The organism is Arthrobacter hankyongi (assembly GCF_022012395.1).
GTDB classification, from domain to species: Bacteria; Actinomycetota; Actinomycetes; order Actinomycetales; family Micrococcaceae; genus Crystallibacter; species Crystallibacter hankyongi.
On sequence record NZ_JAKLTQ010000028.1, the window covers coordinates 1 to 55,872 of the forward strand.

At 68.8% G+C, this 55,872-nt stretch carries 50 protein-coding genes; 38 read left to right on the plus strand and 12 right to left on the minus strand.

What is annotated here, in order from left to right:
• Positions 1-115: 115 nt before the first annotated feature.
• From LVY72_RS22225 to LVY72_RS22235, 3 genes are all read right to left on the minus strand, one after another.
• On the minus strand, positions 116-1,621 hold the full coding sequence (locus tag LVY72_RS22225; RefSeq protein ID WP_237826765.1) for an FAD-binding oxidoreductase: 1,506 nt from the start codon (positions 1,619-1,621) through the stop codon (positions 116-118).
• 116 nt (positions 1,622-1,737) lie between these two features.
• Positions 1,738-3,378: a helix-turn-helix transcriptional regulator gene (locus LVY72_RS24810; RefSeq protein ID WP_237826767.1), complete on the minus strand. Its 1,641-nt coding sequence runs from the start codon at positions 3,376-3,378 to the stop codon at positions 1,738-1,740.
• A gap of 6 nt (positions 3,379-3,384) precedes the next feature.
• Complete coding sequence (locus LVY72_RS22235) at positions 3,385-4,356, minus strand: acyl-CoA thioesterase (protein ID WP_237826769.1); 972 nt, start codon at positions 4,354-4,356, stop codon at positions 3,385-3,387.
• A gap of 96 nt (positions 4,357-4,452) precedes the next feature.
• Between LVY72_RS22235 and LVY72_RS22240 the strand changes: the two genes are divergently transcribed.
• A complete protein-coding gene (locus LVY72_RS22240) occupies positions 4,453-5,706 on the plus strand; it encodes a CapA family protein (RefSeq protein WP_237826770.1) in 1,254 nt (417 codons plus the stop codon).
• A 13-nt stretch (positions 5,707-5,719) separates the two neighbouring features.
• Here the strand turns inward: LVY72_RS22240 and LVY72_RS22245 are convergent, their stop codons facing one another.
• A complete protein-coding gene (locus LVY72_RS22245) occupies positions 5,720-6,475 on the minus strand; it encodes a type 1 glutamine amidotransferase (protein WP_237826772.1) in 756 nt (251 codons plus the stop codon).
• Complete coding sequence (locus LVY72_RS22250; RefSeq protein WP_237826774.1) at positions 6,476-7,807, minus strand: Mur ligase family protein; 1,332 nt, start codon at positions 7,805-7,807, stop codon at positions 6,476-6,478.
• A gap of 146 nt (positions 7,808-7,953) precedes the next feature.
• Here LVY72_RS22250 and pdxT point away from each other — a divergent pair, with 146 nt between their 5' ends.
• The 9 genes from pdxT to LVY72_RS22295 all read left to right on the plus strand — a co-directional run bounded on the left by pdxT (position 7,954) and on the right by LVY72_RS22295 (position 17,889).
• Entirely contained in the window at positions 7,954-8,640 is a 687-nt protein-coding gene (pdxT, locus tag LVY72_RS22255; RefSeq protein ID WP_237826776.1) for a pyridoxal 5'-phosphate synthase glutaminase subunit PdxT, read from the plus strand.
• Positions 8,641-8,643: 3 nt separating this feature from the next.
• Positions 8,644-9,402: a YebC/PmpR family DNA-binding transcriptional regulator gene (locus LVY72_RS22260; RefSeq protein ID WP_237826778.1), complete on the plus strand. Its 759-nt coding sequence runs from the start codon at positions 8,644-8,646 to the stop codon at positions 9,400-9,402.
• 4 nt (positions 9,403-9,406) lie between these two features.
• Positions 9,407-10,003, plus strand: coding sequence for a crossover junction endodeoxyribonuclease RuvC (gene ruvC, locus LVY72_RS22265; protein WP_237826781.1), 597 nt, complete (start codon positions 9,407-9,409; stop codon positions 10,001-10,003).
• 171 nt (positions 10,004-10,174) lie between these two features.
• The gene (ruvA, locus tag LVY72_RS22270; RefSeq protein ID WP_237826784.1) at positions 10,175-10,807 is read left to right on the plus strand and encodes a Holliday junction branch migration protein RuvA; all 633 of its coding nucleotides are present in this window, start codon (positions 10,175-10,177) and stop codon (positions 10,805-10,807) included.
• Between the two features lies 1 nt (position 10,808).
• A complete protein-coding gene (gene ruvB / locus LVY72_RS22275; protein WP_237826786.1) occupies positions 10,809-11,885 on the plus strand; it encodes a Holliday junction branch migration DNA helicase RuvB in 1,077 nt (358 codons plus the stop codon).
• 171 nt (positions 11,886-12,056) lie between these two features.
• The gene (yajC, locus tag LVY72_RS22280; RefSeq protein WP_237826859.1) at positions 12,057-12,443 is read left to right on the plus strand and encodes a preprotein translocase subunit YajC; all 387 of its coding nucleotides are present in this window, start codon (positions 12,057-12,059) and stop codon (positions 12,441-12,443) included.
• Positions 12,444-12,602: 159 nt separating this feature from the next.
• Positions 12,603-14,324, plus strand: a complete 1,722-nt coding sequence (secD, locus tag LVY72_RS22285) for a protein translocase subunit SecD (RefSeq protein WP_237826788.1) — start codon at positions 12,603-12,605, stop codon at positions 14,322-14,324.
• Entirely contained in the window at positions 14,324-15,325 is a 1,002-nt protein-coding gene (gene secF / locus LVY72_RS22290) for a protein translocase subunit SecF (protein WP_237826789.1), read from the plus strand. The genes secD and secF overlap by 1 nt, the downstream gene beginning before the upstream one ends.
• Before the next feature lie 356 nt (positions 15,326-15,681).
• Entirely contained in the window at positions 15,682-17,889 is a 2,208-nt protein-coding gene (locus LVY72_RS22295; protein ID WP_237826862.1) for a RelA/SpoT family protein, read from the plus strand.
• A gap of 9 nt (positions 17,890-17,898) precedes the next feature.
• Here LVY72_RS22295 and LVY72_RS22300 read toward each other — a convergent pair whose 3' ends face one another.
• The 5 genes from LVY72_RS22300 to LVY72_RS24995 form a co-directional block, all read right to left on the minus strand.
• On the minus strand, positions 17,899-18,510 hold the full coding sequence (locus tag LVY72_RS22300) for a type IV toxin-antitoxin system AbiEi family antitoxin (RefSeq protein WP_237826791.1): 612 nt from the start codon (positions 18,508-18,510) through the stop codon (positions 17,899-17,901).
• Positions 18,511-18,688: 178 nt separating this feature from the next.
• Positions 18,689-20,122, minus strand: coding sequence for a DUF349 domain-containing protein (locus tag LVY72_RS22305; protein ID WP_237826793.1), 1,434 nt, complete (start codon positions 20,120-20,122; stop codon positions 18,689-18,691).
• 83 nt (positions 20,123-20,205) lie between these two features.
• Complete coding sequence (locus tag LVY72_RS22310; protein ID WP_237826796.1) at positions 20,206-21,009, minus strand: peptidylprolyl isomerase; 804 nt, start codon at positions 21,007-21,009, stop codon at positions 20,206-20,208.
• Positions 21,010-21,082: 73 nt separating this feature from the next.
• Positions 21,083-21,904 (minus strand): RNA-guided endonuclease InsQ/TnpB family protein, encoded by an 822-nt coding sequence (locus tag LVY72_RS24990; protein ID WP_372463759.1) that lies wholly within the window; start codon positions 21,902-21,904, stop codon positions 21,083-21,085.
• Positions 21,905-22,052: 148 nt separating this feature from the next.
• The gene (locus LVY72_RS24995) at positions 22,053-22,301 is read right to left on the minus strand and encodes a helix-turn-helix domain-containing protein (RefSeq protein ID WP_372463760.1); all 249 of its coding nucleotides are present in this window, start codon (positions 22,299-22,301) and stop codon (positions 22,053-22,055) included.
• A gap of 282 nt (positions 22,302-22,583) precedes the next feature.
• On the opposite strand from LVY72_RS24995, the gene hisS reads away from it, so the two are divergent.
• Positions 22,584-23,939 carry a histidine--tRNA ligase gene (gene hisS, locus LVY72_RS22320; RefSeq protein ID WP_237826801.1) on the plus strand — a complete coding sequence of 452 codons (1,356 nt, stop codon included), beginning with the start codon at positions 22,584-22,586 and terminating at the stop codon, positions 23,937-23,939.
• On the opposite strand, the gene LVY72_RS22325 is transcribed toward hisS, so the two are convergent.
• Positions 23,917-25,155, minus strand: coding sequence for an APC family permease (locus tag LVY72_RS22325; RefSeq protein ID WP_308190862.1), 1,239 nt, complete (start codon positions 25,153-25,155; stop codon positions 23,917-23,919). The two genes, hisS and LVY72_RS22325, sit on opposite strands and share 23 nt — an antisense overlap.
• A 243-nt stretch (positions 25,156-25,398) precedes the next feature.
• On the opposite strand from LVY72_RS22325, the gene aspS reads away from it, so the two are divergent.
• Both aspS and LVY72_RS22335 read left to right on the plus strand, forming a co-directional pair.
• Positions 25,399-27,207 (plus strand): aspartate--tRNA ligase, encoded by a 1,809-nt coding sequence (gene aspS, locus LVY72_RS22330; RefSeq protein ID WP_237826803.1) that lies wholly within the window; start codon positions 25,399-25,401, stop codon positions 27,205-27,207.
• A 190-nt stretch (positions 27,208-27,397) separates the two neighbouring features.
• The gene (locus LVY72_RS22335) at positions 27,398-28,807 is read left to right on the plus strand and encodes a replication-associated recombination protein A (RefSeq protein ID WP_237826805.1); all 1,410 of its coding nucleotides are present in this window, start codon (positions 27,398-27,400) and stop codon (positions 28,805-28,807) included.
• Positions 28,808-28,822: 15 nt separating this feature from the next.
• On the opposite strand, the gene dtd is transcribed toward LVY72_RS22335, so the two are convergent.
• Positions 28,823-29,275 (minus strand): D-aminoacyl-tRNA deacylase, encoded by a 453-nt coding sequence (gene dtd, locus LVY72_RS22340; protein ID WP_237826808.1) that lies wholly within the window; start codon positions 29,273-29,275, stop codon positions 28,823-28,825.
• Positions 29,276-29,666: 391 nt separating this feature from the next.
• Between dtd and rpsD the strand changes: the two genes are divergently transcribed.
• From rpsD to LVY72_RS22465, 25 genes are all read left to right on the plus strand, one after another.
• Positions 29,667-30,293, plus strand: coding sequence for a 30S ribosomal protein S4 (gene rpsD / locus LVY72_RS22345; protein WP_237826868.1), 627 nt, complete (start codon positions 29,667-29,669; stop codon positions 30,291-30,293).
• 166 nt (positions 30,294-30,459) lie between these two features.
• Positions 30,460-30,846 (plus strand): DUF948 domain-containing protein, encoded by a 387-nt coding sequence (locus tag LVY72_RS22350; RefSeq protein ID WP_237826810.1) that lies wholly within the window; start codon positions 30,460-30,462, stop codon positions 30,844-30,846.
• A 19-nt stretch (positions 30,847-30,865) separates the two neighbouring features.
• Entirely contained in the window at positions 30,866-31,078 is a 213-nt protein-coding gene (locus LVY72_RS22355; protein ID WP_237826814.1) for a DUF6167 family protein, read from the plus strand.
• 115 nt (positions 31,079-31,193) lie between these two features.
• Positions 31,194-33,875, plus strand: a complete 2,682-nt coding sequence (alaS, locus tag LVY72_RS22360) for an alanine--tRNA ligase (protein ID WP_237826816.1) — start codon at positions 31,194-31,196, stop codon at positions 33,873-33,875.
• 4 nt (positions 33,876-33,879) lie between these two features.
• Positions 33,880-34,449: a Holliday junction resolvase RuvX gene (gene ruvX, locus LVY72_RS22365; RefSeq protein WP_237826818.1), complete on the plus strand. Its 570-nt coding sequence runs from the start codon at positions 33,880-33,882 to the stop codon at positions 34,447-34,449.
• Positions 34,446-35,681 (plus strand): endolytic transglycosylase MltG, encoded by a 1,236-nt coding sequence (mltG, locus tag LVY72_RS22370; protein ID WP_237826820.1) that lies wholly within the window; start codon positions 34,446-34,448, stop codon positions 35,679-35,681. Before ruvX ends, mltG begins: the two co-directional genes overlap by 4 nt.
• Positions 35,672-36,607: a shikimate dehydrogenase gene (locus LVY72_RS22375; RefSeq protein WP_237826822.1), complete on the plus strand. Its 936-nt coding sequence runs from the start codon at positions 35,672-35,674 to the stop codon at positions 36,605-36,607. The genes mltG and LVY72_RS22375 overlap by 10 nt, the downstream gene beginning before the upstream one ends.
• Before the next feature lie 31 nt (positions 36,608-36,638).
• Positions 36,639-37,838, plus strand: a complete 1,200-nt coding sequence (gene aroC / locus LVY72_RS22380) for a chorismate synthase (RefSeq protein WP_237826824.1) — start codon at positions 36,639-36,641, stop codon at positions 37,836-37,838.
• Positions 37,838-38,377 carry a shikimate kinase gene (locus LVY72_RS22385; RefSeq protein ID WP_237826826.1) on the plus strand — a complete coding sequence of 180 codons (540 nt, stop codon included), beginning with the start codon at positions 37,838-37,840 and terminating at the stop codon, positions 38,375-38,377. Before aroC ends, LVY72_RS22385 begins: the two co-directional genes overlap by 1 nt.
• An 8-nt stretch (positions 38,378-38,385) precedes the next feature.
• A complete protein-coding gene (aroB, locus tag LVY72_RS22390) occupies positions 38,386-39,483 on the plus strand; it encodes a 3-dehydroquinate synthase (protein ID WP_237826870.1) in 1,098 nt (365 codons plus the stop codon).
• Between the two features lie 65 nt (positions 39,484-39,548).
• On the plus strand, positions 39,549-40,112 hold the full coding sequence (efp, locus tag LVY72_RS22395) for an elongation factor P (protein WP_237826829.1): 564 nt from the start codon (positions 39,549-39,551) through the stop codon (positions 40,110-40,112).
• Positions 40,112-40,534 carry a transcription antitermination factor NusB gene (gene nusB / locus LVY72_RS22400; RefSeq protein ID WP_237826832.1) on the plus strand — a complete coding sequence of 141 codons (423 nt, stop codon included), beginning with the start codon at positions 40,112-40,114 and terminating at the stop codon, positions 40,532-40,534. The genes efp and nusB overlap by 1 nt, the downstream gene beginning before the upstream one ends.
• Before the next feature lie 267 nt (positions 40,535-40,801).
• Positions 40,802-41,377 (plus strand): bifunctional pyr operon transcriptional regulator/uracil phosphoribosyltransferase PyrR, encoded by a 576-nt coding sequence (pyrR, locus tag LVY72_RS22405; RefSeq protein WP_237826873.1) that lies wholly within the window; start codon positions 40,802-40,804, stop codon positions 41,375-41,377.
• Positions 41,374-42,420 (plus strand): aspartate carbamoyltransferase catalytic subunit, encoded by a 1,047-nt coding sequence (locus LVY72_RS22410; RefSeq protein ID WP_237826835.1) that lies wholly within the window; start codon positions 41,374-41,376, stop codon positions 42,418-42,420. Before pyrR ends, LVY72_RS22410 begins: the two co-directional genes overlap by 4 nt.
• Complete coding sequence (locus LVY72_RS22415) at positions 42,417-43,778, plus strand: dihydroorotase (RefSeq protein WP_237826838.1); 1,362 nt, start codon at positions 42,417-42,419, stop codon at positions 43,776-43,778. The genes LVY72_RS22410 and LVY72_RS22415 overlap by 4 nt, the downstream gene beginning before the upstream one ends.
• A 3-nt stretch (positions 43,779-43,781) precedes the next feature.
• Positions 43,782-44,288: a PH-like domain-containing protein gene (locus LVY72_RS22420; protein ID WP_237826841.1), complete on the plus strand. Its 507-nt coding sequence runs from the start codon at positions 43,782-43,784 to the stop codon at positions 44,286-44,288.
• Between the two features lie 80 nt (positions 44,289-44,368).
• Positions 44,369-45,526, plus strand: coding sequence for a glutamine-hydrolyzing carbamoyl-phosphate synthase small subunit (gene carA, locus LVY72_RS22425; RefSeq protein WP_237826876.1), 1,158 nt, complete (start codon positions 44,369-44,371; stop codon positions 45,524-45,526).
• Positions 45,526-48,822: a carbamoyl-phosphate synthase large subunit gene (carB, locus tag LVY72_RS22430; RefSeq protein ID WP_237826845.1), complete on the plus strand. Its 3,297-nt coding sequence runs from the start codon at positions 45,526-45,528 to the stop codon at positions 48,820-48,822. Before carA ends, carB begins: the two co-directional genes overlap by 1 nt.
• Entirely contained in the window at positions 48,815-49,735 is a 921-nt protein-coding gene (pyrF, locus tag LVY72_RS22435; RefSeq protein ID WP_269092811.1) for an orotidine-5'-phosphate decarboxylase, read from the plus strand. The genes carB and pyrF overlap by 8 nt, the downstream gene beginning before the upstream one ends.
• Before the next feature lie 225 nt (positions 49,736-49,960).
• Positions 49,961-50,287, plus strand: coding sequence for an integration host factor, actinobacterial type (gene mihF, locus LVY72_RS22440; RefSeq protein WP_237826848.1), 327 nt, complete (start codon positions 49,961-49,963; stop codon positions 50,285-50,287).
• Positions 50,288-50,317: 30 nt separating this feature from the next.
• Complete coding sequence (gmk, locus tag LVY72_RS22445; protein ID WP_237826850.1) at positions 50,318-50,890, plus strand: guanylate kinase; 573 nt, start codon at positions 50,318-50,320, stop codon at positions 50,888-50,890.
• Between the two features lie 29 nt (positions 50,891-50,919).
• Entirely contained in the window at positions 50,920-51,183 is a 264-nt protein-coding gene (gene rpoZ, locus LVY72_RS22450) for a DNA-directed RNA polymerase subunit omega (RefSeq protein ID WP_237826852.1), read from the plus strand.
• A gap of 43 nt (positions 51,184-51,226) precedes the next feature.
• Positions 51,227-52,459 carry a bifunctional phosphopantothenoylcysteine decarboxylase/phosphopantothenate--cysteine ligase CoaBC gene (coaBC, locus tag LVY72_RS22455; protein ID WP_237826854.1) on the plus strand — a complete coding sequence of 411 codons (1,233 nt, stop codon included), beginning with the start codon at positions 51,227-51,229 and terminating at the stop codon, positions 52,457-52,459.
• A 72-nt stretch (positions 52,460-52,531) separates the two neighbouring features.
• Positions 52,532-53,746, plus strand: a complete 1,215-nt coding sequence (gene metK / locus LVY72_RS22460; protein WP_237826856.1) for a methionine adenosyltransferase — start codon at positions 52,532-52,534, stop codon at positions 53,744-53,746.
• Between the two features lie 4 nt (positions 53,747-53,750).
• Positions 53,751-55,805: a primosomal protein N' gene (locus LVY72_RS22465; protein WP_237826858.1), complete on the plus strand. Its 2,055-nt coding sequence runs from the start codon at positions 53,751-53,753 to the stop codon at positions 55,803-55,805.
• The last annotated feature ends 67 nt before the right edge of the window (positions 55,806-55,872 follow it).

Here is a 55,872-nt window from a genome sequence, read left to right on the forward strand (position 1 = left end):
GTTCGGCTGCTCCTCAGCAACACGGCGCCAAGGCGCCTTGTTGCTGAGCCTCTGCAGCCTCTCTTGAGGCACAAGGCCCGGAACCGCGCTGACAGCGGTTCCGGGTCTGCTGCTGTTAACGCTGTTGACTCCCGTGCGGGTGCTGGCCGGCCGGTGCCGGCGGGATGTTCCGGTTGCTGCGGAACAGGTTGCCGGGATCGTAGGCCCGTTTGAGGGCGGCCAGGCGGGCGAAATTGGCTCCGAAGGTGGCCCGGATTCGTCCATCGTCCTCGTCGGCGGTCTGGAAATTGATGTAGGTGCGGCCGGCGGTGAAGGGCCGCAGCCGCTGCCCGGCGCCGTGGATCCAGCTCCGGTATTGTGCGCCGTTGGCATCGTCCGGGTCCCACATGCCATTGCAGCCCATCACGTACTTCACGTCCCGGTTGCCGACGGCACCGTCGTCGTCATCGTGGTCGTTGAGGTCGCCGGCGAGGTGGAGGAATCCGATTTCCGCGTCCGCAATCGGACAGGTGGCGAAGGACCTACACGCCTCGGCCAGCAGATCGTCGCTGAGCTCGGTGACGTATTCGGTCTTCCAGTAGTAGTGCATGCCCTTGGGCTCGGTGTCATCCAGATAGGACTGCACCTGCGCATAGGGCTGTTCCGCCAGCAGGTCCACCAGCGGAGTGCCCAGGGCCCGGACCGGTGCCATGACCTCGTCGGTGCGCGCCAGATCCCCGCTGTAGCAGACGGCCATGGCGCAGATTCTCCGGCCATGCCATTGCGCCGGGACGAACGGCGCGGGCGGTGCGGTCAGGAGCAGCATCCACACCGCCTGCTCCCGCGGGGCCCGGCTGGTGAAGTCACGGTAGGCCCGCAGGATTTCATCCGCACGCTCAAAGGGCCAGGCAATCAGGCCACCGTACACGGTGGGGCCGACCTCGTGCAGCCGGAAGGCGAACCGGGTAACCACACCGAAATTGGCGCCCGCACCGCGGACGGCCCAGAACAGGTCGGCGTTCTCCTGCCGGCTGGCGGTGCAGATGCGGCCGTCGGCGGTGACGATCTCCACCGCCTCCAGATTGTCCACGGTCCAACCGAACCGCCGGCTCAGGTAGCCCAGGCCGCCACCGAGGGTCAGGCCGGCCACGCCCACCTCGGAGATGAACCCGAGGACGGTGGCCAGCCCGTACCGCTGCGTGGCCCGGTCCAGATCGTGCAGGCGGCAGCCCGGCCCCGCCGTCGCCAGCCGGGCCGCAGGATCAACGTCCACGCCGGCCATCAGCGACATGTCGAGCAGCAGGCCACCGGCGGCGACGGCGGTGCCGGCGATATTGTGCCCACCACCCCTGACGCCCAGCAGCAGGCCGTGCCCGGCCGCGAACCTGACGGCGAACGCAGCCTCCCGGGCCGAGGACGGCTGCACCACCAGGGCCGGCAACCTGGCCGCCAGTCCATTCCAGAGCCGCACGGCATCATCCCAGCCGACGTCGCCGGGAACCAGCAGCGGCGCAGCGATCCCGGCCGCCAAGGACTCCAGCTGCGCCGTGCTCAGCTGCACGCTGCCGCCGTCGAGCCCGGCGACATCCAATCCGCGGTCAAAGGCGGACCGCCGGTCCGCCGGGCTAATGGCTCGGTACATGAGCCGCCTCCGTCATCCTGCCTGCGTTTCTGCTTCCGATGCTACGGAGCCGGCCCCGCGGGCGCGTCGGCAGAACTGCCCGGACCCGGGAATGGGCAATTCTGCCCGGGTATCGTTCAGCTGCCGCGGATCATCCCGTGTTCGTAGGCATAGGCGGTGGCGGCAGCCCTCGAGGAGAGGTCCAGCTTCGTCAGGATGCTGCCGACGTGGTGGGCCACCGTCTTTTCGCTCAGGAACAACTCCGCGGCAATCTCCCGGTTCGTCTTACCGGCCGCGACCAGCAGCAGCACCTCCGTCTCACGGGCTGACAGGGGAGGGGCACTCCGGTGCCGCCCCAGCAGCACATCGACCCTGGCCGCATCGGGGGCGGCGCCAAGCTGCAGGAACACCCACCGTGCGGCGTCGAACTCCATCTGAGCCGCCTGCCCGTCACCCAGCGCACGGTAGGCCAGGCCCAGCAGGACCCGGACGCGGGCCGATTCGTACGGTGCGTCCAGCTCCTGCCACCCGGTCCATGCTTGGTGCAGCCGCTCGACAGCTTCCGGCAGCCGGTGTTCGGCGATGAGCACTGCGCCTGCGCCTTGAGCCGCTTCGGCCTTCAGCCAGGTGCTACCGAATGCCGAGGCAAGCTGCCCGAGTTCATCCGCGGCGGCCTGGGCGCCGGGCCGGTCACCGGCCGCGAGCAGGATTTCGACGGCGGCGCCCAGCAGCCCGGCCCGCTCCACGCGTACGCTCCCACCGGACAGCGCCCGGCGGATTCCGGCAGCGGCTGCCCCGGCCTTGCCGCGCATCAATTGCAGCAGGGCCAAACCAGGCTGTGGATCCCTGACCCACCGGCTGGCCCCGAGATAGGCTTCCTCGGCGGCTGCAAACCGTCCAGCCAGGCGGTGCAGTTCGGCCTGCTGGTACAGCGCGGCCCCGGCGGCCGGCTGCGCCACCGGTTCGGACAGCCGGGCCCCCGCATCCTGCGCGGCCGCCAGGGCCTCCGGCCAGGAGCCGTGCAGCTGCATGAGCCGGGCGCGGTGCACCAGGCACTGGCCCCGGTAGGAGACCAGCTCGGGCTGGGCATCGCACCACTGGGTCAGCGCCGCTGTGCACTCCCCGGCCCGCGGCAGGTCGAATGCTTCCAGGCAGGCTTCGACGACGGCGCACAGCACAATTCCGGCAGCCACGGCGGAGACCTCCCCGGCCGTGACCTCGACCAACACCTCATCCAGGTGGGCCATGGCCGCCTCCGGATTGTCCGCGGCAATGAACGACTGCGCGAGTCCGGTCCGCGCCAGCGCCAGCAGGTCCCTGTCGGCAAAGCGCTCTGCCACGGCAGCGGCAGCCGCGAAGGCCGAGGCGGCAGCGGCTGTATCCCCATGCTCCAGTGCGGACAGCCCCTCCGGCACCAGCGGGTAGCCTTGTTCGGCACAGTCGGGGCAGTCTGCCAGCAGGCGCCGTGCCCGGGCGAGCCAGCCGCCGGCCAGGTTGGCCTCGCCCTGGAGCAGGTACTGCAGGCACAGCCAGACGGCGCACCGGGCGGCGCCCGGACGGTCCGAACGTTCCAGCCGGCCGTGGTAGGCCCGGGCCAGATACGCGCCGCCTTCCCGGTGACCGGTCAGGTAGGCTGCGTCGGCCAAGCGCTCCAAGTCTTCAGGATCCAGTGCGGCTGCACGGTCGGCGGCCTCCAGTTGGGCGAACGCCGCCGCCCACTGGCGGCGCCCGAAGGCCTGGCGGCCGTGGAGGAGGGCGTTTGCCGGCGTCCAGGCCACGGGATCCTACTGCCTCAGGTGCGTCGGCAGCTGGTTGCCCGGAATACGGCTGCGGATGTCGATGATCTCCCGGGCATGCCGGTAGAGCCGCTTGTCCTCGTCGGAGACCGGTTCCCAGCGAGGGATAGGAACGGAGGTTCCTGTTTCGTCCCGGGCGACCATGACCGTCAGGGCGTGGGTGGTCAGGTTCATTTCGCCGGTGCGGGGATCCCCGGAGCGCACGTGCACGGACACGTGCATGCCCTTGTTGCCGGTATAGATCAGCCGGGCCTCCACTTCGACGACGTCGCCGATCAGCAGCGGCCGGTAGAACCGGATGCCGCCGGAGAAGACCGCCACCACATGCCGGCCGCACCAGCGCGAGGCGCAGACGTAGGCGGCCTCATCCATCCACTTCATCACGATGCCGCCGTGGACCTTGCCGCCCCAGTTGACGTCCGTCGGGGCCGCCAGGAAGCGCAGCACCGTCCGCTGCGCGGTGCCGGCGTCGGTGTACTCCTGGCCGGCCATGGCTTTCTCGATGTCTGCGCGGATGTCCAGGCGGGCCACCGCCAGCTGCTCCTGTTCCTTTTCCCAGTCGGTCACCGGCTGCCAGGCCGGGACTGGAATTGATTTGCCGTCCGCGCCGACGGCCACGAAGATGACCAGGCACCGGCTGCGCATCGTGCCGCCGCTGCCCTTCGGATCCCCCGAGGTGACGGTGGTCTGAATGTGCATGCTGCTGCGGCCGGTGTAGACGATGACGGCTTCGACCTCCACCAGGTCGCCGACCCGGACGGGGTCGGCGAAGTGGATGTTGCCCACGTAGGCGGTGACGCAGTAGGACTTGCTCCAGCCGACGGCGCAGGCGTAGGCGGCCTTGTCGATCCATTCAAGCACGGTGCCGGCGTCCACTGTGCCGCTGAAGCCGGCGTCGGTGGGAGCGGCGAGGAAGCGCAGGGTCGCGGTATTGCTGGTTCCGGCAGGGGCATCCGGCATGGTTCCTCCTCGGCTTCGGGTCCATTCCGTGTTGACAGGCTAGCAGCGCGGCCGCCGGTGAGTGTCCAACCCAGCTGCGACGGTTATGCTGGCCGCATGCCACGACGGACTGGGATAGCGGCCGTACTCGCCTGCCTGCTGCTGGCCGGCTGCGCACCGGCGGTGCCGGCTCCAGTGCCGGACACGGCCGCGGGCCCCGCCACGCCCAGTCCCGGCACGACGGCGCCAACCGGCGCCGCCGCGCCGTCCCCGGCCGGGCCCACACCGGATGCGGTCGGCCGGGAGGCCGGATGCCCCGGCGTCCGCTGCGCCAGCCTGTTGCTTACCGGAGACCTGTTGCTGCATGAAAAGCTCTGGGACCAGGCCGCCGCCGATGCGGCCAAGACGGGCAACGCCCCGCTGGATTTTGGTCCCATGCTGGCCGCACAGCGGAAGTACGTGGCAGCCAGCGACCTGGCGGTCTGCCACTTGGAAACTCCCGTCGGCCAGCCCAGGGGACCGTTCTCGGCCTACCCCTCCTTCAACGTCCCGCCGCAAATCCTTACCGCGGTCAAGGACACCGGCTACGACGCCTGCACGACCGCCAGCAACCACAGCCTCGATGCCGGAACCGCCGGGGTCAAGCGGACCCTGGACACCCTGGACAAGGTGGGTCTGGCCCATACCGGCTCCTACCGGTCCGCCAAGGAGGCCGCGGAGGTGCACTTGCTGCAGGCCGGGGCGGTGCGGATCGCCATCGTGGCCGGCACCTACGCGCTCAACGGTGCGGTGCCCGAGCATCCCTGGCAGGTTGACGCCCTGGATACCGCGGCGATGACGGCCAAGGCGCGCCGGGCCCGCGCTGCCGGGGCGGACCTGGTGGTCGCGGCGATGCACGCCGGGGACGAATATTCCAACCGGCCAAATTCCCAGCAGCGGCAGGTGGCGCACGCCTTGGCGGAGAGCGGCGAGTTCGACCTGGTCTACGGCCATCACAGCCATTCGGTGCAGCCGATCGAGAAATACCATCGGACCTGGATCGTGTACGGCCTGGGCAATACGCTTGCCGCACACGCCACGCCGAACGTGCTCAACACCGAGGGACTGATGGTCCGGGCCCGGTTCAGCCAGGCTGGCGACGGCGCCTGGTCCGTGTCCCGGCTGGCCTGGGTCCCGGCCACCTGGGACGGGCCCAAACACCGCTGGTGCCCGCTGGCGCTGGATGCTCCGGCGATCAAGGACCCGGCACGCCGGGCGTGCGTCTCCGCCGGGGCGGATGCGGCCAGCCGGGCCCGGACCAAGGCCACGGTGGAATCCCTGGGTGCTGCCAAAGCCGGCGCCGCCGAATGGCTGATCAGCCAGGAACCCTGACCGGGCCGAAGGGTCAGCGGGGCCGGGCGGCTGCGTCGAGGCGGGCCTGGACCTCGAACGGGACCTGCAGCGGGGCGTCGTCGAAACTGCCGTAGCGCCGCAGTGCCGCCTGGCGCACCAGGAAGTCCGCCACCGCCGGATTCTTTGGCAGCAGCGAACCGTGCAGGTAGCTGGCCACCACGTTCCGGTAGCGTGCACCTTCGGTGCCGTCCTGGCCATTGTTGCCCTCGCCCTTGGTCACCGTGCCGAACGGCTGGGTGCCTTCCTTGAGGAACGTCTGGCCGCTGTGGTTCTCGTAGCCGATGACGGTGCCGAATTCGCTGCTTTCGATCACGGTATTGCCGATCAGGCGGGTCGGCCCGGCCACCGTGTCCACGTTGAGCAGCCCGATGCCCTTGATCATCTCGCCGGTGCCGGTGCGGAAGAAATTGCCGAAAAGCTGGTACAGCCCGCAGATCGCGAGCATGGGCACGCCATCGTCGGCCAGTTCCTTTAGGCGGCCGCCGAGGGCCAGCAGGTCCGCCTGGATCTTGTTCTGGCCCGAATCCTGGCCGCCGCCGCCGACGATCAGGTCCACCGTCGGGGGGAAGGCGTCGCCGGGATTGTATTCGTGCAGCCGCACGTCGTAGCCGCGCAGCTGCAGGCGCTTGCGCAGGACCAGGACGTTGCCCCAGTCCCCGTAGATGTTCATGTCCCGCGGGTAGAGCTGGAGCAGGTCGATGACCGGGCGGTCGGTTCCCTGCGCCGCCGTCGTGCCGGTGGTTTCCATTTAGCTGATCACCTCGACATTGGTCAGTTTGCCCAGCTCCCGCCGCAGCGCGAGCATGGCCGTGTAGGTGCAGTAGATCCGCTTGGGCGTGTCCGGGGCCGAGTCGATGAAGCGTTCCAGCGAGTCGGTCAGGTCGGTGTCCACCCGGCCTACCGGCACGTCCTCGTAGAACAGCCGCAGCGCCATGTCATTGGCCCGCACGCCGCTGACCTCGTCCACTCCGGTGGCTGCCAGCGATTCGAAGTCCACGTCCCAGAGCCAGGACATGTCCCGGCCGTCCGCGTAGTTGTCGTTGATGGCGATCATGGTCCGATAGCCGGCCGCCGGGAAGGATCGCAGCGCCAGCCGGAAGCCGGCGGGGTTCTTGACCAGCACCAGGTCCAGCGGCTGGCCGTTGACGGTCAGGGATTCGCCGCGGCCGAAGGCTGGGGTGACGTCCTCCAGGGACGACAGCAGGGCCGCCTCGTCGGCGTCCGGTCCCAGCACCGTGCGCGCCAGCGCCAGTGCGGCCGCGGCGTTGTAGACGTTGTAGACGCCGGTGAGCTTCAGTTCGGCGTCGATCCGGCGCCCGCCGACGTCGAAACTGGCGGCGGAGCCGTCGCAGGCGGTCAGCACGACGTCGGCTTCGCGCAGCGTTGCCGCCGCAGCGGCGGCGTCGTCCGGCGCCGGCCCGCCGACCACCGCGGCGCTCGAGCGCATGTCGTCGTCGCTGGGGAACATCGGGCGCAGCCCGGGCGCGAGGCCGAAGTAGCGGACCTGCACGGCCGCGGCCCGGCTGGCCGAATTCGGGCCGGCAGCGTCGGCCAGCGCCGCGATGCGCGGATCCTCCCGGTTGAGCACCAGCGTGCCGGTGGTGGCCTCGGCGATCCGGCGCAGGAAGCCGGCGGTGGTTTCGATCTCGCCGAAACGGTCCAGCTGGTCCCGCATGACGTTCAGCAGCAGGCAGTAGCGCGGGGCGACGAGCTTGACGAAGTGCACTGCGTGGGCTTCGTCCAGCTCCAGCACGGCGATGTCCGCGTCGAGCCGGCCGGCCAGGTTGGATTCGCCCAGGGCGGAGGCGACGACACCGCGGGTGAAGTTGCTGCCTGTGCGGTTGGTGAAGACCTTCAGGCCCTGGCCCTGGAGCAGTTCCACCACCATCTTGGTGGTGGTCGTCTTGCCGTTGGTGCCGCTGATGACGACGACGCCGCGCGGCAGGCTTCCCAGCGAACGGGGCAGGAACCCGGGGTCGATTTTCTCGGCGACCAGGCCGGGCAGGGCGGATCCGCCACCGCGGAGCTTCGCCACCTCCCGGATGGTCTTCCCGGCAAGGGTGGCAAGCAGGTGGCGCATGCCCTTCACTTTACACAACGCGTCCGCCCGCTTTGGGCGGACGCCGCCGCGCCCGCCGTATGTATTAACCGTGTATTAACAGTGCGCGGGGCGGAAGGTCTATCGTTTTTGCAGAGGTTTTCTGCGGGCGCCGTCAAGGGCTGCCCATGAACTATGAAGGAATGATCTTGGTCAAAGTAGGTGTCCTTGCCCTGCAGGGTGACGTCCGCGAGCATGCCGCGGCGCTGGAAGCCAGCGGCGCGCAGGCGGTCACGGTGCGCCGGCCGGCCGAGCTGGCCGGCGTCGACGGGCTGGTGATTCCAGGCGGTGAGTCCACCACGATCGATAAGCTGACCCGGATTTTCGAACTCGATGTACCGCTGAAGGAGCGCATCGCGGAGGGTATGCCGGTCTACGGCTCGTGCGCCGGCATGATCATGCTGGCCGATGAGATCGCCGACCCTTCCAAGGACCTTGGCGGCAACCCGCAGCAGACCTTGGGCGGGCTGGACATCACCGTCCGGCGCAACGCCTTCGGCCGCCAGCGCGAATCCTTCGAAACGGACCTGCGCTTCCGCGGGCTGGAGTTCAGTGCGGCCGCGCCCGGGGCCGAGGCCGCGCCGGTCCATGCCGTGTTCATCCGGGCGCCGTGGGTTGAGCGCGTGGGACCGTCGGTGGAGGTGCTCGCGAAGGTCGAGCCCGCCGAGGCCTCCCACACGCAGACCTTGCATGGGGCCGCTAGAATTGTTGCAGTCCGTTCGCGGCATTTGCTGGCAACATCCTTCCATCCCGAGGTGACGGGGGAGCGCCGGATCCACGAACTTTTCATCCGCATGATCAGAGGAGACGCATAAAGCATGTCCGGCCACTCCAAATGGGCAACGACCAAACACAAAAAGGCCGTGATTGATGCCCGCCGTGCGAAGTCCTTTGCCAAGCTGATCAAGAACATCGAGGTTGCTGCCCGTGCCGGCGGTGCCGATATGTCCGGCAACCCTGGCCTGGAACTGGCAGTCCAGAAGGCCAAGAAGACCTCGGTGCCCAATGACAACATCGACCGCGCGATCAAGCGCGGCGCCGGCCTGACCGGCGAATCCGTCGACTACCAGGAGATCATCTACGAAGCCCGCGGCCCGCAGGGCTCTGCGCTGCTGATCGAGTGCCTGACCGACAACAAGAACCGCGCCGCCTCCGAGGTGCGTGTGGCGGTCACGCGCAACGGCGGCACGATTGCCGATCCGGGTTCGGTGGCCTACCTGTTCAACCGCAAGGGCGTAGTGTCGCTGCCGAAGAAGGACCTCGCCGAAGACGACGTGCTGATGGCGGTGCTCGAGGCCGGGGCCGAGGAAGTCAAGGAAAACGGCGATAACTTTGTGATCACCGCGGAGCCGACCGACCTGCGCGCGGTGGTTGGCGGCCTTGAAGCGGCCGGCATCGAGTACGAGACGGACGAAGTGGAGTTCGTCCCGTCCATGAGCGTGGACGTGGACCTGGATGCTGCACGCAAGTTCACCCGTCTGGTGGACGCCCTGGAAGAACTCGACGACGTGCAGAACGTCTACGCGAACGTGGACTTCTCCGACGAAGTGCTTGCCGCGCTGGAGGAAGAAGACTAACTGCGTGGCACTGCGTGTATTGGGCATCGACCCTGGGCTGACGCGGTGCGGTTTCGGCGTGGTCGACGTCGAAGCCAACCGCCGGGCCAGCCTGGTCGGTGTCGGCGTCGTCGGAACGCACAGTGAGGAGCCGCTGGATCAGCGGCTCCTCGCCATTTCCCTGGCCATCGACGAATGGCTGGACCGCCATACCCCGGATGTCCTCGCCGTCGAACGCGTGTTCAGCCAGTTGAATGTCAGTACCGTCATGGGTACCGCGCAGGCCTCCGGCATCGTGATCGCCGCCGCCGCGCGCCGGGGGATCGCCGTGGCCCTGCACACGCCGACGGAGGTCAAGGCTGCGGTCACCGGCAACGGCCAGGCGGACAAGGCAGCGGTGACGAAAATGGTCACCCGCATCCTGCGCCTGGACACACCGCCGCGGCCGGCGGACGCCGCGGACGCCCTGGCGCTGGCCATTACTCATGCCTGGCGCGGCAACGGGCTGACCTCGGCCGCCCCGCGCGCGGGAACAGCCATGGGCCGGGGGAGCGCCGGGCTGACACCGGCCCAGCGCGCCTGGGCCGAAGCGGCGGCCCGCGCCAAGCGCGGCGGCCGTTGAGCGTTCAGCGGCTGTGTCTCCGGTGGCAGGCCGAAGCTGCCCCGCAACTGCGTGGCAATCCGCGCCTGGCCAGTTCCGCGGTGTGGCGGCTGGGTTTATCCCCGCCGCCGGGCTTAGGCTATTCGTAAGTATGTTCGGTATTTCTTTCTATTCCATCGGTGGGTTCGGTACATGATCAGTTCGTTGCGCGGGGTCGTCACCCATGTCGGCCTGAATTCCGCGGTGGTGGACGTCAACGGCTTCGGCATGCTGGTCCAGGCCACTCCGCAGACCCTCGGGGGCCTGCACGTCGGCCGCGAGGCCGAACTGGCCACCACGATGGTGGTGCGCGAGGACTCGATGACGCTGTACGGCTTCGTGGACGCCTCCCAGCGCGAAGTCTTCGAGACGCTGACCTCGGTCAGCGGCGTCGGTCCTCGGCTCGGGCTGGCGGCGCTGGCGGTGCACAGCCCGGAGGCCATCCGGGTTGCCGCCTCGACCGGCGACAGCAAGGCCTTCAGCAAGGTCCCGGGCATCGGGCCCAAGCTGGCCGGCCGGATCGTGCTGGAACTGGCCGGCAAGCTGGTTCCGCTGGGCGAGGGGACCGCCCCGGCCGCGGCCGGCTGGAAGGACCAGGTGGTCGAGGCGCTGGTCGGCCTGGGCTGGTCCGAGAAGGACGCCGGCGCCGCCGTCGATGCGACTGCCGAGGAGAATCCGGAGGCGGCGGCCGCCGGCGACATCGGCGAACTGCTGCGGCTGGCTTTGCGGCGGATGGGCCGCGACGGCACGCGCGCGGCCCGCCGGCCCGCGGCAGGAGTGAAGTAGCATGGCTGAGCGGGACCGGGAATCGCTGGTTTCGGCTGCCGGCGAAGCGGAGGAGCGGGCGCTCGAGTCGGCGCTGCGGCCGAAGAACCTGGATGACTTTGTCGGCCAGCAGCGCGTGCGCCGGCAGCTGTCGCTGGTGTTGGAGGCCTCCCGGATCCGCGAACGCACTGCCGACCACGTCCTGCTGTCCGGCCCGCCCGGCCTGGGCAAGACCACCTTGGCCATGATCATTGCCGCGGAAATGAACGCACCGCTGCGGATCAGCTCCGGACCCGCCATCCAGCACGCCGGGGACCTGGCCGCGATCCTGTCTTCGCTGACCGAGGGTGAGATCCTCTTCCTGGACGAGATCCACCGGATGTCCCGGCCCGCAGAGGAAATGCTCTACATGGCGATGGAGGATTTCCGGGTGGATATCGTGGTGGGCAAGGGGCCCGGTGCGACGGCGATTCCGCTGGAACTGCCGCCCTTCACGCTGGTTGGCGCCACCACCCGCGCCGGACTGCTGCCGGGACCGCTGCGGGACCGCTTCGGCTTCACCGGGCACCTGGAGTTCTATTCGACCGATGAACTGGAACTGGTGCTGCGCCGCTCGGCCATGCTGCTGGACCTGAAGGTCAATTCTGCCGGTTTTGCCGAGATTGCCGGCCGCTCCCGGGGGACGCCGCGTATTGCCAACCGCCTGCTGCGCCGGGTCAGGGACTGGGCCCTGGTGCACAAGCTGGAGCAGATCGACCTGCGGGCCGCGTCCGCTGCGCTGGATATGTACGAGGTGGACGCCCGCGGTCTGGACCGGCTGGACCGCTCGGTCCTGACGGCACTGATCACCAAGTTCAACGGTGGTCCGGTGGGATTGTCCACCTTGGCCATCGCCGTCGGGGAGGAAGTCGAGACGGTGGAGACCGTGGCCGAGCCCTACCTGGTCCGCGAGGGTCTGCTGGGCCGGACGCCGCGCGGCCGGGTGGCCACGGCAGCGGCCTGGGAACACCTGGGGATGGTGCCGCCGGCCGGGGCCATGTTCGGGGAGAGCCTGTTCTCGCTCACCGAGGCCGGCGACGCGGAACTTTTCGAGGACTAGGGCCTCCGGTCCGGAGGTGGGGCAGGGGACACTCGCCGGTTTGCGGGTTCCGGCGGCGTGTCCGCGTAGAATGGAAAAGACTACCCAGACTCCGAGGAACGGAACAACTCTGTGTTCGCAAACGTCTTGACTGCCAACAACGCCCAGCCGCAGTCCGGTGGGATCGACTTTATGACGATCGCGCTGTTCGTGATCTTCGGCCTGCTCATCTTCACCATGTTCCGCAAGCAGCGCAAGACCCAGGCGCAGATGCGGGAGAAAACCGAGCAGATGAAGGAACGGCTCGTCCCCGGCACGCCGGTCATGACGCAGTTCGGCCTCTACGGCACCGTGGTATCCGTGGACCGCGACGCGAACAAGGTCGTGATGGAACTTTCGCCGGGCAGCACCGCCACCGTGCACCTGCAGGCGGTCACCGAAGTGATCGAGCCCGCCGCCCCGGACGTGGTGCCCGACGACGCCTCCAGCCTCACCGACCCGGAGGCCGGCACCGCCCGGACCGAGACTCCGGAGGAAACCCTCAAGCGCCTGAACGATGAGAAGGACAACGGGAAGTAGCACCAACCGGCCCGGACTGCGTTCGAGCAGGCCGGAGCCGCATCCCGAATTGCTTCCGGCTGCGCAGCCACCGGGCGGGCACCTGTGTCCCGCCCCGTTCCATGCCGCAGCGACCGTCCGGGTCCGTCCCGGACCCAGCCGATAACAGAAAGACCATCCATGGCACGATCGCGTTCCACTTCCGCAGCCAGGCGGACACTCATCTGGCTTGGCGTCCTGTTTGCCGTCCTGACGGCCGCGCTGGCCGGTGGCGTTGTATCCAGCCAGGCCGGCTGGGCACCCAAGCTTGCGCTGGACCTCGAGGGCGGCACCCAGATGATCCTCGCCCCGAAAGTCCAAGGGGCCGGCGACCAGATTTCCGCCGAACAGCTGAACCAGGCGGTGGAAATCATCCGGCAGCGGGTGGACGGATCGGGCGTGGCCGAGGCTGAAATCAGCACGCAGTCCGGGCGCAACGTCGTCGTGAGCCTGCCCGGCGTACCGGACACGAAGACCCGCAACCTGATCCAGGCCTCGGCCAACATGGAGTTTCGTCCGGTGCTGGTGTCCGCCGCCGGTTCGGCAGTGCCGAAGGAAAGCCGCACCCCCAAGGACCAGCTGCCGAATCCGACCGCGAAGCCGAAGAATGCCAGCGACGAGAACTGGGTCACTGCCGCGCTCTACCAGGAGTTCGAGGCCAAGGAATGCCTGGATCCGGCCGCTGCCACCGAGACCAAGACGGACGACCCGGCCAAGCCGCTGGTTGCCTGTGAGCCGGACACCGGCACCAAGTACATCCTGGGTCCCGTGGAGGTGCCCGGCACCGATATCTCGTCTGCCAGCTTCGGCCAGGTCCGCGGTAACCAGGGCCAGAGCCTGAACCAGTGGGCCGTGAACATCGAGTTCAACTCCGAGGGCACCGCTGCCTTCAAGTCCGTCACCGAGCGGCTGTTCGGCATGACCGGGGCGCAGAACCAGTTCGCCATCGTGCTCGACGGCCAGGTCATCTCGGCCCCGACCACCAATGCGGTGATTCCGGACGGCAAGCCGCAGATCACCGGCAGCTTCACCGAGGACTCCGCGCGCGTGCTGTCCGAGCAGCTGAAGTACGGCGCCCTGCCGATCAGCTTCCAGATCCAGAGCGAGCAGCAGATTTCCGCGACCCTGGGCGCCGAGCAGCTGAAGATGGGTCTGCTGGCCGGCGTGATCGGCCTGGTGCTGGTGGCCGCGTACTCGTTCTTCCAGTACCGCCTGCTGGCCCTGGTGACCATCGGTTCGTTGGTCGTGGCCGGCGTGCTGACCTACCTGGCCATCGCACTGCTGGGCTGGACCGAGAACTACCGCCTGTCGCTGGCCGGTGTGGCCGGCCTGATTGTGGCCATCGGCCAGACGGCAGACTCCTTCATCGTCTACTTCGAACGCATCCGCGACGAACTGCGCGAAGGCCGGGGCCTGATCTCCGCCGTCGACAATGGCTGGAAGCGCGCCAAGCGCACCGTGCTGGCCTCCAAGGCCGTCAACCTGCTGGCCGCCGTCGTGCTGTACTTCGTCTCGGTGGGCAACGTGCGCGGCTTCGCCTTCACCCTGGGCCTGACCGCCGTAGCCGACCTGATCGTGGTCTTCCTCTTCACCCACCCGGTGATGGTGCTGCTGGCCCGGACCAAGTTCTTCGGCCAAGGCCACCGGTTCTCCGGCCTGGACCCCCGGCTGTTGGGCGCGGTGCCGCTGTACCGCGGTGCCGGACGGATCCGCCAGCCGTCCGAGGCGCAGCCGAAGGCACGCAGCAAGAACGCCGGGGCTGCCGCGGAGGCGGTCAGGCGCCAGACCATCGCCGAGCGCAAGGCCGAACAGCAGCGTGAGGCCAGTGCCGTGGGCCGCGGCGCGGACAAGGAGAGCAATTAATGCCCAGTTTGGCAACCTTCGGTAACGAGCTCTATACGGGCAAGCGATCCTACGACTTCGTCGGCAAGTACCGCCTGTGGTTCCTGATTGCCGCAGCCATCGTGCTGGTCTCGATCATCGTTCCGCTGGTCAAGGGCGGCTTCAACCTTGGCATCGAGTTCCGTGGCGGCTCCGAATTCACCGTCTCGCAGACGACGAACACCGAAGTCTCCAAGGGCGAGAAGGCGGTGGCCTCGGTGGTACCGTCAGCCGAGGCGCGCGTGACGAACATCGCCCCGAATACGATGAGGATCCAGACCGACCGGCTTAGCGACGACCAGACACTGGCCGTCCGGGACGCCCTGGTTGGCACCTACGGGGTCAAGGCGGACCAGGTGACCTCCACCTTCGTGGGGCCGACCTGGGGAGCCGACGTGACCCGGCAGGCGATCTGGGGCCTGGTGGTCTTCGTGCTGCTGGCCGCGGTGCTGATGGCAGTTTACTTCCGGACCTGGAAGATGTCCGCGGCCGCGCTGATCGGCCTCGTGGTGGTCATGCTGGTGACGGCGGGACTGTACTCGCTCAGTGACTTCGAGGTGACCCCGTCCGCGATCATCGGGTTCCTGACCATCCTCAGCTACTCGCTCTATGACACGGTGGTGGTCTTCGACAAGGTCCGCGAGAACACCGAGAACATCCAGACGCAGACCCGTCGCACCTTTGCCGAGCAGGTCAACCTGGCCGTGAACCAGACCCTGGTGCGTTCGATCAACACCTCGGTGGTCGCGGTGCTGCCGGTGGCCGCGATCCTGTTCATCGGCTCCTACCTGCTGGGAGCCGGCACGCTGCGGGACCTGTCCCTGTCCCTGTTTATCGGCATCATTGTCGGCACGGCGGCCACGCTGTTCATCGCCGCGCCGATGTATGCGTGGCTGCGGGCCCGCGAGCCCGAACTGGTGGCGCAGGCGAAGAAGGTGGCCGAGCGCCGCGCCCAGCCGCAGGCCGAACCGGCCGCCGGCTGACCGGCGCGGACCTGGTACGGCCGCTTTCAAGGCACCGCAGATGGCCGGCGGCATCATGCCGCCGGCCATCTGCGGTGCCAGCAGGGCGCGTGTGGGCATAGACTAGGACGATCGGATGTCGCAGCAGTGGTTGGGGCGCTGCTCCGGGATGAGCCGCATCCCGGAGTTGTGTCCGGAAAGCGGGGCTCTACTTGACCGAAAAAACCGGATCCCAGGATCAGGTTGCCGGAACCGGTTCCAAACCGGCAGCCGGTGTTGCCCCTGCGCCGTCCGGCCCCGCCACTGCGGCCGCGACGGTGCCTGCCGTGCCCCAGGCTCCGGTCAAGCATTCGTTCCCGGGCCGCCGCGAGCGGACCATGTCCCGTCTCGCGCGCCTGACCGGGCGGGCCCCGGCAGGTTATTCGCCCATCCTGGAACCATTGCTGCGCACCGTCCGCGCCAATAATCCGCGGGAAGACTTCGACCTGATCCAGCGCGCCTTCGTGGTGGCCGAGCGCAGCCACCGCGGGCAGAAACGCAAGAGCGGTGATCCGTACATCACCCATCCGGTGGCGGTGGCGACGATCCTGGCCGAGCTCGGCATGACCGGCACGACGCTGGCGGCGGCACTGCTGCACGACACGGTGGAGGACACCGACTACACGCTGGAGCAACTGCGCGCCGAATTCGGCCCCGAAGTGGCCATGCTCGTGGACGGTGTGACCAAGCTGGACAAGGTCCAGTTCGGCGACGCCGCCCAGTCCGAGACGGTGCGGAAGATGGTGGTGGCCATGGCCAAGGACATCCGTGTCCTGGTCATCAAGCTCGCGGACCGGCTGCACAACGCGCGCACCTGGCGCTTCGTTTCGCCCGAGTCCTCGGCCCGCAAGGCGCGTGAAACGCTGGAAATCTTCGCTCCGCTGGCCCACCGGCTGGGCATGAACACGATCAAGTGGGAACTCGAGGACCTGTCCTTCGCGGCGCTGCACCCCAAGGTGTACGACGAGATCGTGCGGATGGTCGGTGAACGCACCCCCGAGCGCGAAAAGTACCTGACCATGCTGCGGACCAGGATCGGCGAGGACCTGCGCGCGGTCAAGATCAAGGCCACTATCACCGGCCGGCCGAAGCACTACTACTCGATCTACCAGAAGATGATCGTCCGCGGTAAGGACTTCGACGACATCCATGACCTGATGGGGATCCGCGTGCTCGTGGATACCGTCCGGGACTGCTATGCGGCCCTGGGCGCCCTGCACGCGCGGTGGAACCCGCTGCCCGGGCGGTTCAAGGATTACATCGCGATGCCGAAGTTCAACATGTACCAGTCGCTGCACACGACGGTCATCGGCCCCGGCGGCAAGCCGGTGGAGATCCAGATCCGCACGCACGAGATGCACCGGCGGGCCGAGTACGGCGTGGCGGCGCACTGGAAGTACAAGGATGCTGCCCGCGGCGGTACCGCTGACGGCGGCGACATGGGCTGGCTGCGCAGCCTGGTGGACTGGCAGCAGGAGACCAGCGACCCGGCCGAGTTCCTGGATTCGCTGCGGTTCGAGATCAACGCCCGCGAGGTGTTCGTCTTCACGCCCAAGGGCGAGGTGATGGCCCTGCCGGCCGGTTCCACGCCGGTGGACTTCGCCTATGCCGTCCACACCGAGGTCGGGCACCGGACCATCGGTGCCCGAGTCAACGGCAAGCTGGTGCCGCTGAACAGCGAACTGAACCACGGCGACTGGGTGGAGATCTTCACCTCCAAGGCCGAGGGTGCCGGGCCGAGCCAGGACTGGCAGGGCTTCGTCAAGAGCCCGCGGGCACGCAACAAGATCCGCCAGTGGTTTACCAAGGAACGCCGCGAAGAGGCCATCGAAAAGGGCAAGGACCTGCTCACCCGCGCCATGCGGAAGCAGAACCTGCCGCTGCAGAAGATGATGACCCACGATGCCTTGACCGCGGTGGCCCAGGAACTGCACCACGCAGACATTTCGGCGCTGTACGCCGCGGTTGGGGACGGGCACACCTCGGCGCAGAACGTCATCGAGCACCTGGTGACGCTGCTCGGCGGTGCCCCGGAACCGGAGGCCCTGCCCGACCAGGTGTCCGCACCGAAGCGGCCGAAGACCGCCGATGCCGGTGTCACCGTGGTGGGTGCCGGGGACGTTTGGGTCAAGCTGGCCCGCTGCTGCACCCCGGTGCCGCCGGATCCGATCGTCGGCTTCGTCACCCGTGGTGCGGGTGTCTCGGTGCACCGCGAGGACTGCCGCAACGTCGTCCATCTGCGCGACGAGCCGGAGCGGATGGTCGACGTGGCGTGGGCACCCACCCAGTCCAGTGTGTTCCTGGTGGAAATCCAGGTCGAGGCGCTGGACCGCAAGAGCCTGCTTTCGGATGTGACCCGGGTGCTGGCCGAGAACCAGGTGAACATCCTCTCGGCTACCGTGCACACCTCCCGGGACCGGCTGGCGATCTCCCGTTTCGCCTTCGAGATGGGCGATCCAAAGTACCTGAACTACGTGCTCAGCGCCGTGCGGCGGATCGACGGTGTGTTCGACGTCTACCGCACCACCGGGTCCCAGCGCCGCTGACACCGGCGCCTACCGTTGAGGCAGGTGCCCGAGGACACGCTCGATCCGCTCCAGCGCCTGCCGCTTGCCCGGCAGCCGGCTCCGGGCCTGCAGGGCCTGCCGGATATAGTCCAGCGGGCAGTGGAGCCGGTGGTCCGCAGCAAGCGAGAGCAGGGCCGGGACGGCCGATTCTTCGGGCACATACAGGGCGATGTCCAGTGCGGTGCGCAGGGCGGTGGTCACCGCGACGCCGGCGACGCTGGTGGCATCCAGCGGACCCAGCGTGACTTCATGGACGGCTGCGGACCGGCAGCGTCCCTGCGAGGTGGTGCGGAAACGGTGGTCCAGCAGCACGGTGACCTTGTCCGGCGGCGGAGCACAGCCGTAGATCCAGGCCGCGCTCAGCCGGCCGATGACCACTTTGCCGCGGATCGGTTCCGGCAGGGCCGCCCGTGCCGCCAGGGCCCGGTGGGCTGCGGCCACTCTCCGGCCGGCGGGAAGATAGGCCGGTCCGTAGACACTCTCGACCAGCCCGTCCAGCCGCATGGCGCGCAGTTCATTGTGCGTGTGCAGCCGTCCGGGCAGCAGGACCGGGGATGCTCCGGCAGCGGCGGAGCGGGCAGGCACGAGGTTCGCGGCCATGCCTGCCAGCTTGCCAAAGGCCGCCGGGCAAAGCGAGGGGCGGAGCCGTTTTGTGGAAAACCCCCCACTCACGGCTCCGCCCCTCGCGATGTGTAGGACGGGACGGGTCCGGCTAATAGAGTGGGGCGCGAGGGCCCCGCCGTGGCGCGTCAGCGACACCGCGGGAGTGCCCCACTCGCTAGGCGAAGTCCTCCGCGGACTTCTGCAGCGTCGCCAGCCACTGCTGCCGCGCCTCCAGGGCCTCGCGTGCCTCGTCGATCCTGCGCTGGTCGCCGGCCTGCTCTGCCTTGGCCAGATCCGCCTGCAGCGAGTCGATCGCCGCTTCGAGCTGGCTCAGTGCGCTGCTGGTACGGGCCTGGGTTTCGGGGTTGGTGCGCCGCCAGTGCTCGTCCTCGGCCGCCTTCACCGCGTCCTCGACCTTGCGCAGACCGGCTTCGATCCGCTGCATGTCCGCCCGCGGAACCTTGCCGGCCTCTTCCCACCGCTCCCGGATGGACTGCAGCGCCTTCTTCGCGGCGGCCAGGTCCGTGATCGGCAGCAGGGCCTGGGCCTCGGCGACGAGGGCTTCCTTGACCGTTAGGTTCGCGGCGAACTCCTGGTCCACGGCCTGGTTCGCCGCCTGCCGGGCAGTGAAGAACTTGTCCTGGGCGGCCCGGAAACGGGCCCAGAGCGCGTCGTCATCCTTGCGGCTGGCCCGCTTGGACGCCTTCCACTCATCCATCAGCCGGCGGTATTCGCCCGCTGTCTGCCCCCAGTCGGTGGAGGTGGACAGTTCCTCGGCCCGGGCGATCAGCGCTTCCTTGGCCGCCTTGGCGGCCGCGTTGTCGCTGTCCAGCTGGCTGAAGTAGGCGCGGCGGTGCCGGTCGAAGACGGTCCGGGCGGAGCGGAAGCGCTTCCAGAGCGAGTCCTCGGTGCTCCGGCCCAGCCGGATGCCGTTCTTCTGCGCGGCCTTCCAGGCGTCGAACAGTTCGTTCATCCGGGCGCTGCTGGACTTCCACTGCACAGTGGCCGGGTCCTTGGCGGCAATTTCCTCGGCCTCGGCAACGATGGCCTCCCGGGCGGCCAGTTCGGCCGCGCGGGTGGCTTCCTGCTCGGCCTTCTCGTTCTGCTGCAGCTGGGCAATGGAGCCGGACAGCGCGTCGAGCCGGGCCTGGAGCGCCGGCACGTCACCAACCAGGTGCCGCTCGGCGAGCTGTTCCTGCAGGTGCGAGAGGGTCTTGTTCATGTCCGCCGACGGAGCCTTGGCCTCCACCCGCTGCTCGAGCAGCGCCACCTGGGCCGCGACGTCGTCGTACTTGCGCACGAAGTAGGAGAGTGCCTCTTCGGGCGACGTGTCCGGATAGTGGCCCACCGGGTGCTCCTCGCCATCGAGGAGCAGGAAGACGTGGCCGTCCTCGGAGACCCGGCCCCACTTGGAGGCCTCGGACAGCGGAGTGGACTGCACCGCCGGCGCCGGCACCACCGGCAGGGCCGCGGCAGGCTTGGGAGCCATGGCTGCGGGCGTGGGCCGCGGGCCCGGCACAGGCTTGGCGGCGCCGCTGCCACCGGTGGACTGTGCCACTGCGTCGGAGGTGTATTCAGTTGTTTCGTCGGATTGCTGACTGTGGGTCACCGCTAAAACTCTTTCATTTGTCGGTCGGCCCCGCAGATTTGCCGCGGGACCATGAGTAGCCTGTGGGTCCGGTTTCCGGCCGCCTACTTCGGGCTCTCTTCCAAAGTAAACGACTTAATCGATACCGGTATCTTAGGCGCTCCGTCCTTGCTGCCGGATTCCTTTACGCCACCTTCCGCAATCCTGCGCAGGACGTCCAGCCCTCCGGTTACCTTACCCATGATGGTGTAGCCGCCGGTATCCTGCGGAATTGTGCTGTCCCTCCAGGTGATGAAGAACTGCGTGCCGTTGCTGGAAGTGCTCTGTCCGCGGGCTACCGCGATGGTGCCGGCAGGGTAGGAGCCGTCCGCAGGGGTGTTCTCCACCGGACCCCACTGGTAGCCGGGGTCCCCGGCGCCGGTGCCGTCAACCGAGCCGCACTGGAGCACCCCCATGCTGGCTGCCGTGGTCAGCCGGTGGCAGTTCTTGCCGGTGAAGAATCCCTCGGCGGCCAGCGTGCTGAAGACGGAGACGGCCTGCGGTGCCTTGGCGCCGTCGAGGCTGACGTCGATGTTGCCGGCGCTGGTGGACAACGTGCCGGTAAAGCTCCGTCCCCGGGCAATATCCGCCGACGGAATGCCGGCCCCGTTTGCCGTGGCGGCCGGGGAAGCAGAGGACTGAGGCACCTGCAGGGCTTCCTCGGCCCGCTGCAGCTGCGCCGCAGTGGGGTCCGTGCCGAAGCCCAGCAGCTGCACGGCGAGGCCGGCAGCCACGGCGGCGGCCATGACGATGCCGCCGGCGAGGTTGTCGCGCCGGCGCCGTCTGGCCTGGTCGTTGCGCAGGGCCCGCCGGGCCTCCATCTGCGCGATGCGGCGGCGCATCTGCCTGTCCGGGCGGTTTGCTGCCACTGACCCTCCTCGCCTTGACATCCTCCCCGCCCCACAGTGAACGGAGATTCCCCGGCGCCAGCCGGGGCGGTTCCTACTTCTCCAAAGAGCGCACGTCCGTCGCCGTGGCGAGGACGCGTCTTAGTTCTTTTCCGTAGGCCGCGTGTCCCCCGGCGACAAGTTCGTTCACGGCCGCATTGTAGTCGCGGTCGAGTACCACTTCGGGACTGCATGCACAGGTCCACGTTCTGACGGATAGTTCTTTCTTCGTGCCCACAGTACCGCAGAGGCAGCACCGCCTCGTGGAAGGGCAGAACTTGTCCGTGGTGATGTGCTCCCGGCCGCGCTCGGTTGCCCTTCGGAAAAGCAGGGAGAGGAAGATGCCCCCTCCTGCATCGTGAATGGAACGCCGCATCCCGCGTCCGCGCCTGCCCCTGGCGCCCGAGCGCGCGAGGCCCCGCACGGTGAACCCCTCGGTAACGGTCACTTGGTTCTCGTTGACCAGTTGGGTTGATTGCTTGTGCAGGAAATCCATTCTCTGCCTTTTGACTTTGGCATGGGGCCGGGCGACGCACTGCTTGGCCTTCTTCCGGTTGTTCGATCCTTTCATTTTGCGTGACAGGTCCTTTTGGGCCTGGCGAAGCCGAGCTTGCACCCTGCCCATGTGACGCGGCTTCTGAATCTTCTCCCGTGTTCCGTCCGAATACACGACCGCGGCAAAATCATGCAGGCCCAGATCTACACCGGCCTCGCGCTCGGACGGGGCGCGGCTGGCGCCTGAACATTCACGACAAAGGAAACGTGGTACGCACTGTCCGATTCGAGGATCACGGTGACCGATGTGGGATTGCCCGCAAGCGCACGCGAGAGGCGGAATTTCAATTCGCCGATCTTGGGTAGTTTCACCACGGCCCACCGTTTGCTGATCTTTCGTGCTTTGAACGAGGCCGCGCCCACGATCCGGAAGGACTGGCGTCCGTCCTTCTTTATGAACCTGGGTTAGCCGACCTGTTTCTGGGCCGTGATCCCGTCGAAGAAGTTCCGGAATGCCTTTCCGAGATCGGTCAGTGACTGCTGGAGGATGATCGAGGAGACTTCGGAGAGCCAGGCCGTTTCCGGTGGCTTCTTGAGCCTGGGGAGAAGTTTGGACAGCTCGCTGTCCGGGTAACTCTGCCAAGTCTCCCGGTAGTGTCTTTCCTTGAAATCGATCCCATGTTGTAGACCCGCCGGGCGCAGCCGAAGGCACGGGCCAGAGGCTCCACCTGCCCCTTGCCCGGGTAGGCACGGTAGCTGTACCGCCCCAACATGGGCATATCCTACGGGCGCTCGGGGACATTATCCGGACTCTCCGGCAGGCGTGCGTCGCGACGTCCATGGGGCAGGGCCACTTGGAAAACTACTGGACGGAACGTAGGGATCCAGCGGCAGCCGAAAGTACAGCGGAACGGGCCTGCCGCCGGTTCGTCCCAGCCCAGATGGCGGGGCTTTCCCGGCTGCCCGCCGGGTAAACTAAACCAGCAGCCAGTCAATTCACTGCCGCCGCCTGAGTTTTTTGAGTTCGTTCAAGTTCATGTTCTTTAAGGAGATACGTCCGCATGGCACGCAAGGCCTCCCTGTCAGGTTTCCCTGAATGGCTCCCGCAGGAAAGGCTCGTGGAACTGCATGTGCTGGACACTTTGCGGCGCACCTTTGAACTGCACGGCTTTTCCTCGATTGAGACCCGCGCGGTGGAGACCATCGGCCAGCTGCTGCGCAAGGGGGAGATCGACAAGGAGGTCTACGGCCTGCACCGGCTGCAGGCCGAAGAGGATCCGGGTGCCCCGGACCAGGACAAGCTGGCGCTGCACTTTGACCTGACCGTACCCTTCGCCCGCTACGTCGTGGAGAATGCCGGCTACCTCGCCTTTCCCTTCCGTCGCTACCAGATCCAGAAGGTCTGGCGGGGCGAGCGGCCGCAGGAGGGCCGGGCGCGCGAATTCACCCAGGCGGATATCGACGTCGTCGGCGACGGCGAGCTGCCCTTCCGCTACGACGTCGAACTAGCCCTGGTGATCGCGGAGGCGCTGTCCGCGCTGCCGATCCCCGATTTCCGGATCCGGGTCAACAACCGCAAGCTGGCCGAAGGGTTCTACCGCGGCATTGGCCTGACGGACACCGCCGGGGTGCTGCGCAGCATCGACAAGCTGGAAAAGGTGGGGCCGGACAAGGTTGCCGAACTGCTCCAGGAGGAGCTCGGCGCCACCCCTGAGCAGGCCAAGGCGGCCCTGCAGCTGGCCGGCATCCGCACCGAGGACACGTCGTTCGTGGCACAGGTGCGCGCCCTTGGTGTCGAGGATGAACTGCTCGAGGCGGGCCTGGCCGAGCTCGAGCAGGTGATCGGCGAGGCGGCCCGCCGCGTTCCGGGCAAGGTCATTGCCGATCTGAGCATCGCCCGCGGCCTGGACTACTACACCGGCACCGTCTACGAGACCGTGCTGGTGGGGCACGAACACCTCGGCTCGATCTGCTCGGGCGGCCGCTATGACGCGCTGGCCGCCAAGGGCAACCGCAAGTTCCCCGGCGTCGGGCTGTCCATCGGCGTGACCCGGCTGGTCATGCGGATCCTGGGCCAGGAGCTGGCCACCGCCTCGCGCCAGGTGCCCACCGCCGTGCTGGTCACCCTGGCTAATGATGAGAGCTGGTCCGAGGCGCAGGACGTGGCCACCGAACTGCGCAGCCGCGGCATCAGCGCCGAAGTGGCCGCCAAGGCGGAGAAGTTCGGCAAGCAGATCAAGTATGCGGACCGCCGCGGCATCCCGTTTGTCTGGTTCACCACCGAGGGCGCCGACGGTTCCCTGGCGCACGAGGTCAAGGACATCCGCTCCGGCGAACAGGTGCCGGCCGACCCCCGGGCCTGGACCCCGCCGGCGGAGGACCTGCTGCCGCAGGTCACCGCAACCGGGAGGATTTGACCACCGCCCGGCCGATCACGCCCACGGCCAGCACCCCGGCCATCGTGAGCACCGAGGACAGCGGCAGGGTGAAGGCCAGGACCAGGCAGCCGGCCAGGCCCAGCCAGTTCAGGGCCTTCGGCGCGTGCCACGGCCGCTCGGTGAGCGTGAGCGCGGCGGCATTGGTCACCGCGTAGTAGATCAGCACGCCGAAGCTGGAGAAACCGACCACCGCGAGCACGTTCTGGGTCAGCAGCAGGCAGATCACCGCCGCCGCCACGACCAGCTCCGCCAGCCAGGGCACCTTGAAGCGGTGCCCGACGGTGGCCAGCGTGCCGGGCAGGTCGTGTTCGCGTGCCATGGCCAGGATGGTCCGTGAGATTCCGGCGATCAGCGCCAGCAGTGCACCCAGGCAGGCCAGTGCCGCCGCGATCGTCACCGCGGTGGTGCCGATTCCGCCTCGGACCCGCTCCATGACGGTGTGCAGCGGCGTGGGTGTGGTGGCCAGCAGTTCCGGGCCCATGAACCGCAGCAGCCCGGCCCCCAGCACGAAGTACAGGACGAACGTCACGGCCAGGGCGGACAGGATGGCCACCGGGATCAGCCGCTGGGGGTCGCGGATCTCCTCGCCCATCGTCGCGATGCGGGCGTAGCCGGCGAAGGCGAAGAAGAACAGCGCCGCCGCCTGCAGCACGCCGTAGGGGGTGGTTGGCAGGCCGGCGCCGGTGCCCAGCGGTGGTTCGCTGAAGGCGACGACGGTCACGAAGACCAGCACCGCGGCCACCACGGAAATGAACCACCGGGTCATCCACGCGGTCCGGGTGATGCCCAGCAGGTTGACGCCGGTGAGCAGGACGACCGCGGCCACGGCCAGCGCCGTCGCCAGACCGGGGGCGGCATAGAGCCCAAACGCCAGGGCCATGGCTGCGCAGGACGCCGTCTTGCCGGTAATGAACGCCCAGCCGGCCAGGAAGCCCGGCCATTCGCCAAGCTGGCGGCGGCCGTAGATGTAGGTGCCTCCGCTGGTGGGATGGACGGTGGCCAGCTGCGCCGACGCGGTGGCGTTGCAGTACGCCACCAGGCCGGCCAGGGCCAGGGAGAGCAGGAGCCAGTTTCCGGCCGCGGCCGCGGCGGGGGAGTAGACCACGAAGACGCCGGCGCCCACCATCGAGCCAACGCCGATGGTGGTCGCGTCCACGCCGCCGAGCCTGCGTTCCAGGGACGATTCACTGCTCACTAAGGGCCATCCGCTTCGCTAATCCGGCCGGATCGGGCCGCTGCCGCGTGGTCCGGCCGCAGCCGGACGCTCCGCGTGCCGCCGCTGCTGCCGGAAGGCACCAGGTGGGGCGGCGGCGCGATCAACGGTAAACTCGTTCAGGACTTGTCTATACCCACTCTAACCACCTCCCGCGGTTACCCGGCGCCCCGGCCGGATCCGCCGGGGTGGGATCTCTTCAAGGGTTCTACTGGAAGGAATGCTGTGCTGCGCACACATGAACTCGGCTCGCTGCGGGCTGAGCACATCGGACAAACCGTCACACTCGCCGGGTGGGTGTCCCGCCGGCGCGACCATGGCGGCGTTGCCTTCCTGGACCTGCGCGATTCCTCGGGTATCGCCCAGGTGGTTGTGCGTGAGGAGGAGGTCTTCCACGGCCTGCGCAACGAGTACGTGCTGCAGATCAAGGGCACGGTGGAAAAGCGGCCGGAGGGCAACGAGAACCCGGCCCTGGCCACCGGCGACATCGAGGTCATCGCCGAAGACGTCATCATCCTGAACACCTGCGACCCGCTGCCGTTCCAGGTGGACGAGCATGTCGAGGTGGGCGAGGAAGCGCGGCTGAAGCACCGGTACCTGGACCTGCGCCGCCCGGCGCCGGCCCGGAACCTGCGGCTGCGCTCGGAGGTCAACCGGGTGGCCCGCGAGCTGCTGCACGCGGACGGCTTCGTAGAGATCGAAACCCCCACGCTGACCCGCTCGACGCCGGAAGGCGCCCGCGACTTCGTGGTGCCGGCACGGCTGGCTCCGGGGTCCTGGTATGCGCTGCCGCAGTCCCCGCAGCTCTTCAAGCAGTTGCTGCAGGTGGGCGGCTTCGAGAAGTACTACCAAATCGCCCGCTGCTACCGGGACGAGGACTTCCGGGCCGACCGCCAGCCCGAATTCACCCAGCTGGACATCGAAGCCAGCTTTGTGGACCAGGACGACATCATCTCCCTGGGCGAGCGGATCGTGCAGGCGCTGTGGCGGCTGATCGACGTCGAAATCCCGACGCCGATCCGGCGGATGACCTATGCCGAGGCGATGGACAAGTACGGCTCGGACAAGCCGGACCTGCGCTTCGGGCTCGAGCTGACCGAGCTGACCGGGTTCTTCAAGGACACCACCTTCCGGGTCTTCCAAGCCCCCTATGTGGGCGCCGTCGTCATGCCCGGCGGTGCCTCGCAGGCCCGCCGCACGCTGGACGCCTGGCAGGAATGGGCCAAGCAGCGCGGCGCCAAGGGCCTGGCCTACGTGCTGGTCCAGGAATCCGGCGAGCTCTCCGGCCCCGTGGCCAAGAACCTCACCGACTTCGAACGCGAGAACCTGGCGGCGACTGTGGGCGCGAAGCCGGGGGACTGCATTTTCTTCGCCGCCGGTGACCGCGCGTCCTCGCGCGCCCTGCTCGGCGCCGCCCGCGTGGAGATCGGGCACCGCACCGGCCTGATCAACGACGGCGACTGGGCGTTCGTCTGGGTCGTGGATGCGCCCATGTTCGAACCCGCCGCCCAGGCGGAGGCTGCCGGCGACGTGGCCGTGGGGTCCGGCAAGTGGACTGCCGTGCACCACGCCTTCACCTCGCCCAAGCCCGAGTTCCTCGACACGTTCGACCAGGATCCGGGCAGCGCGCTCTCCTACGCCTACGACATCGTCTGCAACGGCAACGAGATCGGCGGCGGCTCCATCCGTATCCACCAGCGCGACGTGCAGGAGCGGGTGTTCGAGCTGATGGGCCTGGACAAGCAGGATGCCGAGACAAAATTCGGCTTCCTGCTCGAGGGCTTCAAGTACGGCGCTCCGCCGCACGGCGGTATCGCCTTCGGCTGGGACCGGGTGGTTGCCCTGCTGGCCGGGGTGGACTCGATCCGCGAGGTCATCGCGTTCCCGAAGACCGGCAACGGCTACGATCCGCTCACCGAGGCGCCGGCACCGATCACCGCGCAGCAGCGCAAGGAAGCCGGCGTGGACTTCAAGCCCCAGCCCAAGGAGAAGAAGGCCGAAGGCGCCGAGGCGGCCGCAGCTCCCGCCCAGTAGGACTGCCAGCTGGCAGCGGCCTGCTGCTGACGAACGGTGGCCAGTAAATGCCCGGCTGCGGCATTTGCTGGCCACCGGCATCTCCGGCGGCCTGCGAAACTTCCCTACAGCCGGACGCGGGCCACTGCTGCCCCCAGGTAGGCAGCTGCCGGTCGGATTTCCCGTCCGACGGGCAGGATAGCCTTGGCGGGTGAGTGATTTGTTCAGTGCCGCCGACGACGAGTCCCCCGCGGACGGGCCCACCCCTTCGGAATCCGGCGGCTGGCAGCCGGCGGACCGGCCGCGCAGCCCGCTGGCCGTGCGCATGCGTCCGCGTACGCTGGACGAGGTAGTTGGCCAGCAGCATCTGCTCGAGCCGGGGTCGCCGTTGCGGCTGCTAGCCGCCGAGGGCAGCCGCAGCGGTCCGGCCGGCCCCTCCTCGCTGATCCTGTGGGGCCCGCCGGGCACCGGCAAGACCACACTGGCGCACGTGATCGCCCGCGGTGCGGGCCGGAAGTTCGTCGAACTGTCCGCGATTACCGCCGGGGTCAAGGACGTGCGCCGGGTGATGGACGAGGCGCTGACCGCGCGCGACCTGCACCGTACGACCACGGTGTTGTTCCTGGACGAAATCCACCGCTTCAACAAGGCCCAGCAGGACGCGCTGCTGCCGGGCGTGGAGAACCGCTGGGTGGTGCTGGTGGCCGCCACCACGGAGAATCCGTCCTTTTCGGTGGTTTCACCGCTGCTGTCGCGCTCCCTGCTGCTCACGCTCAGACCGCTGACCGCTGCCGACATCGAGGCGCTCCTGCTGCGCGCCGTCGAGGACGAACGCGGCCTCGCCGGCCGGGTCCGGCTCTCGGACGAAGCCCTGGAACATCTGGTCCGGCTGGCCGCCGGGGACGCCCGGCGCGGGCTGACGGCGCTGGAGGCCGCCGCCGGCGTCGCCTGGGGCGAGGAGACGGGGGACGGGGACGGCGAGGCCGTCGTCGTCGAACTCCGGCATGCCGAACGCGCCCTGGACGTGGCCGCACTGCGCTATGACCGGGCCGGGGACCAGCACTACGACGTGGCCAGCGCCTTCATCAAATCCCTGCGCGGTTCGGACGTGGACGCCGCCCTGCATTACCTGGCCCGGATGCTGGAGGCGGGGGAGGACCCGCGGTTTGTGGCCCGGCGGCTGGTGATTTCCGCCGCCGAGGACGTTGGCATGGCAGACCCCAGCGCGCTGCAGACCGCCGTCGCCGCCGCCCAGGCGGTCCAGCTGATCGGCATGCCCGAAGGCAGGATCGTGCTGGCCGAAGCCGTGGTCCATATCGCCACGGCGCCGAAGTCCAACGCCGCCTACAACGGCATCAACGCGGCCATCGCGGACGTCCGGGCCGGACGGGGGCAGGGAATTCCGGCGCACCTGCGCGACGCGCACTATCCGGGGGCGAAGCAGTTGGGCCACGGCAAGGGCTACGTCTATTCGCACGACGAGCCGCACGGCATTGCCCGGCAGCAGTATCCGCCGGATGACCTCGTGGGACGCGACTACTATGAGCCCACGGCGAACGGGACCGAACGCGAGATCGGTGCACGGCTGGCGCGGCTGCGGCAAATCGTCCGCGGCGACTGAACCGGCGGCCGGGGATCAGCTGCGGCGCGGGGCCGCGAAGTCGGCGGTGTCGAGGCTGATGGTGAACGGACCGTCGTTGACCAGGGACACCTGCATCATGGCACCGAAGAGTCCGGTGTGAACCGTGGCGCCCAGTTCGCGCAGCGCCGCCACGAAGCAGTCGAGCAGCGGCCCGCCCAGCTCGGCCGGCGCGGCGGCGGACCAGGAAGGCCGCCTTCCGCGCCGTGTGTCGGCGTAGAGGGTGAACTGGCTGACTACCAGCAGCGGGGCATCCTCGTCCGCGCAGGAGCGTTCGCTGGCCAGGATCCGCAAGGTCCAGATCTTGGCCGCCAGGGCCCGCGCATCCGCCTCGGTATCGGTATGGGTGGCGCCGGCCAGGACCACCAGTCCGGGGCGGTCGATGGCGCCGACCACCTCGCCGTCGACGCTGACGCTGGCACGGGTGGCCCGCTGCAGGATTGCTCGCATGCCCCCAGCGTAGCGTTCGCCGCCTGCCCCGTACGCTTCGCGTACGGGGACCCCGGGCAGGCTCTCTTGCCGAGGGTCCCGCCGCGAGCGGAGCGAGCGAAGAGAGCAGCAGGGCCCCGCATGCGGAGCATGTGGGGTGGCTGCGAACGGGGAGGCGGCTGCGCGGTAGATGACCGGCCGGAAAGGGGCAGGAGCGGCGGTCCGGGGATGCTAGAATTGTTCGCTGACTGGCAAGCCGTCCGGCTGTGCGTCCGCATCCACTTGGATTTTTCCAATTCCGGGGTGATGCCGTGCGCCCGTGGGCGGACTGTAGCTCAAGGTAGCGGTTGACCCATGCTCTCCAGCACGGAGGCCAGCGACACAACATCACCGCATGAATTGGAAGGACATCGTGGCTAATAACACACGAGCCCGCCGCAAGGTGCGCATTTCGCGCGCACTTGGCATTGCCCTGACCCCCAAGGCCGAGAAGTACATGGAGCGCCGCCCGTACGCTCCCGGCCAGCACGGCCGTGCCCGCCGCAAGCAGGACAGCGACTACGCCGTCCGCCTGCGCGAGAAGCAGCGTCTGCGCGCCCAGTACGGCATCCGCGAGGCACAGATGACCCGTGCCTTCGAGGAAGCCAAGCGCACCAAGGGCCTGACCGGCGAGAACCTGGTCGAGCTGCTGGAAATGCGCCTTGACGCCCTGGTGCTGCGTGCCGGCTTCGCCCGCACCATCGCCCAGGCCCGCCAGCTGGTTGTGCACCGCCACATCATGGTCGACGGCGCACGCGTGGACCGCCCGTCCTTCCGCGTGTCCGAGGGCCAGCTGATCCACGTGCACAGCCGCAGCGAGGTCATGGCGCCGTTCCAGGTGGCCGCTGCCGGCGCGCACCGCGACGTGCTGCCGCAGGTCCCGCCGTACCTGGACGTGCAGCTGGAGAAGCTCCAGGCCCGCCTGGTCCGCCGTCCGAAGCGCTCTGAGGTCCCGGTGACCTGCGAAGAGCAGCTCGTGGTGGAATACTACGCCCGCTAAGCATTCGCGGCAGGCAGCCTCAAGCTGCCCGGCGCGCTAGCCTCAGCAGCACTGGACAGCCCGCGGCACGCGCCGCGGGCTGTCCAGTAGGTAAGGTACTGAGGTAGATGCTTACGCGGATGCACCGCACGGCTGCGTCCAGGACTATTCGAAGGAGAGACCACCCATGTCAGGTGGCGACATCGCCGGTCTCATTGCCGCGGCCGTTTTCGCGGTGCTGGTGGCCTTGCTGGCCATCCCGATCTGGAAGCTCGGCAGGGTTTTTGATGAGCTCCGCGGGGCCATCCGCTCGCTCAGCGACGGCACCACCCCGTTGATCGACGAGGTCACCACCACGGTGAGCACCACCAACGAGCAGCTGCGCAAGGTGGACGGGATCACCGCCAACGTCTCGGATGCCAGCGCCAACGTCTCGGCGCTCTCGTCCCTGGTGGCCGCGACCGTGGGCTCCCCGCTGATTAAGATCGCCGCCTTCTCCTACGGCGTCCGGACCGCGTTCGCCTCGGGTGCCGCCAAGGGTGCGCCCGAGGGCAAGCGCCGCCGCAGCCGCTGACGGCCGGAAGGAAAACGCAATGAAGAGAATTATTTGGCTGGCAGCCGGCGTGGCCCTTGGGGTCCTGGCGGTCCGGAAGGTCACCGAGGCCCAGCAGACCTTCGGTCCGCAGGGGCTCAACCGCGCCGTCGGCTCGCTGGCCGACAACGTGGCCAACTTCGCCGACGCCGTCCGCGACGGCATGCACCAGCGCGAGACGGATCTGCGGGCAGCGCTCGGCGTGGACCGGTAGCAGCAGCCCGGCGGCGGGCCGCCCGGCCCTGCCGCGACCGTCAGATATCCGCGAGAATTCCCCGGCCCCGCCGTTTCCGGCCCGGCCGGATCCACCAGAAGGGTTTTTAGGCACCATGAAGTCCCATGAGATCGTCCGCCGCTGGCTCGACTTCTTCGAGAAGAAGGGCCATCACGTGGTGCCGTCGGCGTCCTTGGTTTCGCCCGATCCGTCCCTGCTGTTCACGGTGGCGGGCATGGTGCCGTTCATTCCCTACCTGACCGCGCGCGAGGTCCCGCCGTTCCCCCGGGCCACCAGCGTGCAGAAGTGCATCCGCACCGCCGACATCGAGGAAGTGGGCAAGACCGTGCGGCACGGCACGTTCTTCCAGATGTGCGGCAACTTCTCCTTCGGCGACTACTTCAAGGAACGGGCCATCGCCATGGCCTGGGAGCTGCTGACCACCCCGGTGGAGGAGGGCGGCTACGGCCTGCCCGTGGACCGGCTTTGGGTCACCGTCTACAAGGACGACGAAGAGGCCCTGTCCATCTGGCGGGACCAGGTGGGCGTGCCCGCCGAACGGATCCAGAAGTTCGGCAAGAAGGACAACTACTGGTCCACCGGGCAGCCCGGCCCGGCCGGACCCTGCTCCGAAATCTTCTACGATCGCGGCCCGGCCTACGGCATCGAGGGCGGTCCGCAGGCGGATGACACCCGCTATGTGGAGATCTGGAACCTGGTCTTTATGCAGTTCCAGCGCGGCGAGGGCACCGGCAAGGAGGACTTCGAGATCCTCGGCGAGCTGCCGAAGAAGAACATCGACACCGGCCTGGGCATGGAACGCCTGGCGATGATCCTGCAGGGCGTCGAGAACATGTATGAAACGGACCAGGTGCGTCCGGTGCTGGACAAGGCCGCCGAGCTTTCCGGCAAGGAGTACACCAGCGCCGAGTCCGACGACGATCCACACCATGGCGACGACGTGCGCATGCGCGTGGTCGCCGACCACGTCCGATCGGCGTTGATGCTGATTGCCGACGGCGTGACCCCCTCCAACGAAGGCCGCGGCTACGTGCTGCGCCGGCTGATCCGCCGTGCGGTGCGCGCCATGCGCCTGCTCGGCGTCGAGGAAGCCTGCCTGCCGCAGCTGCTGCCGGCGTCGCGCGATGCGATGAAGGGCACCTACCCGGAGGTGGAGAAGGACTTCGAGCGGATCAGCCGGATCGCCTACGCCGAGGAACGCGCCTTCCTGCGCACCATCGCCTCCGGTACCGCCCGGCTGGAAGAGGCCGTGAAGGAATCCAAGGCCGCCAACAAGCCGCTGTCCGGCGAGGACGCCTTCACCCTGCACGACACCTACGGCTTCCCGATCGACCTGACCCTGGAGATGGCCGAGGAAGCGGGCCTGCGGGTGGACGAACAGGGCTTTAGGACCCTGATGGCCGAGCAGCGCGACCGGGCCCGCCAGGATGCCCGGGAGAAGAAGCTGGGCCACGCGGACACCACCGTCTTCAAACACATGCTGGCGGCAGGCGAGACCACCTTCACCGGCTATGACGAACTGACCACCGAATCCACCGTGCGCGGCATCGTCAGCAACGGTGCCGTGGTCGACTTTGCCGGCCAGGGCGACGAGATCGAGCTGGTGCTCGACGCGACTCCGTTCTACGCCGAGGCCGGCGGCCAGGCCGCCGACGTCGGGCTGATCACCGGCGACGGCTTCGTCGTCGAGGTGCTGGACGTGCAGAAGCCGGTCAAGGGCCTGAGCGTGCACAAGGCAGTGGTCCGCGAGGGCGAAATCCCCGGCGACGCCCGCGTGGTGGCGGCCGTGGACCAGCAGCGCCGCGCCGCCGGCGAGCAGGCGCACTCCGGCACGCACATCATCCATGCGGCCCTGCACCAGATCCTCGGCCCGGAGGCCCTGCAGCGCGGTTCCTTCAACAAGGCTGGCTACCTGCGCTTCGACTTCGCCTGGGGCGAGGGTGTCAGCGACGCGGCGAAGTCCGAGATCGAAGACGTGGCCAACATCGCCATCCGCAACAACTTCCAGGTCCAGACCAAGGTCATGAAACTGGCCGAGGCCCGGGCCCTGGGCGCCATGGCGCTGTTCGGCGAGGCCTATGGGGACACCGTCCGCGTAGTGGAAATCGACGGCGCCTGGTCGCGCGAGCTGTGCGGCGGCACCCATGTGGGCAGCACCAGCCAGGTCGGCAGCCTGACCCTGCTGGGCGAGGCCTCGGTCGGCTCCGGCAACCGCCGGGTCGAGGCGCTGGTGGGGCTGGACGCCTTCCGCCACCTGGCCGCCGAGCGGGCCCTGGTCAGCGAGCTGTCCGAGATGCTCAAAGTCCCCTCCAGCCAGCTGCCCGAACGCATCGCCGCGACGCTGGCCAAACTGAAGTCGGCCGAGAAGGAACTTGACCGCCTGCGCAAGGAACAGTTGGCTGCTTCGGCCGCGTCGCTGGCCGGCTCGGCCCGCGACGTCGCCGGGGTCCGCTTGCTGGCCCACGACGCCGGCCAGGTTGGTTCCGCGGACGACCTGCGCTCCCTGGCCCTGGACCTGCGCAACCGGCTCGGCAGCGAGGCGGCAGTGGTCGCCATTGCCGGTGTAGCCAATGCGCGTCCGCTGGTCCTGGTGGCCACCAACGAGGCCGCCCGCAGCACCGGCGTGAAGGCCGGTGCGCTGGTCAAGCAGGCCGCCGGGGTACTCGGCGGCGGCGGGGGCGGCAAGGACGACGTGGCCCAGGGCGGCGGCACCGATCCGGCCAAGGTCCAGGACGCCCTGGCGGCGATCGCCGGCGCGGTTGCCAACCGGGGTTAGTCCCATGACGACGCACAGCGTGCCCTCCGGCCTCCAGCCCGGTGTCCGGCTGGGCGTGGACGTGGGGATGGCCAGGGTCGGAGTCGCCGGCAGCGACCCCGACTGCATCCTGGCCACCCCGATCCGCACCCTGAAGCGCGATGCCCGCCGGAACAGTGACATCGCGGTGCTGGTCCGGGAGGCCAGGGAACGCAGTGCGGTCCAGATTTTCGTGGGTTTGCCCCGCACCCTCAAGGGCGGCGAGTCCGAGTCCACCAGGATGGCCCGGGACTATGCCGGACGGCTGGTGCAGGCCTTGGCTGCCGCGGATCTGCAGGTATCGGTTAATCTGGTAGACGAACGGCTCACCACTGTGGCGGCGCACCGTTCCCTGCATTCGGCCGGAGTGGGCAGCAGGGATCACCGCAAGGTTGTGGACCAGGTGGCCGCAGTGGAGATCCTGCAGCAGGCCATCGATATGCAGCGGTCGCTCGGGCGCGACGTCGGCACGGTGGTGCCCGCCGGCCATGCAGCGGGGCAGACGGGGCACGGAAGCACGCAGGACGAACATTACGGCGCAGGGGAGGCACAGTGACATCCCAGCAAAAGCACCGCACCAGCCGGCGGGCGGACGCACCTAACGGGGACGAGGGCCTGGACCTGCTGTACCGTGACCGGCGTGCGGCCAGGATGCGCCGGCACTCCAGCGCCGGCAGCAGGGTGCGTCCCGCGGCCCGTTCCCGCAGGCCGCTGACGGCCAGGCAGCGCCGGCGTCGGCGCGGCAACATCATCCTGCTCTCTGTGCTGGGTGTCTTCGCCGCCGGCCTGGTCGCCCTGGTGCTGGTCCTGCAGAACCTGCTCGGAATGCATGCGCCCAAGGACTTCGCCGGTCCCGGCGGCCAGAACGTGACCTTCACCGTCGAACAGGGGGCCGGCCCTATTGCCATCGCGGCCAACCTGACCGAGAAGGACATCGTCGCCTCCGACAAACTCTTCCTGGACGAACTGGCCAACCAGGCCAAGGGCAGGGAAATCCAGCCCGGCAACTACACGCTCAAGCTGGAGATGCCGGCCAAGGACGCCGTCAAGGTGCTGCTGGCCGACGCCGGAGCCAAGGTCGCCTATGCGGCGATCAACCGCACGCTGCGCCAGAACGAAGTCTTCCAGGCCCTCTCCGAAGGCACCCGCATTCCGGTCTCCGACTTCGAGGCGCTGGCCGCAGACCCGCAGAAGTTCGGGTTGCCGAAGCAGGCACACAACCTCGAGGGCTATCTCTTCCCGGGCGAATACCGCTTCCCCCTGGACGCCACTGCCGAAGAGATCCTGAAGGAAATGGTTGGCAACACCTTCGCGCGGCTTGAGGAAGACGGCATTACGGACGCGGATGAGCAGTTCCGGGTGCTGACCATCGCCAGCATCGTGGAGGCCGAGGCGGGGGAGGCCGACTACCCGACCGTGGCCGGGGCGATCATGAACCGGCTCGCCCCGGACAACAAGGAGACCTTCGGCCTGATCCAGTCGGACGCGACGGTCACGTACGGGCTGAACCGCAAGAGCTACGACATCACGCCAGAGGAGAAGGCGGACAAGGCCAACAAGTACAACACGTACGCGCATCCGGGCCTGCCCGCCGGCCCGATCAACTCGCCGGGCGGACCGGCCATCGACGCCGCTGCGCACCCCAAGAAGGTGCCCTACTACTACTGGGTGACCGTCAACCTGGACAGCGGTGAAACGAAGTTCGCCCGGACGCTGGCCGAGCACGAGTCCTATACCAAGGAGTACCAGAAGTGGTGCGCCGGGCAGGAAGCCGGACGATGCAGTTGACCGACGCCAGGGCCGGGGACGTGGCCGGCAGCCCGGACCGTCCGGCGAGGCGCGCCGCGGTGCTGGGCCATCCGATCGGACATTCGAAGTCGCCGGCGCTGCACCGGGCGGCGTATGCCAGCCTGGGCTTCGACTGCAGCTACGAAGCCATCGACCTGACCGAGCCTGAGGTGGCCGGACTGATCGCCGAAATCCGCGCCGCCGGGGCCGGAACACCGGACTGGGCGGGGCTGTCGGTGACCATGCCGCTGAAGACCGCCCTGGTGTCGCAGATGGATGAGGTCAGTGCCCTGGTCCGGCGGCTGGGCGTGCTCAACACCGTGGTCGTTTCGCGCGGCGGCGACGGTGCGGTCCGGCTGACCGGGCACAATACCGACGTCGCGGGAATCGTGGGCGCACTGCGCCATGCCGGGGCCCCGGCCCATGCCGGCGCCGTCATCCTCGGGGCCGGCGGTACCGCCGCCGCCGCCGTGGCGGCGCTGGCCGAACTGGGTGCCGCCTCGGCCATCCTCTGCCTGCGCCAGCCGGACAAGGCGGCTGGACTGGTGGAGCTGGCGGCCGGGTTCGGACTGCCCTGCCAGGTGCTTCCGCTGCAGCAGGCTGCCGGCTGCCTCGAGGCTGCCGATGTGGTGGTTTCCACGCTGCCGCCGCGGGCCGCCGATCCGCTCGCCGAGGAACTGGCACAGCACGACGCCGGAACCGGGCAGGCTGGGGCCGGCCGGGTGCTGCTGGACGTGGCCTATGATCCGTGGCCGAGCCGGATTGCTTCTGTCTGGCAGGACCGGGGCGGCACCATCGTGGCCGGCATCGAGATGCTCATCTACCAGGCCGTGGAACAGGTGCGGCTGTTCAGCGGTCCGGTCTTCCGGGATGCTGCCGCCGTCACGAATGTGATGTGTGACGCCGTGGGAGTACCCCGGCGCTGAGGTCAGCGCAGAACATGGCAGTATTGAACACATGTTGCGTTGGTTGACAGCCGGTGAATCCCATGGGCCGGCTCTGGTTGGAATTATCGAAGGCGTCCCCGCAGGTGTGGAACTCACCGGTACGGATATCCAGGATGCGCTGGCCCGGCGGCGCCTGGGCTATGGCCGCGGGGCCCGGATGAAGTTCGAACAGGACGTCGTGACGATCCTCGGCGGTGTCCGGCACGGTCTGACCCAGGGCGGACCGGTGGCCATCCAGGTCGGGAACACCGAGTGGCCCAAGTGGGAACAGATCATGTCGGCGGACCCGGTGGACCCGCAGGAACTGGCCGGCCTGGCCCGCAGCGCCCCGCTGACCCGGCCGCGCCCGGGGCATGCTGATTTCACCGGCATGCAGAAGTACGGCTTCGACGAGGCCCGCCCGGTGCTGGAGCGCGCCAGCGCCCGCGAGACCGCCACCCGCGTGGCCCTGGGCACCGTGGCCGGCAATTTCCTCAGGGCCCTGGGCATTGAGCTGGTCAGCCACACCGTGGCCGTCGGCCGGGTCGCCGTGCCCGAGGGCAGCCCGGTCCCGGGTCCCGGCGACGTGATCGCCCTCGACGAGGATCCGCTGCGCTGTTTCGAAGCCGAAACCTCGCTTGCCATGGTCCAGGAGGTGGACGCGGCGCACAAGGAGGGTGAAACCCTCGGCGGCGTCGTCGAGGTCCTGGCCTACGGACTGCCGCCGGGACTGGGCAGCTACGTGCACTGGGACCGCCGCCTCGACGCCCGGCTGGCCGCGGCACTGATGGGCATCCAGGCGATCAAGGGCGTGGAGGTCGGGGACGGCTTCGCGACCGCGGCCCGGCGCGGGTCCGAGGCCCACGACGAAATCCTGCGCGACGAGGCGGGCACCATCATCCGCGCCAGCAACCGTGCCGGTGGCATCGAGGGCGGGATGAGCATTGGGGACACTCTGCGGGTGAAGGCCGCGATGAAGCCCATTGCCACCGTGCCCCGGGCCCTGCAGACCATCGATGTCAGCACCGGGGAAGCCGCCAAGGCACACCACCAGCGCTCGGATGTGTGCGCCGTCCCGGCCGCCGGCGTCGTGGCCGAGGCCATGGTTGCCCTCGTGCTGGCCGAGGCCGTGGTCGAGAAGTTCGGCGGCGACTCCGTGGCGGAGACGCAGCGCAACCTCAGAAGCTACCTGTCCGCGATTCCCCAGTCGCTGGATACGATCGGCAGCTAGTGGGGGCGGCGACACCCCTGCGGCTGGACCGCCCGCTGGTGCTGATCGGGCCGATGGCCTCGGGCAAGTCGACCATCGGCCACGCGTTCGCCGCGGAGCACGGGCTGGATTTCGCCGATTCGGACAAGCGGATCGTGGACCGGCACGGACCCATCCCGGCCATCTTCACCGCTCTTGGCGAGCATGCCTTCCGCGAGCTGGAGGCCCGCGAGGTGGCCGGTCTGGTTGCGGACGGGACACCGAGGGTGGTCTCGCTCGGCGGCGGGGCGATCCTGGACACCGGTACCCAGCAGCTGCTGGCCCGCTGCACCGTGGTGTTCCTGGACGTGGACCTGGACACGGTCCGGCCGCGGATCGAGCGCGAAACCGGCCGGCCGCTGCTGGCCGGGGACCCGGTGGCACGCTGGAACGAATTGGCCATGCGGCGCCGGCCCACCTACCAGCGCCTGGCCGACATCGTCCTGGACACGCGCGGCAAGAGCGCCGCGGACGTGGTGCGGGAACTGACCGAACACATCTTTGAAAGGCAATCGCGTTGACCAACGGGATCCAGGATCCGGCGGCTTCGACCGTCATCAAGGTGACGGGCGCCTCGCCCGCCGAGAACTACGACGTCGTCGTCGGCCGCGGCCTGCTGCCCCGGCTGCCCGGCATCCTGGGCGAACGCGTCCGCAAGGTGCTGGTGATCCATCCGCGTGCGCTGCGGGCCACCGGCGACGCGGTCCGCGAGGACCTGGCCGCGGCCGGCCTGACCGCCCTGACGGCCGAAATCCCGGACGCCGAGGAAGGCAAGCACATCCAGGTGGCCGCGTTCTGCTGGCAGGTGCTCGGGCAGAACGATTTCACCCGCTCGGATGCCGTCGTCGCCGTGGGCGGCGGTGCGGTCACCGACCTGGCCGGCTTCGTGGCCGCGACCTGGCTGCGCGGGGTGAAGGTGGTGCACATCCCCACCAGCCTGCTGGGCATGGTGGATGCGGCCGTGGGCGGCAAGACCGGCATCAATACCGCCGAGGGCAAGAACCTGGTCGGTGCCTTCCATCCGCCGGCGGCGGTGCTGGCGGACCTGGATGCGCTGGCGACCCTGCCGGAGAACGAACTGCTCACCGGCATGGCCGAGGTGGTCAAGTGCGGGTTCATCAAGGACGGCGCCATCCTGGACCTGATCGAGGCCAATCCGGAGGCGGTCCGGGATCCGGGCTCCGCGGTGGTGCGCGAACTGGTGGAGCGCTCGATTGCCGTCAAGGCCGAAGTGGTTTCGGCAGACCTGAAGGAATCCGGCCGGCGCGAATTCCTCAACTATGGCCATACGCTGGGACACGCGATTGAGCTGGCCGAGCGCTACCAGTGGCGGCATGGCGCGGCAGTGTCCGTGGGCCTGGTCTTTGCCGCGGAGCTGTCCCGCATGGTCGGCCGGCTCGACGACGCGACGGCAGACCGGCACCAGGCCATCCTGGCCTCGCTCGGGCTGCCGGTGAGCTACCGCCGGGACCGGTGGGCCGCCCTGCTGGACGGGATGAAGCGGGACAAGAAAGCCCGCGGGGACCTGCTGCGCTTCGTGGTCCTGGACGGACCGGGCCGGCCGGGCATACTCGAAGTGCCCGACACCTCGCTGCTGTTTGCCGCCTACCAGGAGATCGCCGAGTGAGCCCTGCGGGTAGAATTACTGCTGGACTTTACTGACCGACGCACGAAAGAGCCGAAAGAGAAAACGTGGCGACTACTAACGACATCAAGAACGGCACCGTCCTGAAGCTGGACGGCCAGCTGTGGAACGTGATCGAATTCCAGCACGTCAAGCCGGGCAAGGGCGGCGCCTTCGTGCGCACCAAGATGCGCAACGTGCTCTCCGGCAAGGTTGTGGACAAGACCTTCAACGCTGGCCTGAAGATCGAAACCGCCACCGTGGACCGCCGCGATTACCAGTACCTGTACAAGGACGGCGAAGACTTCGTCTTCATGGACACCCAGGACTTCGACCAGGTCACGGTCCCGGCCTCCACCGTGGGCGACGCGGAGAACTTCCTGCTGGAAAACATCAACGTCAACATCGCCATGCACGAGGGCACCCCGCTGTACATCGAGATGCCGGCCTCGGTCGTCATGGAGATCACCTACACCGAGCCCGGCCTGCAGGGCGACCGCTCCACCGGCGGCACCAAGCCGGCCACCGTGGAGACCGGCTACCAGATCCAGGTCCCGCTGTTCCTGGAGACCGGCACCAAGGTCAAGGTCGACACCCGCACGGGCGACTACCTGGGACGAGTCAACGACTAGTGAGCGCTCCCACCTCCGCACGCGGCAAGGCGCGCCGGCGCGCCGTCGACATCCTCTTTGAGGCGGAACAGCGCTCCGTGTCCGCCTTCGACGCGCTCCGCGACCGCCGCGAAAAGACGGACCAGATCATCAACCCCTACACCGCGGAAATCGTGCAGGGTGTGGCGGCCATGCAGGAGCAGATCGACGAGTTCCTCTCCACCTACTCGCAGGGCTGGTCGCTGGAGCGGATGCCCGCGGTGGACCGCATCATCCTGCGCGTGGGTACCTGGGAACTGCTCTACAACGACGATGTTCCGGACGCGGTCGCCGTCAGCGAAGCCGTGGAGCTGGCCAAGGTCCTCTCCACCGACGAGTCCCCGGCGTTCGTCAACGGGCTGCTCGGCCGGCTGCAGCAGCTGAAGCCGACCCTGCTGGCCTGAGCCTGCGGGAACGCACTTCGCACGTACCGCGTGCACGTGCCCAAGTTACGGTGCCCAAAGGTGCGCAGAACCACATTCTGCCCACCTTTGGGCGCCGTTGTTTGGGCAGCTGGGTCCGCCCCTGCCGGGGCGGCCGGCCCCGGGGCTGTGTGCCACGGCCCGGTACCGGCCGGCGGCGGACGCTATGGTACGTTTGAAGGCGCAGCCACCAAAGAAATCCTTTAAATTCCGTCCTGTGAGGCGGGGAAGGAGGGGGCATCCATGAGCATGCCCAGCCCGGCGCAATCGCCGTCATCATCACGTGTCGTTCTTTCCGAAGCGGACATCGACCGCGCCCTGACACGCATCGCGCATGAAATCCTCGAGGCCAACAAGGGCTCCCGGGACCTGGTCCTGATGGGCATTCCTCGCCGCGGCTACCCGCTGGCCTGCCGCCTCGCCGCCAAGATCGCCGCCGCGGACCCGTCCGTCTCCGCCGCCGCCATTGCCGGGCAGCTGGATGTGACGATGTTCCGCGACGACCTGCAGCGCCAGCCGACCCGCCCGCCCTATCCCACGGCGCTGCCGGCCGAAGGCCTCGACGACAAGGTCGTGGTGCTGGTGGACGACGTGCTCTATTCGGGCCGCACCATCCGCGCCGCCCTGGACGCCCTGGTGGACCTGGGCAGGCCCCGGATCGTGCGCTTGGCGGTCCTGGTGGACCGCGGCCACCGCGAACTGCCCATCCGTGCCGACCATGTGGGGAAGAACCTGCCCACCTCCTCGGTGGAAAAGGTCCGAGTACGGCTGGCCGAAATCGACCAGGTGGCCGACGAAGTAGTAATCGAGGACTGGAGCGAATGAAACACCTGCTCTCCACCCAGGACCTGTCCAAGGCAGACGCGGTGCGGATCCTGGACACGGCCGAGGAAATGGCGGCGGTCTCCGACCGCGAAGTCAAGAAACTGCCGGCGCTGCGCGGCCGGACCGTGGTGAACCTGTTCTTCGAGGATTCGACCCGGACCCGGATCTCCTTCGAGGCCGCAGCCAAACGGCTCTCCGCGGACGTGATCAACTTTGCCGCCAAGGGATCCTCGGTCTCCAAGGGCGAATCGCTCAAGGACACCGCCCAGACGCTCGAGGCGATGGGCGCCGACGCCGTCGTGATCAGGCACTGGGCCTCGGGCGCACCGGTGCGCCTGGCCACCTCCGGCTGGATCGACGCCGCCGTCGTCAACGCCGGCGACGGCACCCACGAACATCCCACCCAGGCCCTGCTGGACGCCTTCACCCTGCGCCGGACCTGGGCCCGGACCAACGGCACGGCCTCGGCCGGAACGGATTTGTCCGGGATGAAGATCGCCATCGTGGGGGACATCCTGCACTCCCGGGTGGCCCGCTCGGATCTGTGGCTGCTGCGCACCCTGGGCGCCGAGGTGACCATGGTCGCCCCGCCCACGCTGCTGCCGGTGGGCATCGACGGCTGGCCCTGCACGATCAGCTACGACCTGGATGAGGCGCTGGCCAAACGCCCGGACGCGGTGATGATGCTGCGGGTCCAGGCCGAGCGGATGAACGCTGCCTTCTTCCCATCGGCCCGGGAATACTCGCGGCTGTGGGGGTTCGACGACCGCCGGCTGGCGGCACTGGACGACCACGGGCTGTCCGACACCGTCATCCTGCATCCGGGCCCGATGAACCGGGGCCTGGAGATTTCTTCCGCGGCCGCCGACTCGCCCCGCTCGATGGTGCTGCAGCAGGTGCGCAACGGCGTCTCTGTGCGGATGGCCGCCCTCTACCTGCTGCTCTCCGGCGAGTCCCGCAGCACCGCCCGCAGCCAGGCCGATACCCCTGACACCGTTCCCGCCGCGGCGGGAACCGCCCCGACCGAGGAGAACGCTTCATGAGCACCACCGGCAGCTATCTGATCAAGGGCGCCCGGGTCGTCGGCGCGGACGCCGCCGACCTGCTGGTGGAAAACGGCCGCATTACCGGCGTGGGCAGCTCGCTGCAGGCCTCCGGAGCGACCGTGCTGGACGCGGACGGACTGATTGCCCTGCCCGGCATGGTGGACCTGCACACCCACCTGCGCGAGCCCGGCAGGGAGGACGCCGAAACGGTGGAGACCGGCACCCGGGCCGCCGCCCTGGGCGGTTTCACCGCCGTGCACGCCATGGCCAACAGCTCGCCGGTGGCGGACACCGCCGGCGTCGTCGAGCAGGTTTTCGCGCTCGGCCAGCAGGCGGGCTGGGCCGAAGTGCGCCCGGTGGGTGCGGTCACCGTGGGCCTGGCCGGCGAACGGCTGGCCGAGCTCGGCGCCATGGCGGACTCGCGGGCCCGGGTCCGGGTGTTTTCCGACGACGGCATGTGCGTCTCCGATCCGGTGCTGATGCGCCGGGCGCTGGAGTATGTCAAGGCGTTCGACGGCGTCATCGCCCAGCACGCCCAGGAGCCCCGCCTGACCGAGGGCGCCCAGATGAACGAGGGCGCCGTTTCAGCCGTACTCGGGATGGCCGGCTGGCCGGCAGTGGCGGAGGAGAGCATCATCGCCCGCGACGTGCTGCTGGCCCAGCATGTGGATTCGCGGCTGCACGTCTGCCATGTCTCGACCGCCGGATCGGTGGAGATCATCCGCTGGGCCAAGCATCGCGGCATCAAGGTCACCGCCGAGGTCACCCCGCACCATCTGTGGCTCACGGACGAGCTGGTCCGCAGCTATGATCCGGTGTTCAAGGTCAATCCGCCGCTGCGCACAGACGAGGATGTGCTGGCGCTGCGCGCCGGCCTCGCGGACGGCACCATCGACGTCATCGGCACCGACCACGCTCCGCATCCCAGCGAGGCCAAGGAATGCGAATGGGCCCAGGCGGCCATGGGCATGACGGGCCTGGAGACGGCGCTGTCGGTGGTGCAGCACACCATGATCGAGTCCGGTTTGATCGGCTGGGCGGACTTTGCCCGGATCACCTCGGCCATGCCGGCGAGGATCGGCCGGCTGGCCCACCAGGGACAGCCGCTCGAGGCCGGCTCGGCGGCGAACATCACTTTGGTGGATCCGGCCGCCCGCTGGACGGTCGACCCCGCGGCCATGGCCACCAAGGGACGGAATTCTCCGTTCGCCGGGCGCGAGCTGCCCGGCCGCGTGGTGGCCACCTTCCTCAATGGCCATCCGACCGTGCTGGACGGCAAGCTGAACACGCCGTTCGCGGACGGCAGCGCGGGCCAGGCTGCCGGCCAGCCGCAGGCGCAGTCACGGGAAGGCTGAGCGATGGATAAGACCGGTGCCGGTCTGCTCACCCTGAGCCTGATTGTGGTCCTGGCCGGGCTGATGCTGCTCGGCTGGCGCGGCCGGCTGCGGCGCCAGCAGAGCCTGGCCCCGCTGCCCGAGTTCCCGGCGGAGGCTGGCCAGCCGCTGGAGGCGTATCCGGGCCAGTACGTAGTCACGACCTCGGCCGGGGACTGGCTGGACCGGGTCGGCGTGCACGGCCTGGGCATCCGCGGCAACGCCCTGCTGCGGGTCTACCCCCACGGACTGCTCTTCGAGCGCAGCGGCGCCCCGGACCTTTACATCCCGCAGCCCCAGGTCAAAGCGGTGCGCACCGAAAGCGGCATGATCGGCAAGTTCGTCGAAAAGGACGGCCTGGCTGTGGTGACCTGGCAGCTGGGGGACCGAGACGTCGATACGGCCTTCCGAACCCGCAATGCCGCCGACAAGGCCCCGCTGCTGGCCCAACTGACTTCCCTAGTACCCACCTCCTCACAGGACGAAGAGTAGGAACCACTGTGACCCAGAATCAAACATCAACCCCCAGCGAGACTTCCGGCGGGACTTCCAGCCAGACGTCAAGCACCGCACTGCTGGTGCTCGAGGACGGCCGGATCTTCCGCGGCCGCAGCTACGGTGCCGTGGGCACCGCCTTGGGCGAAGCGGTCTTCGCCACCGGCATGACCGGCTACCAGGAGACCATCACGGATCCGTCCTACGCCCGGCAGCTGGTTGTCCAGACCGCGCCGCACATCGGCAATACCGGCGTCAATGACGAGGACGCCGAGTCCCGCCGCATCTGGGTGGCTGGGTACGTCGTCCGCGACGCCGCCCGCCGGCCCTCCAACTGGCGTTCGGAGCGCAGCCTGGACGAGGAACTGGTGGCCCAGGGGATCGTCGGCATCCAGGGCGTGGACACCCGCGCCATCACGCGGCACCTGCGCGAGCGCGGTGCGATGAAGTCCGGCATCTTCTCCGGGGACGCGGCAGCCCGGCCCGAGTCCGAACTGCTCAACGAGGTCAAGGCCCAGGCGCCGATGGAAGGTTCCCGGCTGGCCGAGGAAGTCAGCATCGATGCGGCCTATGTCATCGAGCCCGCGGACCACGGCTGGGACGGTGAGCCGCGCTTCACCATTGCCGCCCTGGACCTGGGGATCAAGTCCATGACCCCGCAGCGCTTCGCCGAGCGCGGCGTGCGCGTGCATGTGCTGCCGGCCACCGCCAGCCTCCAGGACGTGCAGGCGGTACAGCCGGACGGCGTCTTTATGTCCAATGGCCCCGGGGACCCGGCTACCGCGGATGCCCAGGTGGGTCTGCTGCGCCAGGTGCTGGATACGAAGGTGCCGTTCTTCGGCATCTGCTTCGGCAACCAGATCCTCGGCCGTGCCCTGGGCTTCGGCACCTACAAGCTGCGCTACGGCCACCGCGGCATCAACCAGCCGGTGCTGGACCGGCGTACCGGCAAGGTCGAAATCACCTCGCAGAACCACGGCTTCGCCGTGGACGCGCCGACCGACGGCCCGACGACGGCGCCGGAGCAGCGCTTCGGCCGGGTGGAGGTCAGCCACGTGAGCCTGAACGACGACGTCGTGGAGGGCCTGTCCTGCCTGGACATTCCGGCCTTCTCCGTCCAGTACCATCCGGAGGCCGCCGCCGGACCGCACGATTCGGCCTACCTCTTCGACCGGTTCATCGATCTGATGGAATCCACCAAGAACGCGTCCGCCGTGACTAAGGAAGCCAAGTAATGCCCAAGAGAGAAGATCTGAAGTCCGTCCTGGTCATCGGTTCCGGACCGATCGTCATCGGCCAGGCGGCCGAGTTCGACTACTCCGGCACCCAGGCGCTGCGCGTGCTCAAGGAAGAGGGCCTGCGCGTCATCCTGGTCAACTCCAACCCCGCCACCATCATGACGGACCCGGAGTTCGCCGACGCCACCTACGTGGAGCCGATCACCCCGGAAATCGTCGAGAAGATCATCGCCAAGGAACGCCCTGACGCGGTGCTGCCGACGCTGGGCGGCCAGACGGCGCTGAACACGGCGATCGCGCTGGACAAGAACGGCGTGCTGGAGAAGTACAACGTCGAACTGATCGGCGCCAACATCGAGGCGATCGAACTCGGCGAGGACCGCGAGAAGTTCAAGGGCGTCGTCGAGCGCTGCGGCGCCGAATCCGCCCGCAGCATCATCGTCCACTCCATGGACGAGGCCTTGGCGGCCGCCGGCGAACTGGGCTACCCGATGGTGGTCCGCCCCTCCTTCACCATGGGCGGACTGGGCTCGGGCATGGCCTACAACGAGGCGGACCTGCGCCGCATCGCCGGCGCCGGCATCCAGTACAGCCCCACCAGCGAGGTCCTGCTCGAAGAGAGCATCCTCGGCTGGAAGGAATACGAGCTCGAGATGATGCGGGACAAGAACGACAACGTCGTGGTGGTCTGCTCGATCGAGAACTTCGATCCGGTGGGCGTGCACACCGGCGACTCGATCACCGTCGCCCCCGCCCTGACCCTGACCGACCGCGAGTACCAGCGGCTGCGCGACATCGCCATTGCGGTCATCCGCGAGGTCGGCGTGGACACCGGCGGCTGCAACATCCAGTTCGCCATCGAACCGGACACCGGCCGCGTCGTCGTCATCGAAATGAACCCCCGGGTGTCGCGCTCGTCCGCGCTGGCCTCGAAGGCCACCGGGTTCGCCATCGCCAAGATCGCCACCAAGCTTTCGCTGGGCTACACGCTGGACGAGATCCCCAACGACATCACGCAGAAGACGCCGGCCTCTTTCGAGCCGACGCTGGACTATGTCGTGGTCAAGGTGCCGCGCTTCGCCTTCGAGAAGTTCCCGGCGGCCGACCCGACGCTGACCACCACCATGAAGTCGGTGGGCGAGGCGATGGCGCTGGGCCGCAACTTCACCGAGGCCCTGCAGAAGGCGCTGCGGTCGCTGGAGCAGCGCGGGGCCGAGCTGGGCTTCGAGCCGGTCAACGACTTCGAGGTCGCCGAGCTGCTGGAGAAGTCCCGCGTGGGCAGCACCGAGCGGCTTGCCTATGTGCAGCGGGCGCTGCTGGGCGGGGCCACCGTGGAGCAGGTCTACGAGGCTACCGGCATCGACCCGTGGTTCGTGGATCAGCTGCAGCTGATCAACGAGGTCGCCGAGCAGATCCGCAAGGCCCCGGCGCTGACTCCGGACATCCTGCGCCTGGCCAAGCGCCACGGCTTCTCGGATGCGCAGATCGGCAAGCTGACCAACACGCCCGAGGCAGTGGTACGCGGCGTCCGGCATGCGCTGGGCATCCGGCCGGTCTTCAAGACCGTGGACACCTGCGCCGCGGAGTTCGCCGCCTACACCCCGTACCACTACTCCTCGTACGACGAGGAGGACGAGGTGGAGCTGCACGCCAAGCCGTCGGTGATCATCCTCGGCTCCGGACCGAACCGGATCGGCCAGGGCATCGAGTTCGACTACAGCTGCGTGCACGCCACGATGGCCCTGCGCAAGGCCGGCTACGAGACCGTGATGGTCAACTGCAACCCGGAGACGGTCTCCACCGACTACGACATCTCCAACCGTCTCTACTTCGAGCCGCTGACCCTCGAGGACGTCCTCGAGGTCATCGCCGCCGAAGAGCGCACCGGCGGCGTGCTGGGTGTCTTCGTCCAGTTGGGCGGGCAGACCCCGCTGAAGCTGGCGCAGGACCTGGCCGATGCCGGCATCCCGATCCTGGGCACCTCCCCGGAGGCCATCGACCTGGCCGAGCACCGCGGCGCCTTCCAGCGCGTGCTGGACTCCGCTGGCCTGATTGCGCCGAAGAACGGCACCGCGGTCAGCTTCGAGCAGGCCAAACGGATCGCCGACGAGATCGGCTACCCGGTGCTGGTCCGTCCCTCCTACGTGCTGGGCGGGCGCGGCATGGAGATCGTCTACGACGAGGCCAACCTCTCGCGCTACATCGCCAACGCCACCGAGATCACCGACGACCACCCGGTGCTGGTGGACCGGTTCCTCGAGGACGCGATCGAGATCGACGTCGACGCGCTCTACGACGGCAAGGACCTGTACGTCGGCGGCATCATGGAGCACATCGAGGAGGCCGGCATCCACTCGGGCGACTCCGCCTGCGTGCTGCCGCCGATCACCCTCGGCGCCGACGTGATCGACCGGGTCCGCGAGGCCACCCGCGCCATCGCCGAAGGCGTGGGCGTGCGTGGCCTGATCAACATCCAGTTCGCGCTGGCCTCGGATGTGCTCTACGTGATCGAGGCCAACCCGCGCGCCTCCCGCACGGTGCCCTTCGTCTCCAAGGCCACCGGCGTCCAGCTGGCCAAGGCAGCGGCGATGATCGGCGTGGGAGTCACCATCCACCAGCTGCGCACTGCCTACAAGATGCTGCCGGAGACCGGGGACGGGTCCAAGCTGCCGCTGGACGCACCCGTGGCGGTGAAGGAAGCGGTACTGCCGTTCGCGCGCTTCCGAACCCCCGAAGGTACCGTCGTCGACTCCCTGCTCGGCCCGGAAATGCGTTCCACCGGCGAGGTGATGGGCATCGACAAGTACTTCGACACGGCCTTCGCCAAGAGCCAGGCCGCCGCCAACAACCCGCTGCCCACCTCGGGCAAGGTGTTCGTTTCCGTGGCGAACAGGGACAAGCGCTCGATCGTGATGCCGGTCAAGCACCTGGCGGACCTGGGCTTCGAGATCCTCTCCACCGGCGGCACTGCCGACGTGCTGCGCCGCAACGGGATCCAGACCACCACCGTCCGCAAGGTCGCCGAAGGCGCGGCCGACGGCGAGGGGACCATCGTGGACCTGGTCACCGAGGGCAGCGTGGACATGATCCTGAACACCCCCTCCGGCGGCCAGGCCCGCGGCGACGGGTACGAGATCCGTGCCGCCGCGACGTCGGTGGGCACGCCGGTGATCACCACGGTGGCCGAATTCGGTGCCGCCGTGCAGGCAATCGAGGCGATGCGCCAGTACGAGTGGAACGTGACCAGCCTGCAGGAGCACGAGCAGAACCTCCGGAACGTCATCCATGGCTGACGGCGTCAACGGCCGGGGGGCGGGCTTCCCGCCCATAGATGCCCACCGAACCCCGGAAGCCGCCCCTCTGCCCGCCGCTGACCGGCCTATCACCTTCGGGCAGCGGCTGCGGGCGGCGATGGACCGGTGCGGTCAGCTCTGCGTGGGCATCGATCCGCACCCGGGCCTGCTGTCCGCCTGGGGCCTGAACGACGACGCCGCGGGCCTGGAGCGCTTTTCCCTCACGGTCCTGGAGGCCGTGGGGGAGCAGGCGGCGGCCCTGAAGCCGCAGGTGGCGCTCTTCGAGCGCCACGGTTCCCGCGGCCTGGCCGTGCTCGAACGCATCCTTGCCGAGGCCGCCGCCGCATCGGTGCTCACGATCGCGGATGCCAAGCGCGGCGATATCGGGTCCACCATGGCCGCCTACGCCGATGCCTGGCTGCGCGACGGCTCGGCGCTGGCAGCGGACGCGGTGACGCTCAGCCCCTACCTGGGCTATGAGTCGCTGCGCCCGGCGCTGGAACTGGCGCTGGCCACCGGCCGCGGCGTCTTCGTGCTCGCGCTGACGTCCAATCCCGAAGGCGCCTCCGTGCAGCACGCCGGCGGCGCGGACTCCGTTGCCCGGCGGATCACCGTCGCGGCCGCCGCGGACAACAGAGCCGCTGCCGGGCTCGGCTCCGTGGGCCTGGTCGTGGGTGCGACCGTCGGTCAAGCGATCGCCGGGCTCGGCCTCGACCTGGCCGCGGTCAACGGCCCGCTGCTGGCCCCCGGGCTGGGCGCCCAGGGTGCCACCGGCGCGGACCTGGCCGCGACCTTCGGTGCGGCCTACCCGAACGTGCTGGCCACGTCGAGCCGGGACATCCTGAAGGCCGGACCGGAGCCGGCAGCGCTGCGCGCCGCCACCGCCCGGACCCTGGCAGGCCTCGCCGGCTGACCACCACCCACCCCGCCCCACCCCATCGGCTTGGCACTTGACGACCTTTTCCGGCCTGAAAAGGTCGTCAAGTGTCAGGTCGATCAGGGGTGGGGCGGGTTGTGGGTGGTCCATCGTTGCTGGTCAAGCATTGATTTTGTGCCTGGCTAGCGGATAGGTTCAGTTCAACCCGGTGTGATTCGTGCCACATAGGCCCGGACGCCGCGAGCACTGTGGAGGTTCGATGTGAGTCTGCGACCATTGACGGACGACGAACGCACGGCGGCCCGGCTCAAGGCCACCGCGGCCCGGGCGGAGCGGGCGGATGTAAAGGCGAAACTGAAATCGGGCCAGGCGACGGTTGCCCAGGTCATCGACTCCGGCCGGACGGTCGAAGCGATCGGCCGGCTGCGGGTGGCCGAGCTGCTCGAGTCGCTGCCCGGCGTCGGCAAGGTGCGAGCGGCTAAGATCATGGATACGGTGGGCATCGCGCGCACCCGGCGGGTCCGCGGCCTGGGTGTCCACCAGCGCAAGGCCCTGCTGGAACTGCTCGAGCCCCACGCATCCCCCTGATCCCTTCCCCGCAACCCCCAGATGGACAGCATGCCTACCACCTCCCGCCTTACCGTCCTTGCCGGCCCGACAGCCGTTGGCAAGGGAACCGTTTCCACCTATATCCGCGACAACTACCCCGAGGTGTGGCTTTCGGTGTCGGCGACCACCCGGCCGCCGCGTCCGGGCGAGGTGGACGGCATCCACTATTTCTTTGTCTCCGCCGAGCGGTTCGACGAGTTGGTGGCGGCGGGCGAGATGCTCGAGTGGGCGGTGGTCCACGGCGTCAACCGCTACGGCACCATCCGTTCCACCGTCGAGCAGGCGATGGCCGAGGGCAAGTCCGTGCTGCTGGAGATCGATCTGCAGGGCGCCCGGCAGGTCAAGGAGTCCATGCCGGAGGCGAATTTCGTCTTCCTGGCCCCGCCGAGCTGGGACGAAATGGTCCGCCGGCTCGTCGGGCGCGGCACCGAAACGCCTGATGAACAGCGCCGCCGGCTGGAAACCGCTAAACTGGAACTTGCTGCCGAACCGGAATTCGACTTCACCGTCGTCAACGACGATGTGAAGCGGGCGGCAGACGAGCTCGTTTCATTGATGGGACTGGTCCCGCACCAGCGCTGACGCGCGTCCCACAGAACTTTGGAGAATTTGTGTCGACCAACCTCGAAGGCATCATCAACCCGCCGATCGATGATCTGCTCAAGGCAGCGGACTCGAAGTACGCCCTGGTGATCTTCGGTGCCAAGCGCGCCCGCCAGATCAACGCCTACTACTCCCAGCTGCACGAGGGGCTGTTCGAGTATGTCGGCCCGCTCGTGGACACCCGGCTGAACGAGAAGCCGCTGTCGATCGCGCTGCGCGAGATCAACGAGGGCCTGCTCGTCAGCACCCCTGCCGAGCCGGCAGCGGAATAGGCAGAGCCGGACGAATAACCGACGAGGACTTCCCGGGGCAGGCATGCGGATCATACTTGGCGTAGGCGGTGGAATCGCCGCCTACAAGGCCGCATTCCTGCTCCGGCTCTTTAAGGAAGCCGGCCACGATGTAACGGTCATTCCCACCGAGGCCTCGGATAAGTTCGTCGGCCGGGCCACCTGGGAGGCGCTCTCCGGTAACCCGGTCAGCAACAGCGTCTTCGACGCCGTGGAGACGGTCAACCACGTCCGCCTCGGGCACGAGGCGGACCTCGTCGTCGTCGCGCCCGCCACCGCGGACCTGCTGGCGCGTGCCGCCGCCGGGCTGGCATCGGACCTGCTGACCAATACGTTGCTGATGGCCCGCGGGCCGGTGGTGATGGTGCCGGCCATGCATACCGAGATGTGGCAGCACCCGGCCACCGTGGCCAACGTGGCTACCCTGCGCGGCCGCGGCACCATTGTGATGGAGCCCGCGGTGGGCCGGCTCACCGGCGCGGATTCCGGCCCCGGACGCCTGCCCGAACCGGCGGAGATCTTCGACTTCGTCGCGCCCTACCTCAGTCCTGCGGGCGCCGGCCAGGCCCGGGACCTGCCGCTGGCCGGCCGGTACGTGGTCATTACAGCCGGCGGGACACGCGAACCGCTGGACCCGGTCCGTTTCCTCGGCAACCGTTCCTCCGGCAAGCAGGGTGTCGCGCTGGCCCGCGCCGCCGCGGCCGCCGGCGCCCGGGTGCACCTGGTCGCCGCCCACATGGACGTCCCGGCGCCCGGAAACGTCGAAGTGACCCGGGTCGAAACCGCCCTGGAACTGCGCGAGGCGGCGTTGGCCGCCGCGGAGGGAGCCGACGTCGTCATCATGGCGGCGGCCGTGGCCGATTTCCGTCCCGCCCAGCCCGCCGACGCCAAGATCAAGAAGCGCGACGATGTGGCCGATCCCGTGGTCGTCCTGGTGCGCAATCCGGACATCCTGCGCGAACTGGTCACCCGGCGCGCGGAGCACGACGGCGGCCCGGAACTGATCGTCGGCTTCGCCGCCGAAACCGGCGACGCCGAGACCGGCGTATTTGAGTATGCCCGGCAGAAGCTCGAGCGCAAGGGCTGCGACTTGCTGGTGCTGAACCAGGTAGGCAAGGACCTGGTCTTCGGCCAGGACTCGACGGCCATTACCATCCTGGACCGGGACGGCAGCGCCCCGGCCAGCTTCAGCGGCAGCAAGGATGCCACCGCCGCTGCGATCATCGAACGGGTTGGCAGCGCGCTCAAACCCCGGTAGTACTGCCGGGGGTCCACGCCGCCGGCGCCGCCCTCAGTCCGTGCCGCGGTCGGCCGCGGCAGCAAGTAAGGTATGTCTGTGACTTCAACTGATAGCAATCTGCGGCTTTTCACGTCCGAATCCGTGACCGAGGGCCACCCGGACAAGATCTGCGACCAGATTTCGGACGCGGTCCTGGACGCGCTCCTGACAGTGGATCCGGAATCCCGGGTGGCCGTGGAGACCCTGGTGACCACCGGCCTGGTCCATGTCGTCGGCGAGGTAACGACCGACGGGTACGTGGAAATTCCACAGATTGTGCGCGAGACGATCCTGGATATCGGCTACAACTCCTCGGACAAGGGGTTCGACGGCGAACGCTGCGGCGTCTCCGTGTCCATCGGCCAGCAGTCACCGGAAATCTACGACGGCGTCTTTGGCGCCTCCGTTGAGCAGCGCGAGGGCAAGCAGCAGGACCCCTACGACCTGCAGGGCGCCGGCGACCAGGGCATCATGTTCGGCTACGCCAGCGACGAGACCGACGTGTACATGCCCACCCCCATCTGGCTGGCGCACCGGCTGTCCGAGCGGCTGACCCAGGTGCGCAAGGACGGAACGGTGCCCTACCTGCGTCCGGACGGCAAGACCCAGGTCACCGTCGGCTACGACGGCAGTACGCCGGTCTCGGTGGAGACGGTGGTCATCTCCAGCCAGCATGAGTCCGGCATCGACCTGGACCACCTGCGCGCGGACCTGGCCCGGCACGTGATCGAACCGGTCCTGGCCGGCTCCAGCCTCGACACCGCGAACGTGCGCCATATCCTCAATCCGGGCGGCCCCTTCGTCATCGGCGGGCCGGTGGGCGATGCCGGGCTGACCGGCCGCAAGATCATTGTGGACACCTACGGCGGGATGGCCCGCCACGGCGGCGGCGCGTTCAGCGGCAAGGACCCGTCGAAGGTGGACCGCTCGGCGGCCTACGCGATGCGCTGGGTGGCCAAGAACGTGGTGGCGGCCGGGCTGGCCCGGCGCGCCGAGATCCAGATTGCCTATGCCATTGGCATGGCGCATCCGGTGGGCATCTACGTGGAGACGTTCGGCACCGAGACCGTGGACCCGCTGAAGATCTCCGCCGCCATCAATGAGGTTTTCGACCTGCGGCCGCTGGGCATCATCAACGACCTGCAGCTCAAGCGCCCGATCTATAAGCAGACCGCTGCGCACGGCCATTTCGGCCGCGAGCTCGACACGTTCACCTGGGAGCGGACGGACCGGGTCGAGGCGCTGCGCAGCTTCTTCAACGCCTGAGCCGATGGGCGGCAACTCCGGCGACGCCGGGGACAACGTCCAGCTTTCGCTGCTGCAGGGCTTTGGCCAGCCGGCTCGTCCTCAGGGCACCTCCCCGGCAGCGGCCGTGGACCCGGTGGCACAGGTGCTGATCGAATCTCCGCTGCCGCACCTGGACCGTGAGTTCGACTATCTGGTGCCCGAGGAACTCTCCGCCGCCGCCGTTCCCGGGGCACGGATCAAGGCCAGGTTCGGCGGCCAGGAACTGGCCGGCTACATCACCGCACGCAAGGCCGAGGCCCCGGAGGGCGTGCGCCTGGTGGCGCTGTCCAAGGTCGTCTCGCCCCAGCCCGTGCTGACCCCGGGGCTGCTGCGGCTGGCCACCGCGGTGGCCGAGCGCTACGCCGGAAACGTCAGCGATGTGGTGCGTGCCGCCGTGCCGCCGCGGGTGGCCAAGGTGGACCAGGAATTCGCCGGCCGCGGGCCCGGCCCGGTGGAGGCTGCTGCCGCCGCCCCGGCCGTGGACGCCTCCTGCTTTGCCGGCTACCGCAGCGGGCCGGCCTTCCTGTCCCATCTGGCGGCGGGCGAGTCCCCGCGCGCGGTGCTCACCAGCCACCGCTCCTACGGCCCTGCCGCCTGGCCAGCGCAGGTGGCGGCCGCCGTCGCCGCCGCGGTGCAGAGCGGGCGCGGCGCCCTGGCGGTGGTTCCGGATGCCCGCGATTTGGCCCGGCTGGAGGCCGCGCTGGCCGCGGTGCTGGGCACCGACGGCTACCTGCGGCTCAGCGCCGAGGACGGCCCGACACCGCGCTACCGCAACTACCTGCGGCTGCTGCACGGGGACGTCCGGGTAGCTGTCGGCACCCGCTCCGCCGCCTACGCGCCGGTGCCGGAGCTGGGCCTGATCGTCCTGTGCGACGACGGCGACGACCTGTACGTGGAGCAGCGTGCACCGTACCAGCACACCCGCGAGGTGCTGCTGCTGCGTGCCGGCCTGGAAGACTGTGCCATGCTGCTGGCCTCGGTGGCCCGGAGCACCGAGGCCGAGCGCCTGGTCCAGCACGGCTGGGCGCAGCCCATCCAGTGTGAGCGGCCGGTGCTGCGGACCCAAACGCCGCGGGTGGTCAACACCGCCGACTCCTTCCAGCAGGAACGCGACCCGCTGCTGTCCCATGCCAGGCTGCCGCAGGCGGCATGGCGCGCGGCCCAGGACGGTCTGGCCCGCGGCCCGGTGCTGGTGCAGGTCGCCCGGACCGGGTTCTCGCCGTCGCTGGCCTGCCAGGACTGCCGGACTCCGGCCCGCTGTCCGGAGTGCAGCGGACCACTGGGCCAGACCGGCCGCGGCGCCGTCCCGGCCTGCCGCTGGTGCGGCCGCCTGGCCGGGGACTACCGCTGTCCTGAGTGCGGCTCGGCCCGGCTGCGGGCCTCGGTGGCCGGTGCCGCGCGGACGGCGGAGGAACTCGGGCGGGCCTTTCCGGGCGTGCCGGTGATCTCGTCGGCCGGGGAGCACATCAAAGACGCAGTCGGCCCGGACCCGGCACTGGTGGTGGCCACTCCCGGCGCCGAGCCGGTGGCCGAAGCCGGCTACGCGGCGGCGCTGTTGCTGGACGGCAACGCGATGCTCAGCCGGGAATCGCTACGCGCCTCGGAGGAGACGCTGCGGCGCTGGTTCGGGGCCGCCTCACTGGTCCGCCCGGCCGCCGAAGGCGGGCTCGTCGTCGTGACGGCGGACAGCGACGCCGTCGTCGGCCAGCTGGTGCGCTGGGACCCGGCCGGCGCAGCGGCCCGGGAACTGGGGCTGCGCCGCGAACTGCAGCTGCCCCCGGCCGTGCGGATCGCCGCCTTGACCGGCAGCCAGGCGGGCATCGAGTTGTTCGTGCAGGACCTGCAGTTGCCGCCGGCCCGGCTGGTGGGACCGGTCCCGTTGCCGGGAGCGGACGGCACACACCGGCTGCTGGTCTTCTTCGGTTACCGCGAGGCGGCGGTCGTGACCGCAGCGCTGCGCACACGCAAGGCCGCGCTGTCGGCCAAACGGACCCCGGACCCGGTTCAGGTGCGCCTCGACGGCCTGGACTTCCTCTAATCGCCTAATCGCCGGCCAACCCGCATCCACACCCCATCGACGCGACGGATAATGCCCTTCTCAGCCC

Coding starts and splice junctions, on each gene's coding strand:
- LVY72_RS22235 (WP_237826769.1), bottom strand. CDS start 4,356: ATGCCGGATGCCCCTGCCGGAACCAGCAATACCGCGACCCTGCGCTTC.
- LVY72_RS22350 (WP_237826810.1), top strand. CDS start 30,460: ATGTCAGGTGGCGACATCGCCGGTCTCATTGCCGCGGCCGTTTTCGCG.
- ruvA (WP_237826784.1), top strand. CDS start 10,175: ATGATCAGTTCGTTGCGCGGGGTCGTCACCCATGTCGGCCTGAATTCC.
- ruvB (WP_237826786.1), top strand. CDS start 10,809: ATGGCTGAGCGGGACCGGGAATCGCTGGTTTCGGCTGCCGGCGAAGCG.
- pdxT (WP_237826776.1), top strand. CDS start 7,954: ATGAACTATGAAGGAATGATCTTGGTCAAAGTAGGTGTCCTTGCCCTG.
- carB (WP_237826845.1), top strand. CDS start 45,526: ATGCCCAAGAGAGAAGATCTGAAGTCCGTCCTGGTCATCGGTTCCGGA.
- LVY72_RS22465 (WP_237826858.1), top strand. CDS start 53,751: ATGGGCGGCAACTCCGGCGACGCCGGGGACAACGTCCAGCTTTCGCTG.
- pyrF (WP_269092811.1), top strand. CDS start 48,815: ATGGCTGACGGCGTCAACGGCCGGGGGGCGGGCTTCCCGCCCATAGAT.
- LVY72_RS22300 (WP_237826791.1), bottom strand. CDS start 18,510: ATGGCCGCGAACCTCGTGCCTGCCCGCTCCGCCGCTGCCGGAGCATCC.
- hisS (WP_237826801.1), top strand. CDS start 22,584: ATGGCACGCAAGGCCTCCCTGTCAGGTTTCCCTGAATGGCTCCCGCAG.
- LVY72_RS24995 (WP_372463760.1), bottom strand. CDS start 22,301: ATGCCCATGTTGGGGCGGTACAGCTACCGTGCCTACCCGGGCAAGGGG.
- LVY72_RS22245 (WP_237826772.1), bottom strand. CDS start 6,475: ATGGAAACCACCGGCACGACGGCGGCGCAGGGAACCGACCGCCCGGTC.
- coaBC (WP_237826854.1), top strand. CDS start 51,227: ATGCGGATCATACTTGGCGTAGGCGGTGGAATCGCCGCCTACAAGGCC.
- gmk (WP_237826850.1), top strand. CDS start 50,318: ATGCCTACCACCTCCCGCCTTACCGTCCTTGCCGGCCCGACAGCCGTT.
- LVY72_RS22250 (WP_237826774.1), bottom strand. CDS start 7,807: ATGCGCCACCTGCTTGCCACCCTTGCCGGGAAGACCATCCGGGAGGTG.
- ruvX (WP_237826818.1), top strand. CDS start 33,880: ATGACGACGCACAGCGTGCCCTCCGGCCTCCAGCCCGGTGTCCGGCTG.
- LVY72_RS22295 (WP_237826862.1), top strand. CDS start 15,682: ATGTCCCGTCTCGCGCGCCTGACCGGGCGGGCCCCGGCAGGTTATTCG.
- yajC (WP_237826859.1), top strand. CDS start 12,057: ATGACGATCGCGCTGTTCGTGATCTTCGGCCTGCTCATCTTCACCATG.
- LVY72_RS22355 (WP_237826814.1), top strand. CDS start 30,866: ATGAAGAGAATTATTTGGCTGGCAGCCGGCGTGGCCCTTGGGGTCCTG.
- LVY72_RS22240 (WP_237826770.1), top strand. CDS start 4,453: ATGCCACGACGGACTGGGATAGCGGCCGTACTCGCCTGCCTGCTGCTG.
- alaS (WP_237826816.1), top strand. CDS start 31,194: ATGAAGTCCCATGAGATCGTCCGCCGCTGGCTCGACTTCTTCGAGAAG.
- LVY72_RS22420 (WP_237826841.1), top strand. CDS start 43,782: ATGGATAAGACCGGTGCCGGTCTGCTCACCCTGAGCCTGATTGTGGTC.
- dtd (WP_237826808.1), bottom strand. CDS start 29,275: ATGCGAGCAATCCTGCAGCGGGCCACCCGTGCCAGCGTCAGCGTCGAC.
- pyrR (WP_237826873.1), top strand. CDS start 40,802: ATGCCCAGCCCGGCGCAATCGCCGTCATCATCACGTGTCGTTCTTTCC.
- LVY72_RS22375 (WP_237826822.1), top strand. CDS start 35,672: ATGCAGTTGACCGACGCCAGGGCCGGGGACGTGGCCGGCAGCCCGGAC.
- secF (WP_237826789.1), top strand. CDS start 14,324: ATGCCCAGTTTGGCAACCTTCGGTAACGAGCTCTATACGGGCAAGCGA.
- LVY72_RS22225 (WP_237826765.1), bottom strand. CDS start 1,621: ATGTACCGAGCCATTAGCCCGGCGGACCGGCGGTCCGCCTTTGACCGC.
- LVY72_RS22415 (WP_237826838.1), top strand. CDS start 42,417: ATGAGCACCACCGGCAGCTATCTGATCAAGGGCGCCCGGGTCGTCGGC.
- LVY72_RS22260 (WP_237826778.1), top strand. CDS start 8,644: ATGTCCGGCCACTCCAAATGGGCAACGACCAAACACAAAAAGGCCGTG.
- LVY72_RS22410 (WP_237826835.1), top strand. CDS start 41,374: ATGAAACACCTGCTCTCCACCCAGGACCTGTCCAAGGCAGACGCGGTG.
- secD (WP_237826788.1), top strand. CDS start 12,603: ATGGCACGATCGCGTTCCACTTCCGCAGCCAGGCGGACACTCATCTGG.
- metK (WP_237826856.1), top strand. CDS start 52,532: ATGTCTGTGACTTCAACTGATAGCAATCTGCGGCTTTTCACGTCCGAA.
- aroC (WP_237826824.1), top strand. CDS start 36,639: ATGTTGCGTTGGTTGACAGCCGGTGAATCCCATGGGCCGGCTCTGGTT.